Annotated in this window: 51 protein-coding genes and 2 tRNA genes (2 of these 53 running past the window's edge); 19 read left to right on the top strand and 34 right to left on the bottom strand. The window is 62.7% G+C overall.

The annotated features are described in order from the left end of the window. The 3 genes from IEV38_RS13760 to IEV38_RS13755 form a co-directional block, all read left to right on the top strand. Window positions 1-430 carry the 3' portion of a phosphatase PAP2 family protein gene (locus IEV38_RS13760; protein ID WP_188397008.1) on the top strand. It extends 212 nt beyond the left edge of the window, so 430 of the gene's 642 nt are visible here — the last part of the coding sequence; its start codon lies off the left edge, out of view; the stop codon is at window positions 428-430. 130 nt (window positions 431-560) lie between these two features. Continuing rightward, window positions 561-695 (top strand): hypothetical protein, encoded by a 135-nt coding sequence (locus IEV38_RS15415; RefSeq protein WP_268234733.1) that lies wholly within the window; start codon window positions 561-563, stop codon window positions 693-695. Between the two features lie 145 nt (window positions 696-840). After that, on the top strand, window positions 841-1,509 hold the full coding sequence (locus tag IEV38_RS13755) for a hypothetical protein (RefSeq protein ID WP_188397006.1): 669 nt from the start codon (window positions 841-843) through the stop codon (window positions 1,507-1,509). A 61-nt stretch (window positions 1,510-1,570) separates the two neighbouring features. Here IEV38_RS13755 and IEV38_RS13750 read toward each other — a convergent pair. The 12 genes from IEV38_RS13750 to nirB all read right to left on the bottom strand — a co-directional run bounded on the left by IEV38_RS13750 (window position 1,571) and on the right by nirB (window position 16,392). Next, window positions 1,571-1,649: transfer RNA gene (locus tag IEV38_RS13750), tRNA-Ile, on the bottom strand. A 16-nt stretch (window positions 1,650-1,665) separates the two neighbouring features. Beyond that, window positions 1,666-4,161, bottom strand: coding sequence for an RNA polymerase sigma factor RpoD (gene rpoD, locus IEV38_RS13745; protein WP_371869889.1), 2,496 nt, complete (start codon window positions 4,159-4,161; stop codon window positions 1,666-1,668). A gap of 220 nt (window positions 4,162-4,381) precedes the next feature. Beyond that, a complete protein-coding gene (gene dnaG / locus IEV38_RS13735) occupies window positions 4,382-6,178 on the bottom strand; it encodes a DNA primase (protein WP_188397000.1) in 1,797 nt (598 codons plus the stop codon). A 37-nt stretch (window positions 6,179-6,215) separates the two neighbouring features. Next, window positions 6,216-6,665: a GatB/YqeY domain-containing protein gene (locus IEV38_RS13730; protein ID WP_188396997.1), complete on the bottom strand. Its 450-nt coding sequence runs from the start codon at window positions 6,663-6,665 to the stop codon at window positions 6,216-6,218. A 136-nt stretch (window positions 6,666-6,801) separates the two neighbouring features. Beyond that, window positions 6,802-7,014, bottom strand: coding sequence for a 30S ribosomal protein S21 (gene rpsU / locus IEV38_RS13725; protein WP_188382143.1), 213 nt, complete (start codon window positions 7,012-7,014; stop codon window positions 6,802-6,804). 132 nt (window positions 7,015-7,146) lie between these two features. Continuing rightward, window positions 7,147-7,569, bottom strand: coding sequence for a VOC family protein (locus IEV38_RS13720; protein WP_188396996.1), 423 nt, complete (start codon window positions 7,567-7,569; stop codon window positions 7,147-7,149). Window positions 7,570-7,625: 56 nt separating this feature from the next. Next, window positions 7,626-8,822 carry a BaiN/RdsA family NAD(P)/FAD-dependent oxidoreductase gene (locus IEV38_RS13715; RefSeq protein WP_188396994.1) on the bottom strand — a complete coding sequence of 399 codons (1,197 nt, stop codon included), beginning with the start codon at window positions 8,820-8,822 and terminating at the stop codon, window positions 7,626-7,628. Window positions 8,823-8,886: 64 nt separating this feature from the next. Then, entirely contained in the window at window positions 8,887-9,657 is a 771-nt protein-coding gene (gene cobA / locus IEV38_RS13710; protein WP_188396991.1) for a uroporphyrinogen-III C-methyltransferase, read from the bottom strand. Next, complete coding sequence (gene ybiB, locus IEV38_RS13705; protein WP_188396989.1) at window positions 9,641-10,648, bottom strand: DNA-binding protein YbiB; 1,008 nt, start codon at window positions 10,646-10,648, stop codon at window positions 9,641-9,643. Before ybiB ends, cobA begins: the two co-directional genes overlap by 17 nt. A 44-nt stretch (window positions 10,649-10,692) precedes the next feature. Then, window positions 10,693-13,506: a nitrate reductase gene (locus IEV38_RS13700; RefSeq protein WP_188396987.1), complete on the bottom strand. Its 2,814-nt coding sequence runs from the start codon at window positions 13,504-13,506 to the stop codon at window positions 10,693-10,695. Between the two features lie 25 nt (window positions 13,507-13,531). Then, window positions 13,532-13,921 carry a nitrite reductase small subunit NirD gene (gene nirD / locus IEV38_RS13695; RefSeq protein ID WP_188396985.1) on the bottom strand — a complete coding sequence of 130 codons (390 nt, stop codon included), beginning with the start codon at window positions 13,919-13,921 and terminating at the stop codon, window positions 13,532-13,534. Between the two features lie 32 nt (window positions 13,922-13,953). Continuing rightward, window positions 13,954-16,392 carry a nitrite reductase large subunit NirB gene (gene nirB / locus IEV38_RS13690; protein WP_188396983.1) on the bottom strand — a complete coding sequence of 813 codons (2,439 nt, stop codon included), beginning with the start codon at window positions 16,390-16,392 and terminating at the stop codon, window positions 13,954-13,956. A gap of 267 nt (window positions 16,393-16,659) precedes the next feature. On the opposite strand from nirB, the gene IEV38_RS13685 reads away from it, so the two are divergent. Then, window positions 16,660-17,874: a nitrate/nitrite transporter gene (locus tag IEV38_RS13685; RefSeq protein WP_188396981.1), complete on the top strand. Its 1,215-nt coding sequence runs from the start codon at window positions 16,660-16,662 to the stop codon at window positions 17,872-17,874. A gap of 30 nt (window positions 17,875-17,904) precedes the next feature. Further along, entirely contained in the window at window positions 17,905-19,605 is a 1,701-nt protein-coding gene (locus IEV38_RS13680) for a bifunctional protein-serine/threonine kinase/phosphatase (RefSeq protein WP_188396980.1), read from the top strand. A 21-nt stretch (window positions 19,606-19,626) separates the two neighbouring features. Here IEV38_RS13680 and IEV38_RS13675 read toward each other — a convergent pair whose 3' ends face one another. The 5 genes from IEV38_RS13675 to IEV38_RS13655 all read right to left on the bottom strand — a co-directional run bounded on the left by IEV38_RS13675 (window position 19,627) and on the right by IEV38_RS13655 (window position 24,373). Beyond that, a complete protein-coding gene (locus IEV38_RS13675; protein WP_188397072.1) occupies window positions 19,627-20,301 on the bottom strand; it encodes a methyl-accepting chemotaxis protein in 675 nt (224 codons plus the stop codon). Window positions 20,302-20,378: 77 nt separating this feature from the next. Next, on the bottom strand, window positions 20,379-21,191 hold the full coding sequence (locus IEV38_RS13670) for an ABC transporter ATP-binding protein (protein WP_188396978.1): 813 nt from the start codon (window positions 21,189-21,191) through the stop codon (window positions 20,379-20,381). 33 nt (window positions 21,192-21,224) lie between these two features. Beyond that, window positions 21,225-22,142, bottom strand: coding sequence for a nitrate ABC transporter permease (gene ntrB, locus IEV38_RS13665; protein ID WP_188396976.1), 918 nt, complete (start codon window positions 22,140-22,142; stop codon window positions 21,225-21,227). A 9-nt stretch (window positions 22,143-22,151) separates the two neighbouring features. Next, window positions 22,152-23,402, bottom strand: coding sequence for a CmpA/NrtA family ABC transporter substrate-binding protein (locus tag IEV38_RS13660; protein WP_188396974.1), 1,251 nt, complete (start codon window positions 23,400-23,402; stop codon window positions 22,152-22,154). Window positions 23,403-23,725: 323 nt separating this feature from the next. Beyond that, a complete protein-coding gene (locus IEV38_RS13655; RefSeq protein WP_188396972.1) occupies window positions 23,726-24,373 on the bottom strand; it encodes an ANTAR domain-containing response regulator in 648 nt (215 codons plus the stop codon). A gap of 97 nt (window positions 24,374-24,470) precedes the next feature. On the opposite strand from IEV38_RS13655, the gene tsaD reads away from it, so the two are divergent. Next, window positions 24,471-25,499, top strand: coding sequence for a tRNA (adenosine(37)-N6)-threonylcarbamoyltransferase complex transferase subunit TsaD (tsaD, locus tag IEV38_RS13650; RefSeq protein ID WP_188396970.1), 1,029 nt, complete (start codon window positions 24,471-24,473; stop codon window positions 25,497-25,499). Between the two features lie 47 nt (window positions 25,500-25,546). Here tsaD and plsY read toward each other — a convergent pair whose 3' ends face one another. Then, entirely contained in the window at window positions 25,547-26,155 is a 609-nt protein-coding gene (gene plsY, locus IEV38_RS13645; protein ID WP_188396968.1) for a glycerol-3-phosphate 1-O-acyltransferase PlsY, read from the bottom strand. A gap of 49 nt (window positions 26,156-26,204) precedes the next feature. Next, window positions 26,205-26,696: an aminoacyl-tRNA deacylase gene (locus tag IEV38_RS13640; protein ID WP_188396966.1), complete on the bottom strand. Its 492-nt coding sequence runs from the start codon at window positions 26,694-26,696 to the stop codon at window positions 26,205-26,207. Window positions 26,697-26,728: 32 nt separating this feature from the next. Here IEV38_RS13640 and IEV38_RS13635 point away from each other — a divergent pair, with 32 nt between their 5' ends. Genes IEV38_RS13635 through IEV38_RS13625 form a run of 3 tightly spaced genes read left to right on the top strand, consistent with a single transcriptional unit; the run spans window position 26,729 to window position 28,702 of the window. Then, complete coding sequence (locus tag IEV38_RS13635) at window positions 26,729-27,733, top strand: endonuclease/exonuclease/phosphatase family protein (protein ID WP_188396964.1); 1,005 nt, start codon at window positions 26,729-26,731, stop codon at window positions 27,731-27,733. Between the two features lie 10 nt (window positions 27,734-27,743). Beyond that, window positions 27,744-28,115, top strand: coding sequence for a bleomycin resistance protein (locus IEV38_RS13630; protein WP_188396962.1), 372 nt, complete (start codon window positions 27,744-27,746; stop codon window positions 28,113-28,115). A gap of 2 nt (window positions 28,116-28,117) precedes the next feature. Then, a complete protein-coding gene (locus tag IEV38_RS13625) occupies window positions 28,118-28,702 on the top strand; it encodes a class I SAM-dependent methyltransferase (protein WP_188396961.1) in 585 nt (194 codons plus the stop codon). A 34-nt stretch (window positions 28,703-28,736) separates the two neighbouring features. On the opposite strand, the gene IEV38_RS13620 is transcribed toward IEV38_RS13625, so the two are convergent. Next, a complete protein-coding gene (locus IEV38_RS13620) occupies window positions 28,737-28,907 on the bottom strand; it encodes a hypothetical protein (RefSeq protein ID WP_188396959.1) in 171 nt (56 codons plus the stop codon). A 375-nt stretch (window positions 28,908-29,282) separates the two neighbouring features. On the opposite strand from IEV38_RS13620, the gene IEV38_RS13615 reads away from it, so the two are divergent. Beyond that, a complete protein-coding gene (locus tag IEV38_RS13615; protein ID WP_229729053.1) occupies window positions 29,283-29,615 on the top strand; it encodes a sigma factor in 333 nt (110 codons plus the stop codon). Between the two features lie 152 nt (window positions 29,616-29,767). Here IEV38_RS13615 and pdxR read toward each other — a convergent pair whose 3' ends face one another. Next, on the bottom strand, window positions 29,768-31,192 hold the full coding sequence (pdxR, locus tag IEV38_RS13610; protein ID WP_188396957.1) for a MocR-like pyridoxine biosynthesis transcription factor PdxR: 1,425 nt from the start codon (window positions 31,190-31,192) through the stop codon (window positions 29,768-29,770). Window positions 31,193-31,340: 148 nt separating this feature from the next. Between pdxR and IEV38_RS13605 the strand changes: the two genes are divergently transcribed. Continuing rightward, entirely contained in the window at window positions 31,341-31,787 is a 447-nt protein-coding gene (locus tag IEV38_RS13605; protein WP_188396954.1) for a carboxymuconolactone decarboxylase family protein, read from the top strand. 176 nt (window positions 31,788-31,963) lie between these two features. Here IEV38_RS13605 and katG read toward each other — a convergent pair whose 3' ends face one another. From katG to IEV38_RS13570, 7 genes are all read right to left on the bottom strand, one after another. Further along, entirely contained in the window at window positions 31,964-34,273 is a 2,310-nt protein-coding gene (gene katG / locus IEV38_RS13600) for a catalase/peroxidase HPI (protein ID WP_188396952.1), read from the bottom strand. 257 nt (window positions 34,274-34,530) lie between these two features. Continuing rightward, on the bottom strand, window positions 34,531-35,439 hold the full coding sequence (gene xerD, locus IEV38_RS13595; protein ID WP_188396950.1) for a site-specific tyrosine recombinase XerD: 909 nt from the start codon (window positions 35,437-35,439) through the stop codon (window positions 34,531-34,533). After that, window positions 35,436-35,936 carry a methylated-DNA--[protein]-cysteine S-methyltransferase gene (locus IEV38_RS13590; protein WP_188396948.1) on the bottom strand — a complete coding sequence of 167 codons (501 nt, stop codon included), beginning with the start codon at window positions 35,934-35,936 and terminating at the stop codon, window positions 35,436-35,438. The genes xerD and IEV38_RS13590 overlap by 4 nt, the downstream gene beginning before the upstream one ends. Window positions 35,937-36,188: 252 nt before the next feature. After that, the gene (locus IEV38_RS13585) at window positions 36,189-37,691 is read right to left on the bottom strand and encodes a tripartite tricarboxylate transporter permease (RefSeq protein ID WP_188396946.1); all 1,503 of its coding nucleotides are present in this window, start codon (window positions 37,689-37,691) and stop codon (window positions 36,189-36,191) included. Between the two features lie 12 nt (window positions 37,692-37,703). Continuing rightward, window positions 37,704-38,168 carry a tripartite tricarboxylate transporter TctB family protein gene (locus IEV38_RS13580; protein WP_188396944.1) on the bottom strand — a complete coding sequence of 155 codons (465 nt, stop codon included), beginning with the start codon at window positions 38,166-38,168 and terminating at the stop codon, window positions 37,704-37,706. A gap of 128 nt (window positions 38,169-38,296) precedes the next feature. Beyond that, window positions 38,297-39,274: a tripartite tricarboxylate transporter substrate binding protein BugD gene (locus IEV38_RS13575; protein WP_188396942.1), complete on the bottom strand. Its 978-nt coding sequence runs from the start codon at window positions 39,272-39,274 to the stop codon at window positions 38,297-38,299. Between the two features lie 351 nt (window positions 39,275-39,625). Then, window positions 39,626-40,591 carry a DctP family TRAP transporter solute-binding subunit gene (locus tag IEV38_RS13570; RefSeq protein ID WP_229729052.1) on the bottom strand — a complete coding sequence of 322 codons (966 nt, stop codon included), beginning with the start codon at window positions 40,589-40,591 and terminating at the stop codon, window positions 39,626-39,628. Between the two features lie 265 nt (window positions 40,592-40,856). Between IEV38_RS13570 and IEV38_RS13565 the strand changes: the two genes are divergently transcribed. The 5 genes from IEV38_RS13565 to IEV38_RS13545 all read left to right on the top strand — a co-directional run bounded on the left by IEV38_RS13565 (window position 40,857) and on the right by IEV38_RS13545 (window position 46,409). Next, window positions 40,857-42,902, top strand: a complete 2,046-nt coding sequence (locus IEV38_RS13565; RefSeq protein WP_188396938.1) for a PAS domain S-box protein — start codon at window positions 40,857-40,859, stop codon at window positions 42,900-42,902. Between the two features lie 130 nt (window positions 42,903-43,032). After that, window positions 43,033-43,623, top strand: a complete 591-nt coding sequence (locus tag IEV38_RS13560) for a response regulator transcription factor (protein WP_188396936.1) — start codon at window positions 43,033-43,035, stop codon at window positions 43,621-43,623. A gap of 91 nt (window positions 43,624-43,714) precedes the next feature. After that, window positions 43,715-44,605, top strand: a complete 891-nt coding sequence (locus IEV38_RS13555; RefSeq protein WP_188396934.1) for an AEC family transporter — start codon at window positions 43,715-43,717, stop codon at window positions 44,603-44,605. A gap of 35 nt (window positions 44,606-44,640) precedes the next feature. After that, window positions 44,641-45,129, top strand: coding sequence for a tRNA (adenosine(37)-N6)-threonylcarbamoyltransferase complex ATPase subunit type 1 TsaE (gene tsaE / locus IEV38_RS13550; protein WP_188396932.1), 489 nt, complete (start codon window positions 44,641-44,643; stop codon window positions 45,127-45,129). Continuing rightward, complete coding sequence (locus IEV38_RS13545) at window positions 45,093-46,409, top strand: N-acetylmuramoyl-L-alanine amidase (protein WP_188396930.1); 1,317 nt, start codon at window positions 45,093-45,095, stop codon at window positions 46,407-46,409. The genes tsaE and IEV38_RS13545 overlap by 37 nt, the downstream gene beginning before the upstream one ends. A gap of 24 nt (window positions 46,410-46,433) precedes the next feature. Here IEV38_RS13545 and IEV38_RS13540 read toward each other — a convergent pair whose 3' ends face one another. Further along, window positions 46,434-47,078 (bottom strand): VTT domain-containing protein, encoded by a 645-nt coding sequence (locus IEV38_RS13540; RefSeq protein WP_188396928.1) that lies wholly within the window; start codon window positions 47,076-47,078, stop codon window positions 46,434-46,436. A 137-nt stretch (window positions 47,079-47,215) separates the two neighbouring features. On the opposite strand from IEV38_RS13540, the gene mutL reads away from it, so the two are divergent. From mutL to IEV38_RS13525, 3 genes are all read left to right on the top strand, one after another. Then, window positions 47,216-49,075, top strand: coding sequence for a DNA mismatch repair endonuclease MutL (gene mutL, locus IEV38_RS13535; RefSeq protein ID WP_188397070.1), 1,860 nt, complete (start codon window positions 47,216-47,218; stop codon window positions 49,073-49,075). 29 nt (window positions 49,076-49,104) lie between these two features. Beyond that, window positions 49,105-50,055 carry a tRNA (adenosine(37)-N6)-dimethylallyltransferase MiaA gene (gene miaA / locus IEV38_RS13530; RefSeq protein ID WP_188396926.1) on the top strand — a complete coding sequence of 317 codons (951 nt, stop codon included), beginning with the start codon at window positions 49,105-49,107 and terminating at the stop codon, window positions 50,053-50,055. Between the two features lie 104 nt (window positions 50,056-50,159). Then, a tRNA-Met gene (locus tag IEV38_RS13525) sits at window positions 50,160-50,236 on the top strand. Window positions 50,237-50,356: 120 nt separating this feature from the next. On the opposite strand, the gene IEV38_RS13520 is transcribed toward IEV38_RS13525, so the two are convergent. From IEV38_RS13520 to IEV38_RS13500, 5 genes are all read right to left on the bottom strand, one after another. Then, on the bottom strand, window positions 50,357-52,432 hold the full coding sequence (locus IEV38_RS13520) for a TonB-dependent receptor family protein (protein WP_188396925.1): 2,076 nt from the start codon (window positions 52,430-52,432) through the stop codon (window positions 50,357-50,359). Between the two features lie 196 nt (window positions 52,433-52,628). Beyond that, window positions 52,629-53,930: an acyl-CoA dehydrogenase family protein gene (locus tag IEV38_RS13515; protein ID WP_188396923.1), complete on the bottom strand. Its 1,302-nt coding sequence runs from the start codon at window positions 53,928-53,930 to the stop codon at window positions 52,629-52,631. Window positions 53,931-53,978: 48 nt separating this feature from the next. Continuing rightward, a complete protein-coding gene (locus IEV38_RS13510) occupies window positions 53,979-54,914 on the bottom strand; it encodes an ABC transporter permease (protein ID WP_188396921.1) in 936 nt (311 codons plus the stop codon). After that, window positions 54,911-56,659 carry an ABC transporter substrate-binding protein gene (locus tag IEV38_RS13505; protein WP_188396919.1) on the bottom strand — a complete coding sequence of 583 codons (1,749 nt, stop codon included), beginning with the start codon at window positions 56,657-56,659 and terminating at the stop codon, window positions 54,911-54,913. The genes IEV38_RS13510 and IEV38_RS13505 overlap by 4 nt, the downstream gene beginning before the upstream one ends. Before the next feature lie 129 nt (window positions 56,660-56,788). Next, on the bottom strand, window positions 56,789-57,060 hold the 3' end of the coding sequence (locus tag IEV38_RS13500) for an ABC transporter substrate-binding protein (RefSeq protein WP_188396917.1). The gene runs 1,459 nt beyond the window's last position; only the last 272 of its 1,731 coding nucleotides appear in the window; the start codon falls outside the window, past its right edge; its stop codon occupies window positions 56,789-56,791.

Genomic DNA, 57,060 nt, shown 5'->3' with positions numbered 1-57,060 from the left:
CGACAACCGCAGGGAAATGCTCGAATACCTGGTCGGCGTCTGCATTCTCTGCGTGGCAGGCATCGGCATCTTCTGGCTGTACCCCACCACGGTGCCCGATTTCGGTGTCGACTGGCACTTGTATCCGGCGCTTGAATTCCTCAAGAATGCCGACGGCGGCGCCAATGCCCTGCCTTCCCTGCACGCCGCGTTCGCCGTATTCACCGCCGCCTTCCTCCACACCCAGCTGCGTGTCTGCAATGCGCCGGCCATACTGAAGATATCCAACATTCTCTGGGCCGCATTGATCGTCTATTCGACCATGGCGACCCGCCAGCACGTCTTTCTGGATGCGCTCGCCGGCACCGCGCTCGGCCTGCTGGCGTTCGCGCCCCTGCGCTGTATCAGTAACGCCTGCCGCCGCGCCGTGCCGGCCGGCATGCTGCCCTGATACCGGCCGGCGATTGCCGCCTTGCGTTGCCGCCCTCTTTACGGTCACAATATCCGCAAGACAGTGCCGTGCCAGCCGGTTTTTACCCTGACATCGTGCACGGCAACCCACTCTGGAACAGGAGGCGCGCATGCTTCTTCCCAATCTCTACTCCGACATCAGCTGGATGGACCACCTGACCTTCGACGTCGCCATCCTCATGGCGGTCCTGGCATCGCTGGTTTTTCTTTATGTGTATCTGGAATGCTCGGATGACGACAAATAAGCCTGTCGCACTCTGACCTGTCAGCAGGCAACAGAAAAGGGATGGCGTTCATCGTCATCCCTTTGTTTTTGCGCGCTCGATCGCACCTCTCCACCGAACCGTAGGCGCAGTACACTAGCAGCGACAACCGACTTGCGGAGGCAATGTGCGCTACTTCGATTTCACCTCGTGGCAGGGGATTCTGACGACGATCCTGGGACTCGCCGTATTCACCCTGATCGGTGTGGGTGTGCGGGTGCTGATGATGCAGACCATCCAGCAGCGCCGCGAACGCATGAACCGCCAGATCAACGAACGCCTGCGCACGCTGATCGCCGCCTACAAGACTCTTGGCGGCTCCTTTACCGGCCGGCTGACCGTCAATCCCGCCCATCTTCGCGATCTGGCACCGGAACACGAGGAGGAAGGAGAAGGTTCGGATCAGAACGAGAACGGCAGCTCCGACCGCTCGCGGCGCATCCGCGATGCAGTCGAAGCCGCCCTGGCCGACATCATCCTGCTGGGCACCGAAGAACACGTCCGCATGGCCAGCCAGGCCGCCGAAGACATGGCCGCCGGTCGCCCCATCCATACAGCTGCTTTGGTGGCATCGCTGCGCGACTTCATCCGCACCGCCCTCGATCTGGGTCCGATTCCGGACGACGTGACGATCCCATTGCAGGGACCGACACGTGTGCAAGGCAGCGGCAACCGCGGAAAGAACGAAGGCGGCAACAGGAATACGGGACGCGGCGGCGCAGGTGGCGGTGGTGGCGCCGGCATGGGAATGGGTATCGGGCTAGGTGTGGGTCGCAAGGAGAACGACAACGGCTAACGCTTCCGGCCACACCAAAAAGAAAAAGGCTTATAGCGTCGCCGCTATAAGCCTTCATTTTTGGTAGGCCTCCCCAGAGTCGAACTGGGCACCAACGGATTATGAGTCCGCTGCTCTAACCAAGCATGAGCTAGAGGCCCTTAACCTGGTCGAGCCTTAGTTCCCTTCGAGGAAGCTCTTCAACTTGTCCGAACGCGACGGATGGCGCAGCTTGCGCAGGGCCTTCGCTTCGATCTGGCGGATACGCTCGCGCGTGACGTCGAACTGCTTACCGACTTCTTCCAGCGTGTGATCGGTGGACATCTCGATACCGAAACGCATACGCAGCACCTTGGCTTCGCGCGGCGTCAGCGAATCGAGCACGTCCTTGACCACACCACGCATTGAGGCGTGCAGCGCAGCGTCCGAAGGTGCCAGCGTGTTGTTGTCCTCGATGAAGTCGCCCAGATGGGAATCGTCGTCGTCGCCGATCGGCGTTTCCATCGAGATCGGCTCCTTCGCGATCTTCATGATCTTGCGGATCTTGTCTTCCGGCATTTCCATCTTGATCGCCAGCGTGGCCGGATCCGGCTCGGCGCCGGTTTCCTGCAGAATCTGACGCGAGATGCGGTTCATCTTGTTGATCGTTTCGATCATGTGTACCGGAATACGGATCGTGCGCGCCTGGTCGGCGATCGAACGCGTGATAGCCTGACGGATCCACCACGTCGCATAGGTCGAGAACTTGAAGCCGCGGCGGTATTCGAACTTATCCACCGCCTTCATCAGGCCGATGTTGCCTTCCTGGATCAGGTCGAGGAACTGCAGACCGCGGTTCGTGTATTTCTTCGCGATCGAGATCACCAGACGCAGGTTGGCCTCGGTCATTTCGCGCTTGGCCTTGCGGGCCTTCATCTCGCCGGCGGCCATCTTCTTGTTGATGGCGCGCAGGTCGGGCAGCGGCAGCACCACGCGTGCCTGCAGGTCGATCAGCTTTTGCTGCAGTTCCTTGATGGCCGGTACGTTACGGTTGAGCACGACGCTGTATGGATGATTGCCGTCAACCTCGCCGTCAACCCAAGCCAGATTGGTTTCGTTGCCCGGGAAGACCTTGATGAAGTGGCTGCGCGGCATGCCGCTGCGGTTCACAGCCACGTCGAGAATCTGCTTCTCGATCTGGCGCACTTCATCGACCTGGCCGCGCAGCGTGTCGCACAGCTTTTCGACGACCTTGGCGGTGAAGCGGATGCTCAGCAGTTCGTTCGAAATCGTTTCCTGCGCCTTCACGTACGGCTTGGAGTTGTAGCCTTCCTTCTCGAAGGCCTTGCGCATCTTGTCGAACTGGGCGGCGATGTCGGCGAACTTGGCGAGCGAATCGCGCTTCAACTGCTCAAGCTGCTCGCTCGAGAAGCCGGCCGCGCCACCGCCGGAATTGGTTTCCTCTTCTTCCTCTTCTTCCTCTTCGTCACTTTCCTCTTCATCGTCGTCGGACGATGCGGCAGACGCGGGCGCAGCCGTTGCCGGCTGTTCTTCGGTCGCATTCGGGTCGACCAGGCCGTCAACGATCTCGTCGATCTTGATCTCGTCGTTGGCGATGCGGTCGGCCGCCTGCAGGATTTCGGCGATGGTCGTCGGGCAGGCAGAGATCGCCTGGATCATGTCGCGCAGGCCGTCCTCGATGCGCTTGGCAATATCGATCTCGCCTTCGCGCGTCAGCAGTTCGACCGAACCCATCTCGCGCATGTACATGCGTACCGGATCGGTGGTGCGGCCGAAGTCGGAATCGACAGTCGACAGTGCGGCCTCGGCAGCAGCCTCGGCTTCGTCGTCGCTGGTGTCGGAGGCAACGTTGTCGGACAGCAGCAGCGTCTCGGCGTCGGGCGCCTGTTCATAGACGGCGATGCCCATGTCGTTGAAGGTGCCGATGATGCCTTCGATCGCTTCCGGATCGATGATGTTTTCCGGCAGGTGATCGTTGATCTCGGCGTAGGTCAGGAAGCCGCGCTCCTTGCCGAGCTTGATCAGGGTCTTGAGCTTCTGGCGACGCGCTTCGAGCTCTTCCTCGCTGGCCTCGCTGTCGGCCGACAGCGCGTCCTTGAGCAAGGCCTTTTCCTTGGCCTTGCGATCCTTGGCGCGTGCCTTGTCGGCAGCCTTCAGTTCGGCGCGCTCAACGGCGTTCAGCGCCGCGACTTCATCGCTCTCGGGCTGGAATTCCTTGGGCTTGCGGCCACGGCGGCCCGGTACCTTGACCGACGGCAGGATGTAGCCGGAAGTATCGATAGCGGCCAGTACGGCGGCGTCGGTGGTCTGGCTGACGACCGGCGCACTCGCGGTTGCGCGCGGTTCGACCTTGGCAGACTTGGGCTTGGACGTGGGTTTGACTTCGGGTTTCTTGTTTGTCACGGCTACTTTCGATGGCTTGGCTGCTGGCTTCGCAGCAACGTTGGCTGTCCTGGAGACGACGGTCCTGGCGGCCGGAGCAGCGCTCCTGCTCGCGGTCTTGGTGGCCGGCGTTGCTGCTTTTGTACTGGGCACTGTCGTCCTTGCCTTGCCTGCCGGCTTGGCGACGACGGTTTTCTTTTCAACTGGTTTGCTCGATTTGGCGGCGGCCGTCTTGGCCTTGCCTGCGGTCGCAGCCGGGGTTTTCGCGGGTTTCTTCATTGCGTTTGCCATTGGATCACTGCCAAGTGGTTATGCCCGTGAATCGAAAAAAGCGCCATTCAGCGAGCAGATTTGCGCATGTCACTTCGGCTTTACGCCCGCGCAAGTTCGTTGATTTCCCCTTCCGAGTTCTTCCGCCTGCCGACAACGCAAGGCGTTGAATCGAAAGCCTTTCATTATAACATATGAGGGCAACTTTCCCCTCGGCACAAGCCTCCGCGCCGCTCTAAAACTAGTCGCGACGGCCGGTTTCTGCCTGCGCCTGTCGCCGAAGCTGGTCCTGCTGCATCATGAGTTCGCGTATGCGATTCTTGGCCGCTTCGTCGGCCACCCCACCTGCAATCTGCTCGAGCTCGCCCTTGATTGCCTGCAATCTTGCCTGACGGATCGCGCCCAGCAATTCCAGCCGCACCACCTCGGCGTCGGACTCGGTATCGGCCGCGATCTCGGCGATCAGCGGATCGAAATCCGAACTGATTTCCCGCAGCGATTCCGCCAGCACGGCGAAGTTGGCATTGACGCCCATTTCACGGCAGATCGTGAGCAATTGGACGAACATGTCCGCATGTTCCGATGCCAGACGCATCACAGCCGCCTGCGCCGGCTCGTCGAACTCGGCCGCCAGTACCGGATGCGCAACCAGCAAACGCATGATCTGGCGTTCCAGCCCCATCGGCGCGGCGCGGCGTGCACGCGGCGGCGCCTTGCGCCCCTGCGCCACCGGCTGCGCGAGTTCGAACAAACCTTCGATCTCGGCCGGCGTGCTGCCCGTGACCTGCGCCAGGCCACGCACGATCTGCAAGCGCAGCGCCGACGCCGGCAACGCCTGCAGCATGGGCTTGGCGTCGAACTGCGCGCGCGCCCGGCCTTCTGGCGTATGCAGGTCGTTGTCGCCGACGGCTTCCTTCAGCAGGAACTGCGACAGCGGCATCGCATCCTGCACCTGCTGCGCGAACGCCTCGGAGCCATATTCGCGCACGAAGCTGTCGGGATCGTGCTCGCTCGGCAGGAACAGGAACTTGATCGTCTTGTTGTCGCCCGCATAGGGCAGGCTCGCTTCCAGTGCGCGCCGCGCGGCACGCCGGCCGGCACCGTCGCCGTCGAAGCTGAACACCACCTGGTCGGTCTGGCGCAGCAGCTTCTGCACGTGGATAGTCGTGCAGGCCGTGCCCAGCGTGGCGACCGCCTGCGGAAAACCGAGCTGCGCCAGCGCCACCACGTCCATGTAGCCTTCCGTCACCAGCACGTAGCCGGCCTCGCGGATCGCCTGACGCGCCTCGAACAGACCGTAGAGCTCGCTGCCCTTCTGAAATAGTGGCGTCTCGGGTGAATTCAAGTATTTGGGCTCGCCCTTGTCGAGCACGCGCCCGCCGAAGCCGATGACCTGGCCCTTGGTGTTCCGGATCGGGAACATGATGCGGTCGCGGAAGCGGTCGTAGCGCTTGTGGCGCGCATCGTCTTCCTCGGCGCGGTCGATGACCAGCCCCGATTCGACCAGCGCGCCATCCTCGTAATCGGGGAACACCGACTTCAGGCCATCCCAGCCGTCCGGCGCATAACCGAGTCCGTAGCGCGCGGCGATCTCGCCGGTCAGGCCGCGGCCGATCAGGTATTGCTTGGCGCGCTCGGCCTGCCGCAGTTCGCGGCGGTAGTAGTCGCAGGCGCGCGTCAGCGCTTCCGACAATGCAAGACTCTTTGCCTGCTGCTCGGCGCGCTGCGCCGGCGGCAGGCGGTCGTCGTTGTCGGGCACCGTCATGCCTACGCCCTGCGCGAGGTCCTTGACCGCCTCGACGAAACCCAGGCCCGAATATTCGATCAGGAAACCGATCGCCGTGCCGTGCGCGCCGCAGCCGAAGCAGTGGTAGAACTGCTTGGTCGGGCTGACCGTGAAACTCGGGGATTTCTCGTTGTGGAAGGGGCACAACCCCATGTAGTTGGCGCCGCCCTTCTTCAACTGCACGTAGCGGCCCACCACATCGACGATATCGACGCGGTTGAGCAGATCCTGGATGAAGGACTGCGGGATCACGCTGAATCAGCGAGGCAAGGGAGGATCGGCACGCCGATCAGGCCTTGGTCAATGCTGCCTTGACCAGTCCGGACACCACCGTCATGTCGGCACGGCCGGCGAGCTTGCCCTTCAGGATGCCCATCACCTTGCCCATGTCCTGCGGACCGGCGGCACCGGTGGCAACCACGGCGGCGCTTACCTCGGCCTGCACTTCCTCGTCCGAGGCGGCGGCCGGCATGTAGGCGGCCAGCACGTCGAGTTCGGCCTTTTCGATTTCGACCAGGTCCTGACGGCCACCGGCTTCGAACTGCGCGATCGAGTCCTTGCGCTGCTTGATCATTTTTTCGACGATGGCCTGCACCTGGGCATCGTCGAGCACCACGCGCTCATCGACCTCCTTCTGCTTGATGGCCGCCGTGATCAGGCGGATCGCACCGAGCTTGCCTGCATCCTTGGCGCGCATGGCGGCTTTCATGTCTTCGGTGATCTGTTCCTTGAGACCCATGTCAAACCCCATTTGATAAATTGATCGTTAAAACGCTGATCGTCAAAAACGCCAAAACCCGCTGCGGACCAACACCGGAGCGGGTTTGCAACCGATTTCTCGCACTGCACGCATCAGGCGCGCAGTCTGCGGGGAATCAGTACAGTTTCTTGGGCAACTGCTGGCTGCGGATGCGCTTGTAGTGGCGCTTCACGGCGGCGGCCAGCTTGCGTTTGCGTTCGGCAGTCGGCTTCTCGTAGAACTCGCGCGCACGCAGGTCGGTCAGCAGACCGGTTTTTTCGATGGTGCGCTTGAAGCGACGCATGGCGACTTCGAACGGCTCGTTTTCTTTAACGCGGATAGTGGTCATGTGTAAGCTAACAAAGCAATGTTGGGGATAGTGAGCCGGCGAGTATAGCAGCCCTGCGCCGAAAATGGAAGCCGTCTTTCCGGCCGGCCGTTCCGCATCCGCCACACGGATTACAAAATCACAACTTTTTCATCATTCGCCGTGGATCTGCATGCTCATCTCCGCATCCCAGAACGCCGCCTCGATCTTGTGCCCTTCCGGATCGCGCACGAAGCAGCCGTAATACGGTTCGCCATAGGCCGGACGCGGGCCGGGCGGGCCGTCGCAGGTGGCGCCGGCGGCAATCGCCGCATCGTAAAAGGCATGCACCTGCTCCCTGTCCTGCGCGAAGAAACCGAGGTGAAAGCCGTTGCCGACCGATGCCGGATTGCCGTCGTGCGGCTCCTGCACCCAGAATTCCGGATATTGCCGGCCATAGGCCACCGCACCCGGATGTTCCAGCACGGCAGCGATGCCCAGCGCCGGCAGCACCGCGTCGTAGAACGCGCGCGCCTTGTCGAACTGGTTGGTGCCGATCGACACGTGGGAAAGGATGCTCGGATTCTGCTCGCTCATGACGACTCCACAAGAGGGAAAACCGCCAATCTATCATGCACGCGGCAGCGGTCCCGCTAGACCGCCTGCCCGGCCGCCACGCCCGACGCCCATGCCCACTGGAAGTTGTAGCCGCCAAGCCAGCCCGTGACGTCGATCGCCTCGCCGACAAAATACAATCCCGGCACCCGGTTCGCCATCATGGTCTGCTGCGACAGTTCGCGCGTATCAACGCCGCCCAGCGTGACCTCTGCCTTCTTGTAACCCTCGGTGCCGGCCGGCACGATATGCCAACGGTTCAGCGATTCGCCGAGCCGGCGCAGCGTCTTGTCCGGCATGTCGGCCGTGCGCGCCGCGCCATCCATGCCCAGCGTATGCAGCCATTCGTCGGCCAGCCGCGACGGCAGCCACTGCGCGATCTGATTGCCCAGGCTCTTTTTGACGCTGCCCTTGTCGGCGATCAATGTCTCGGCCACATCGACCTCGGGCAGCAGGTTGATCGTCAGCGGCGTGCCAGGCTGCCAGTAGCTCGATATCTGCAGGATCGCCGGTCCCGACAGGCCGCGATGCGTGAACAACAGGTCTTCGCGAAACCAGCCGCGCGTTTTCTTCTGTCCGGTTTCCAATTCCACCGGCAGCGCGACGCCGGCCAGTGGCACGAACGGCTGCCAGGCATTGCCGTCGAAGGTCAGCGGCACCAGCGCCGGACGCGGCGCGACGATCTTCAGGTCGAACTGCTTTGCCACGCGATAGGCGAAATCGGTAGCGCCGATCTTGGGAATCGACAGCCCGCCGGTCGCGATCACCAGACTCTGCGCCAGAATGTCGCCGCCATCGGTCGCGATGCGGAAGCGCTCGCCTTCCCTTGCAATCGACTTCACGCCGCACGGCATGCGCCACTGCACATTACCGAGATCGCACTCGGCTTTCAGCATGGCGATGATATCCTCGGCCGACTCGTCGCAGAACAGTTGTCCCTTGTGCTTCTCGTGCCAGCCGATGCGATACCGTTTGACCAGCGACAGGAAGTCCTGCGGCGTATAGCGCGACAGCGCGCTCTTGCAGAAATGCGGGTTCTGCGACAGGAAGTTCTGCGGCGTCGCATCGCGGTTGGTGAAGTTGCAGCGGCCGCCGCCGGAAATGCGGATCTTCTCCGCCAGCCGCGTCGCGTGGTCGATCAGCACGACCTTGCGTCCACGCTGGCCGGCGACCGATGCGCACATCATGCCGGCCGCACCGGCGCCGATCACGGCGACCTCAAACTCGGTTGTCATGGCTTGCCAGGAAATGGGTGAAGCCGTGATTGTAAGGGGTGCCGCTTTCCGGAAAGGAAAAGAATCAGGCCGACAGACGGGCCGTTTCAGCCTGCTCCACGCCCCGCACCACATCCGCACACCGCACCACATCCCCAATCACGATGATCGCCGGACTGCCGATGCCGGATTCGGCCAGCGCCTGCGGCAACGCTGCCAGCGTGGTGATCAGTTGCGCCTGCCGCGCGCCGGTGGCCGACTGCACCACCGCCACCGGCGTGTCGCCGGACTTGCCGCCGGCCAGCAGCGCGGACTGGATTTCGCTGCAGCGTGCCACGCCCATATAGACCACCAGCGTCAGGTTCAGCTTCGCCAGCGTGTGCCAGTCGGGATTGGCGTCCGGCGTCTTGCCGTGGCCGGTGATGAATACAGCGCCCTGGCTCCACGAGCGATGCGTGAGCGGCACGCCGATGGAAGCCGGCGCCGCGAGGCCGCTGCTGATGCCGTTGACGACCTCGACCGCAATGCCTGCCGCCTGCAAATGCTCGCGCTCCTCGCCGCCACGGCCGAAGATGAACGGGTCGCCGCCCTTGAGGCGCACCACGCAGTGCCCAGCCTGCGCCTCGGACAGCATCAGGCGTTCGATGAATTCCTGCGGCGTCTGCACGCAGCCGCCGCGCTTGCCGACATTGACCACACGCACACCGGCGCGCGCATGCTCGAGTACCGCCGGATTGACCAGATCGTCGATCAAGACGACATCGGCCGCCGCGATCGCCTTGACCGCTTTCAAGGTCAACAACTCCGGATCGCCGGGACCGGCACCGACCAGAAAAACCTTACCCTGCTGCTTCATGATGCACACCCGATTGTTTGCTTTTGAGACGTCTGGATACATGCAAGCAGTGTTCCACCTGCTCGACGATGGCGGCCGGCACCGGCTGTTCGCCGCGCAGCGCGGCGGCTATCCATTTGGCGGTGATCGCGGCATCGCGCTCGGCCGGCATGGGCGGCAATGCATCCGTCGGCTCCTGCTTCTGCACCAGGACCGTGCATTCGCCATCGTGTATCCAGGTGATCTGCTGTGCGCGCTTGGCGTTAGCGACGGTTTCGCCTTCGGTGCCGCGCATCAGGAACACGTCGCCGCGCGCAGCGGGCGCGGCGGTCGAGAAATAGGTGGTCAGCATCTGCAGGTAATCGGGATGCGTGTAGGACGTCAGCCGCAAGGCCGGTTGTGCGAACGGCTGCATGATCTTGACCAGCGTGTGCGTGGAATTGCGCACGCCGAGGATGCGTCGCATCGCCAGCAGGCGTGCCATGCGCGGCGCCAGCGATTCGATCGGCATCAGCACCGGTGCGCGGCACGCGAACTGCGCGGTGGCCTGCGACGCATCGTGCACGAGCGGATGGCCGAGCGCCTGCAGGATCTCGACCGAGGTCACGCGCCCCGGATCGCCGGTCACGCCGTGGATCAGCACTGGCGCACCGGCTCGGGCCAGCAACAGCGCGAGCAGCGGCAGCAGGTTTGGTAACTGGCGCGCGCCGTTGTAGCTCGGGATCACGATGGGCGCGTAGTCGCCGTCGGGCGCGGTCAGCGGCGTGAACGAGGCTTCGGCTGCCTCGATGAAGCCGGCGATCTCGTCCACCGATTCGCCCTTGATACGCAGCGCGAGCAGGATGCCGCCCATTTCCAGGTCGGAGACGCGGCCGTCGAGCATGGCGGCATACAGCAGGCCTGCATCCTCGCGCGACAGGCTGCGCGCACCCTTGATGCCGCGCCCGATTTCCTTGATGAAACGAGCCGCAGCCAGCGGTTCCTTGTGCTCGGGCTTGTGTTCGATAGTCATGTGCCGATGATAGTCCGAACCGTGCGGCACGACAGGCGCACACCTCATGCCGCGCGCGCCTGCGGCTGCCGCGCCAGCACGATCTTCTTGAGCTCGGGCACGCAGGAGCCGCAGTTGGTGCCGCACTTGAGGCGCGTCTGCAGTTGCGCGAGCATGGCATCGGGCGCGCCGCCCATCTCGGCCAGCGCCTCGTCGATTTCGGTTTCCGCCACGTTGAAGCAGTTGCAGACGATGCGGCCGCGCGACTTGAACGCCTGCGGCGGCTGTGCGGAAGGCATCAGCAGCAGGCGGCCGAGCGCCGCGACCGGCTGTTCGCTTTCGAGGTATTCCTTGAGCCAGCGTTCGGCCGAGGCATCGCCGGCCAGCGCCACCGCCTGCAGCCTGCCGTCCTCGAGCAGGATGTGGCGCGCGTTGCCGCGGCGGCGGTCGTCGTAGCGCAGCACCTGCGGTCCGGCGATGCCGAAACGCTCCTCGATGCGCGCCACCAGTTGCGCATCGGCCGCCTCGTCGTCGGCCGCGCGGAACAGCACGCCGACGCGATCGCGTCCGAACAGCGTGCACGAGGCGTAGGCGAACTCGCGCATGAAAGGCCGCAGCGATGCCTGCAACGCGAGCAGTTGCGATTCCTCGACCCAGCCAAAGACCACGAAGCGCCACGGCAGCTCGGCCTTCAAAATCTTGACCGCCGCGTGCTTGAGCTCGGGCTGTTTGGACACCGGATCGAACACCGGCGAAGTCAGCGCATTGACGCCATGCGAACCCTTGCCTTCGTGGCCGCGGCCCGACACGTATTCCTCGCCCCAGTGCATGCCGATGAAAGCCTGCCCGGTGCGCATGTCGTCGCCAATCGCCACCGGCAGGATCTGCGAACCGTGCTTGCTCGTCACGTGCACCAGATCGCCCTCCTTCAGCAGCCGCCGTTCGACATCGGTCTGCGCCATCACGAGCGCCGGTTCGGATGCATGCGAGAACAGTTGCGCGACCGTACCGGTACGGCTCATGCCGTGCCACTGGTCGCGCAGGCGGCCGGTCGTCAGGTGGAACGGGAAACGCGCATCGACGCGCTCGGCCACCGGCTGGTAACGCGTGTTGACGAAGCGTGCGCGACCGCTGGCGGTCGGGAAGATGCCGTCCTCGTACAGGCGCTTGCGGCCGCCGGCGGCGCCCTGCGGAAACGGCCATTGCTGCGGGCCCTGCGATTCCAGGATCGCGTACGACAGGCCGGTGATGTCGAGATCGCGGCCGCGCGTCGATTCGCGGTGCTCGTTCCAGACCTGCTCGGTCGTTTCGTAGGGAAACAACGTGGATGCATGGTTGACTTCACTTGCCAGCTTTTCTTCGAGGCGGCGCGCGAAGTCGATCGCGATCTGCCAGTCATGCCGCGTCTGCGCGGGCTGCGGCACGGCGGCGCGCACGCGCGTGATGCGGCGCTCGGAATTGGTGACCGTGCCTTCCTTCTCGCTCCAGGTCGTGGCCGGCAGCAGCACGTCGGCATAGTCGCAGGTCGCGGTGGTGCGGTAGGCATCCTGCACCACGACCAGTTCCGCGCGTTCCAGCGCTTCGCGGATCAGCTTCTGCTCGGGCATCGACTGCGCGGGATTGGTGCAGACGATCCAGATCAATTTGATCTCGCCGGTCCGCACGGCCTCGAACATCTCGACCGCGCTCTTGCCAGGTCTGGCCGGCACGTCAGCCACGCCCCACAGCGCGGCGATCTCGGCGCGATGCTGCGGATTGTCGAGGTCGCGATGCGCCGACAGCATGGTGGCGAGTCCGCCGACCTCGCGTCCCCCCATTGCATTCGGCTGGCCGGTCAGCGAGAACGGGCCGGCGCCCGGCTTGCCGATCTGGTGCGTCGCCAGATGCAGGTTGATGAGCGCCGCGTTCTTGGCAGTGCCGGCGGCCGACTGGTTGAGTCCCTGGCAGTACATCGACAGCGAGGCCTGCGACGCGCCGAACCAGCGCGCCGCCTGGATCAGGTCTTCCTCGCGAATGCCGCAGGTCTCGGCCACGAACTTCGGCGTGTAGTCGCGCACGGTGGCCTTGAGTTCGGCAAAGCCTTCTGTGTGCGCGTCGATGTATGCCTGATCGATCAGGTCTTCCCACAGGCAGATGTGCAGCATGCCGTTGAACAGCGCGACGTCGGTGCCCGGCAGGATCGGCAGGAACAGGTCGGCCTCGCGCGCGGTGTCAGTGCGGCGCGGATCGGCGACGATGATTTTCAGGTCCGGGTTGGCCTTGCGCGCATCCTCGATGCGGCGATAGACGATCGGATGCGCGTAGGCGGTGTTGGAACCGACGATGAAGATCACCTCGGCATGGTCGATGTCCTCGTAGCACGGCGGCGGCGCATCCGCGCCCAGCGTCTGCTTGTAGCCGGCCACCGCGCTCGACATGCACAGGCGCGAATTGGTATCGACGTTGTTGGTACCGATCAGCCCCTTGGCGAGCTTGTTGAAGACGTAGTAGTCCTCGGTCAGCAACTGGCCCGACAGATAGAAGCCCACGCTGTCCGGCCCGTGCTCGCGGATGGTCGAGGCGAAGCGGCTGGCGAGATAGTCGAGCGTAATGTCCCACTCGGCGCGTTCGCGCGCATCCCCGCGCGCCAGCCGCAGTTCCGGGTACAGCGCGCGCGCCTGTTCCTGCAGCGCCGGGCGTGCCGTCAGGTGCAGCGTGCTGCCCTTGGTGCAGAGCCGGCCGAAATTGGCCGGATGCGCGGGATCGCCGCGCACGCCGACCACGCGGCCGGCCTCGGTCTGCACCAGCACGCCGCAGCCCACTCCGCAGTAGCAGCAGGTCGCGCGCGTTTCGTTCGGCTTCAGGCCGTCCACATTCTTCTCCGGCAAAACAACGGTCATCGCCACATCGCTCATCCGGCGGCTGTCATGCAGCCGCTGTTTCTCCTGCGTTCTCGATGCTGCCGGCGGCCACGAAGGGCGCGGCCGGCGCGGCCAGCTCGTCTGCATCCAGATAGATGCGGCCGTCCTCGACCTTGACGCTGAACGACTGCGTGCAGCCTTCGTCGGGCGCCACTGCACAGCCGGACTGCATCTCGATGCTCCAGTTGTGCAGCGGGCAGGCCACGCGTTCGCCGAACACGATGCCCTGCGACAGCGGACCGCCCTTGTGCGGGCAGCGGTCGAGCAGGGCGAACACCTTGTCTTCGCTGTTGCGGAAAATCGCGACATTCGGCTGGCCGGCGCGCGCCACCACGCGCGAGCCGAGCACCGGAATGTCATCGACGCTGCAGATTGCTTTCCATTCATTCGACATCTTGTTTTCCTCTTTCTGGTGCATCGGACACGTCATACGTTCAAGGGCGCAAACTGGCGCGTATCGACCTGCGCCTTTTCCGGCTCGTGCCACGGATCGGCCTCGCCCTCGAGCGCGAACAGCAGGCGTTCGTAGAGCGCCTTGCGGTTCTCGGCGTCCTCGAGCACCTTTTTCTTCACATGGTCGAGTCCGACACGATCGAGGTAATGCACGGTTCGTTCCAGGTACCAGCCCTCCTCGCGGTAGAGCTGCAGGAAGGCACCCGTGTATTCGAGCACTTCCTCGTGCGTCTTGACCTTGACGAAGAACTGCGCGACCTCGGTCTTGATGCCGCCGTTGCCGCCCACGTAGAGTTCCCAGCCCGAATCGACGCCGATCACGCCGACGTCCTTGATGCCTGCCTCGGCGCAGTTGCGCGGGCAGCCCGATACCGCGAGCTTGGTCTTGTGCGGCGTGTACATCAGCGCCAGCTGGCGTTCGAGCTGCTGGCCCATCAGCGTGGAATTCTGCGTGCCGAAACGGCACCATTCGGAGCCGACGCAGGTCTTCACCGTGCGCAGGCCCTTGGCGTAGCCAAGCCCGGCCGGCATGCCGAGGTCGTGCCAGACCTCGCGCAGGTCTTCCTTCTTCACGCCCAGCAGGTCGATGCGCTGGCCGCCCGTGACCTTGACGGTCGGGATCTTGAATTTATCGACGACGTCGGCGATGCGGCGCAGTTCGCTGGCATTGGTCTCGCCGCCCCACATGCGCGGGATGACGGAGAAAGTGCCGTCCTTCTGGATGTTGGCGTGCGCGCGCTCGTTGATGAAGCGCGATTGCGGATCGTCCACCGCTTCCTTGGGCCAGGTAGAAATCAGGTAATAGTTGATGGCCGGACGGCAGCTCGAGCAGCCGTTGGGCGTGCGCCATTCCATCTTTTCCATGACTTCGGCCACCGTCAGCATGTGCTGCGCGCGAATCTCGTCGCGTACCTGCTGATGCGTGCGATCGGTGCAGCCGCACATGGGCTTGACCTTGCTCGACGCCGAATAGTCGCCGCCGGCGGTCGCCATGATGATCTGCTCGACCAGCCCGGTGCACGAACCGCAGGATGCAGAAGCCTTGGTGTGCTTGCGCACGTCCTCGATGGTGAACAGGCCTTTTTCCTTGATCGCCTTGACGATGGTGCCCTTGCACACGCCGTTGCAGCCGCAGACTTCGGCCGTATCCGGCATGGCGGCGGCCTTGCTGAAGCCTTCGTGGCCGGTGTCGCCGGGGCGGCTCAGGTTGGCTTCGCCGAACATCAGCGCATCGCGGATCTCGCTGATGTCCTTGCCTTCGCGCAGCATGTTGAAGTACCAGCTGCCGTCAACCGTATCGCCGTACAGGCAGGCGCCGACCAGCTTGTCGTCCTTGAGCACGAGCTTCTTATAGACGCCGCCGATCGGGTCCGACAGCATGATCTCTTCCGTGCCTTCGCCGCCGATGAAGTCGCCGGCCGAGAACAGGTCGATGCCGGTCACCTTGAGCTTGGTCGAGGTCACCGATCCCTGGTAGCGGCCGATGCCGAAGTTGGCCAGATGCGTGGCGCAGACCTTGGCCATCTCGAACAGCGGCGCGACCAGACCGTAGGCAATGCCGCGATGGTTCACGCATTCGCCGACCGCATAGATGCGCGGGTCGTAGGTCTGCATGGTGTCGTTGACGACGATGCCGCGGTCGCAGTGGATGCCGGCCGATTCGGCCAGCGCGGTATTGGGGCGGATGCCGACCGCCATCACCACCAGTTGCGCCGGAATCTCGCTGCCGTCGGTGAAGCGCAGCGCCTTGACGCGGCCGTTTTCATCACCCAGCAGTTCCTGCGAATTCTTGCCGAGCAGGAAGGACAGGCCACGATCCTCGAGCGACTTCTGCAGCATCTTGCCGGCGGTCTTGTCGAGCTGGCGTTCCATCAGCGTTTCCGGCAGATGGACGACCGTCACGTCCATGCCACGCAGCTTGAGGCCGTTGGCCGCTTCCAATCCGAGCAGGCCGCCGCCGATGACGACCGCGTGCTTGTATTTGGTCGCCGCCTCAATCATGGCATTGGTATCCCAGATGTCGCGATAGCCGATCACGCCGTCGAGTTCCTTGCCCGGAATCGGCAGGATGAAGGGATTGGAGCCAGTCGCCAGCAGCAGGCGGTCGTACTCGGCCACCGTGCCGTCGTCGGCGATCACCTGGCGCTTGACGCGATCGACGGTCGTGATCTTCTTGCCGAGATGAAGCGTGATGCCGTTTTCCTTGTACCAGTCAACATCGTTGAGCATGATGTCCTGCACGGTCTGCTCGCCGGCCAGCACCGGCGACAGCAGGATACGGTTGTAGTTGGCATACGGCTCGGCGCCGAACACCGTGATGTCATAGAGATCGGGCGCGATCTTGAGCAGCTCCTCGAGCGTGCGCACACCTGCCATCCCGTTGCCTACCATGACCAGTTTCATCTTTTTCATCGCTGCATCCCACGAAGTGTTGTTCCCGAAATCTAAATAAGCAAAACAGATGCCAGTTTTGTTTCGGCACTATCGGCTTAAATATGCGTACGGAATGCACCATTAAAAAAGAACAGGCACGCATTCGCACCCAAGGGGTGCAGCCGCGCATCACGACGGCGCACCGAAACAGAACGCACATGCACATATCCTTGTGCGACAAGGCCTGCGCCAAAGTGGCATGACGCTTGCATATTTGTCCGCCTCACTCAACCTGTGCGGACTCTCATGCAAAAGACCTCGTTCTGGAAAGCCGGTCATACGCCGACGCTGCTGGCTTCCTTCTTTTATTTCGACCTCAGCTTCATGGTGTGGGTCATCCTCGGCCCGCTTGCCGTGCAGATTTCCAGCGACGTCGGCCTGAGCGCCGCACAAAAGGGTCTGGTGGTCGCCACGCCGCTGCTGGCCGGTGCATTGCTGCGCATGGTGATGGGCGTGCTGGTCGATCTGCTGCAACCGAAGAAGGCCGGCATGATCGGCCAACTGGTGGTGATGGCGGGCCTCGCCTGGGCCTGGCTCGGCAATCTGCACGACTACCACGCCCTGCTCGCCTTCGGCGTGATCCTCGGCGTGGCCGGCGCCGCATTCGCGGTCGCGCTGCCGCTGGCATCGCGCTGGTATCCGCCCGAGCATCAGGGCACCGCGCTCGGCATTGCCGGTGCCGGCAACTCGGGCACCGCGCTGGCAGCACTGTTCGCACCGACGCTGGCGATCCATTTCGGCTGGCAGAACGTGTTCGGCCTGTGCCTGATCCCGCTCGCAGTCGCCTTCCTCGTCTATATGGTGTTCGCCAAGGATGCGCCGAACGCACCGCCGGCCAAGTCGCTGGTCGCCTACCTGCAGGTGCTCAAGGATCGCGATGCATGGTGGTTCATGTTCTTCTACAGCGTGACCTTCGGCGGCTTCTCGGGACTGGCGTCGTCGCTGACGATCTATTTCAACGGCCAGTACGGCCTGTCACCGGTCACGGCCGGCTACTTCACCGCCGCCTGCGTATTCGCGGGCTCGATGGTGCGCCCGATCGGCGGCCGGCTGGCGGATCGCATCGGCGGCATCCGCACGCTGTCGCTGATGTACATGCTGGCCGCGATCTTCCTGCTGATCGCCAGCGTCGGCCTGCCATCGTCGATCATGGCGGCGGCGGTCTTCGTGCTCGCCATGCTGTCGCTGGGCACCGGCAACGGCGCGGTGTTCCAGCTCGTGCCGCAGCGCTTTCGCAAGGAGATCGGCGTGATGACCGGGCTGGTCGGCATGGCCGGCGGCATCGGCGGCTTCTATCTGGCGTCCAGCCTCGGCTATTCCAAGCAGCTGACCGGCGACTACCAGGGCGGCCTGATCCTGTTCGCCGCGCTCGCCATCGTCGCCCTGCTCGGCCTGTCGGCGGTCAAGACGCGCTGGCGCACCACCTGGGGCAGCGCGGCCATGACCAATGCCAAGATATGATGCGATGCATCGTCCTTACCGCCTGACGCCATGCCGCTGATCCTGCAAGCCGGACACGCCACGCGCGCCGGCCAGCGCGCCGCCAACGAAGACTTCGTCGGCATGGTGCTGCCGGGCGAACCCGACCTGTCGAGCAAGGGCTTCATCGCCGCCGTGGCCGACGGCGTGTCCGGCAACGACGGCGGCCGCGAAGCATCCGAATACACGATACGCGGCCTGCTCGGCGACTACTACGCGACCTCCGACACCTGGCCCGTCACGCAATCGCTGGACCGCGTGATCAAGGCGATCAATTCGTGGGTGCAGCAGCAGGGATCGATACGCGCCGAACTGGCCGGCATGGCGACCACGCTGACAACGCTGGTACTGCGCGGCCATTTCTATTACTTCGCGCACGTCGGCGACACGCGCCTCTACCTGCTGCGCGACGGCAGGCTCGCGGTGCTGACCACCGATCATGTCTGGGACAGGCCCGAGATGCAGCATGTATTGACGCGCGCCATCGGCCTCGACACGCGCATCGCCATCGATCACGGCATGGGCGAACTGCAGGAAGGCGACGTCTTCCTGCTCGCCAGCGACGGCGTGTGGGATGTGCTCTCGCGTCACGTCCTGACCGAACATCTGCTGGCGATGCAGCCCGGCGCCGATGCGCAGGCGGCCGCCGAGGCGCTGCTCGATGCCGCGCTGGCCGCCGGCACGCGCGACAACCTGAGCGCGCTGGTGGTGCGCGTGCAGGCGCTGCCGGAGATGAACCTGCGCGATGCGCTGTCCGGTTCGCAGCAGCTGCCATTGCCGCCAAAACTGAAACCCGGCCAGACCATCGACGGCTACACGGTGGAGGAACAGATCCATGCCTCGGCCGCCACGCTGCTCTATCGCGTCCGCGAAGACGGCAGCGGCCGTCAGCTGGTTCTCAAGACCCTGCATCCGGACAAGGCCGAAGACGCGCACGAACGCTCGGCCTTCGCGCACGAGGAATGGCTGGCGCGGCGCGTGGTCGGTCGCTTTTTCCCGCAGGTCATCTCGCCCGCGCAGAAAAGCCGGCTCTACTACCTGACCACCTGGCACGAAGGCAGCACGCTGCAGCAGCAGCTCGATGTCGGCAAGCACTTCACGATCCCCGAGGTGCTCGGTTGCGGCATCCGGCTGGTGCGCGCACTCGGCGCGCTGCACCGGCGCAGCATCGTGCATCGCGACATCAAGCCGGCCAACATCCACCTCGGTAGCGACGGCGAGCTGCGCATCCTCGATCTCGGTGTCGCGCAATCGGGACTCGAAGCGGAGGACGAAGTGCGCGCGCCGCGTGCCGGCACGCCGTCCTTCCTCGCGCCCGAACAGTTCGACGACGCCCCCGCCTCGCCCGCGACCGATCTCTATGCGGCCGGCGTCACGCTCTACCTGCTGCTGACGCGCCGCTATCCGTACGGCGAAATCGAACCGTTCCAGACGCCACGCTTCGGCAGCCCGGTGATGCCGAGCCGCCATCGTCCCGATCTGCCGATGTGGCTGGAAAACGTGTTGCTGAAGGCGATCGCGGCAGACCCCGCGGAACGCTTCGAGACCGCCGAGGAATTCCTGCTCGCGCTCGAACGCGGCGCGGCACAACCGCTCGCGCGGCCCGCCGCCAAGCCGCTGGCCGAACGCGATCCGACCGCCTTGTGGCGCGCGCTCGCGCTGATCTCGGTGGTGGCGAATCTCCTGCTGCTGTACCTGCTGGTGGTGCGCTGAAGCGTATGGCAAGTATGGTGATCACGCCGCCGCGCCGTCCAGCGCCGCCTTCACCAGTTCGTCGATCTCGCTCGTGATGTTGGACAGCACGCCGGCCACCACCGAGAACTCCTTGCCGGCGTGACCTGCGCGCGCCGCCACGATGCGTGCATTGAAGGCCACCATCTTGGCTTCGCGTGCGATGGTCTCGATGTCGGTCATGATGTGGCGCAACTGGTTGCGCATCAGCCGCGCATGCTTCTTCGACTGTTCTTCATAGACTGCCGTGATCTGGTTCAGCACCGCCAGCAGCGGCGTGGTGAAGTGCACCAGTTCGTCGAGCAGGGTCGGTGCGCTCTTCAGGCCGTCTTCGATCGCGTTGAGCGTGCGCTCGGCGAGATCGATGAAATGGCGAATCTTGCGGTCGCCCTCGGTCCGGCCGAAGTACGCGTCCTCCAGCTCTGCACAGAACACACCCGGCAATTCGCCCGCCGGCTTGATCAGCGAGGCATGCGCGGCGCGGAACAAACCCAGCGCCTCGCGCGCGGTGGCGGCCGCATTCAAATGCCCCTGCGCCGCCAGCACCGCGTACAGCACCAGCCGCTGCGAGGTGAAACGGCGGCGGCCCGAGAGGTTGATCAGCATGCCGAACACTTCGCCCGACAGCGGCGTCGCTTCCCGCGCCTGCACCGCCGCATCCTGCGCGACGGCCGGCATATCGAAAGCCGCACCCTCGCGATTCGCCGGCATGACCGCTACTACTTCCGTTTCGCGCAATGCCGTCTGCTGCATCATTACGCCGCTTCCTTCGCCGGATGCGACTGGCGGTGATACAGAAACTCCAGCACCGCCGAGCGGTACTGCATGTACTGCGGGTCCTGCGCCAGCGAGACGCGCTCGCGCGGACGCGCCAGCCTGACGTCGAGAATCTCGCCGATGGTAGCCGACGGTCCGTTGGTCAGCATCACGATGCGGTCCGACAGGAGCACGGCTTCATCGACGTCGTGCGTGACCATGATGACGGTGGAGTTGGTGGCAGCCACGATCTTCAGCAGCTCGTCCTGCAGGTGCGCGCGCGTCAGCGCATCGAGCGCGCCGAACGGTTCGTCCATCAGCAATACCTTGGGCTCCATTGACAACGCACGCGCAATGCCGACGCGCTGCTTCATGCCGCCCGAGATTTCGTTCGGCCGTTTCTGCTCGGCGTGCGACAGCCCGACCATCGCCAGCGCCGCCCTGGTGCGCTGCTGCAGCTCCGACTTCGATTCGCTTGCGCCGAACACGCGTTCGACCGCCAGATAGACGTTCTCGAAGCAGGTCAGCCAAGGCAGCAAGGAGTGATTCTGGAACACCACCGCGCGCTCGGGCGACGGTCCGGCGATCTCGCGGTTGCCGCACAGGAGCATGCCGCCGGTCGCATGCGTCAACCCCGCGATCAGGTTCAGCAGCGTCGATTTGCCGCAGCCCGAGTGGCCGATCAGCGTGATGAACTCGCCCTTGGCGACCGTCAGGTTGATGTCGCGCAGCGCATTGAAAACGCCCTTTTTGGTATGGAACGACATCTCGCCGTTCTGGATGTCGATGTACTTGCCGTTGATGCTGTCCATGATGATTTTCCTTGTCCGTATCCGTTGAACCGATCAGCTCTTCACTTCTTCGTAGGTGAAGGCGCGCGCGATGCCGACCAGCATCTGTTCGAGGATCAGGCCGACCACGCCGATCACGACGATGGCGATGATGATGTGCGGCACGTTGAGGTTGTTCCACTCGTCCCATACCCAGAACCCGATGCCGACGCCGCCAGTCAGCATTTCCGCCGCCACGATCACCAGCCACGCGGTACCGATCGCGAGGCGCACGCCGGTCAGCATGTAGGGCAGCACCGAGGGGAACAGGATCTTGGTGACGATCTTCCATTCCGACAGGTTGAGTACGCGCGCCACGTTCATGTAGTCCTGCGGCACGCGCTGCACGCCGACCGCGGTGTTGATGATCATCGGCCAGATCGAGCAGATGAAGATGGCCCAGATCGCGGCTGGATCGGCGGCCTTGAACACCAGCAGGCCGATCGGCAGCCAGGCCAGCGGCGACACCGGCTTCAGCAGACTGATGATGGGATTGAACATGCCCGAGAAGAAGCTGAAGCGGCCGATGATGAAGCCGAGCGGGATGCCGACCAGCGCCGCCATGCCGAAGCCGAGTCCGACGCGCTTGAGCGACGCCAGTACGTTCCAGCCGATGCCCTGGTCGTTGGGACCGTTGTCGTAGAAGGGATCGGCAAACAGTTCGAGCGCCGCCTTCCAGGTGGTCAGCGGCGATGGAATGCCGCTGTTCCTGGCTGCCACGATTTCCCAGACCACGATCAGGAAGAACACGCCGAACAGTGGCGGCAGCACCTTCAGAAAGAAAGGCCGCAGCGAGAACGGTCTGCCCGGCTGCGCCGGTGCTTTCGGCTTTTCCGCAGCCGCCGCGGTACTGCCCTGTGCGATGGCGGTCACCTTGGCGACAGGCGCTTCAGTGGTGGCGTTGACGGATTCTGCGACGACTGCGGTATTCATGGTGACTCCTTATGCCTTGATCTTGAACGATTCTGCGTATGCCTTGGGGTTCTTGCCGTCCCACACCACGCCGTCGATGAGCTTGGACGAGCGCGACTCGCTCTTCGGCAGCGGCACCTTGGCAGCGGCCGCCGCTTCCTTATAGAGCGCGATGCGGTTGACCGAGGTTGCCGTGCCCACGTAATCGGACTCGCCCTTGGCCAGGCCCCAGCGCTTGTGCTGGGTCATGAACCACATGCCGTCCGACAGGTACGGGAAGTTGGCCGCGCCGTCGTTGTAGAACTTCATGTGGTTCGGATCGTCCCAGGTCTTGCCCATGCCATCGCTGTAGCGGCCGAGGATGCGCTGGTTGATGACATCGACCGAGGTATTGACGTAGGACTTGGCCGCGATCGTCTCGGCCATCTTGTTCTTGTTGGACAGCGAGGCATCGATCCAGCGGCCGGCTTCGAGAATCGCCGCGGTCACGGCGCGCGCCGTGTTCGGATTCTTGGCAACCCAGTCGGAAGTCGTGCCGAGTACCTTCTCCGGATGATCCTTCCAGATGTCCTGCGTGGTAGCGGCCGTGATGCCGATGCCGTCAACGATGGCGCGGTGGTTCCACGGTTCGCCAACGCAGAAGCCGTCCATGTTCCCGACCCGCATGTTGGCGACCATCTGCGGCGGCGGCACGGTGATGACCTTGGCATCCTTCATCGGATTGATGCCGTAGGTCGCCAGCCAGTAGTAGAGCCACATCGCGTGGGTACCGGTCGGGAAGGTCTGCGCAAACGTGTATTCGCGTTTTTCCATCTGCATCAGCTTGGCCAGGCCGGCGCCGTTGACCGCGCCCTTGTCGGCCAACTGCTTCGACAGGGTAATTGCCTGACCGTTGTTGTTGAGGTTCATCAGCACCGCCATGTCCTTCTTGGCGCCGCCTATGCCTTCATGCACGCCATAGACCAGGCCGTACAGCACATGCGCGGCGTCGAGCTCGCCATTGACCAGCTTGTCGCGCACGCCGGCCCACGACGACTCCTTGGTCGGCACGATCTTGACGCCGTACTTTTTGTCGAAGCCGAGCACCGAGGCCATGACCACGGAAGCGCAGTCGGTCAACGGAATGAAGCCGATCTTGACCTCTTCCTTCTCTGGCTTGTCCGAGCCCGCAGCCCATACGCCCTGCGTGGCCAAGCCACCGAAAGCGCTGGCCGCCACTGCGGTTCCTGCCTTGATGATGGTGCGCCGTGTCATGTTGGTCGTCCTGTCATGCGTTGTCATGTTTTCCTCGAAGAGCGGAGTGGAATAAAAAAAGACGCCCGGGCCGCAGAAGCACATGCTTCCGCAACACGGACGTCTTTGTCCTGATCGCCCCGGCCGCCATTGGCCGGTGCCATCCTGTTTTTTTCGGCACCGTCGTTGGCACCAACCTCAAATTAGCAATTCACATGCCAGTTTTCAAAACCCGCCAAAATCCCGTGCTCCGCCAGAGTGGCAAGCTCATCAACCGCAGGCATCGCGCGCCCGTCCAATCGCCCTGACCGCATCGCGCCTTTTTTGTGCACCGCCTTGATTTAGTGCATCGCAAATGCACCAATACGCGATCAGCCGAGCAGATCGGCGATATCGATCATGCGCTGCGCCAGTTCCGACAGCTTGAGGTTGCGGTCCATCGCCATGCGGCGCAGGCGGCCATAGGCCTCGTCCTCGGAGATGCGGTGACGCTCCATCAGCAAACCCTTGGCACGTTCGACGGTCTTGCGCTCGGCCAGCTTGAGCTTGGTGTCGGACAGTTCGTTGCGCAGCTTCTGGTCGGCGTTGAAACGCGCCAGCGCCACGTCGAGCACCGGCTTGACACGCTCGGCCTGCAGACCCGACACGATATAGGCCGACACGCCGGCCGCCATTGCGGCCTCCATGCTCGATTGCGCCTGGTCTTCGGTAAACAGCACGATGGGGCGCGGCGCCTCGCGCGTGACGATCACCACGTGCTCGAGCACATCACGCGCGTCGGATTCGGCGTCGATGATGACCATGTCCGGCTGCAGCTGCACGACGCGATCGGCCAGATGCAGGTCGGCCGGCAGCACGGCAACGATGTTGTAGCCCGCCTCCAGAAGGCCGATGCGCAAGGCACGCGCGCGCTCGTCCTGCTGCAGGGCCTGATCGTCCGGATCCGCGTCCGACGCTAAAAGAGTATTGACGACGACGATGCGCAGCGAGCGGATATCGGCCTGGTTTCGAGAGATCATGCGGTTCAAGAATGATGGTGCAGCGCAGCGAGCGCGGGAGAATACGCTACAATCCACGCAAGATTCACGCCACACCTCAGCACCTTATTCCATCCTCATGCTCGTTCTCGGAATCGAATCCTCCTGCGACGAAACCGGCCTCGCGTTGTACGACACACAACGCGGCCTGCTGGCGCACGCCCTCTATTCGCAGGTGAAGATGCATGAGGAATACGGCGGCGTGGTGCCCGAGCTGGCCTCGCGCGACCACATCCGCCGCGCCATTCCGCTGCTGGAAAAGGTCCTTGCGGACAGCAGCGTACAGCGCAGCGAGATCGACGCCATCGCCTATACACAGGGCCCCGGGCTGGCCGGCGCGCTGCTGGTCGGCTCCTCGATCGCCTGCGGCCTCGGCCTCGCGCTCGACAAACCCGTGCTCGGCGTGCACCACCTCGAAGGCCATCTGCTGTCGCCGCTACTGGCGAGCGAGCCGCCGGCCTTTCCGTTCATTGCCTTGCTGGTATCGGGCGGCCACACGCAACTGATGCGCGTCGATGGCGTCGGACAGTACGCGATGCTGGGCGAGACGCTCGACGACGCCGCTGGCGAGGCCTTCGACAAATCGGCCAAACTGCTCGGCCTCGGCTATCCGGGCGGCCCTGCCATCTCGCGCCTGGCCGAGTTCGGCGATCCGAACGCCTATACGCTGCCGCGCCCGATGCTGCATTCGAAGAATCTGGATTTCAGTTTTTCGGGCCTGAAAACGGCAGTGCTGACGGTGGTGAAGAACCACCCGGCCAACATCTGCGAACAGGACAAGGCCAACATCGCACGCGCGTTCGTTGACGCCATCGTCGATGTGCTGACCGCCAAATGCATGACGGCGCTCAAGCAGACCGGCCTCAAGCGCCTCGTGATCGCCGGCGGCGTCGGCGCCAACCGCCAGCTGCGCGAATCGCTGAACGCAGCCGCCGCCAAGCGGCGCTACAAGGTGTTCTATCCGGAACTGGAGTTCTGCACCGACAACGGCGCGATGATCGCCTTCGCCGGCGCCATGCGGCTGCAGCGCGATCCGAATCTGGCGAAGAAGGAATACGGCTTCAACGTGAAGCCGCGCTGGCCGCTGGACAGCCTTTCGGCGCCATAGAAACGAAAGGCCCGCATCTGCGGGCCTTTTCATGTCATGCGTCCATATCAGGACTTCTTCTTGCTGCCGATCCGGGTTTCCTTGCCCGACAGCAGATTCGCGATGTTCTTCCTGTGCCGCGCAATCAGCAGCACGCTCATCGCGGTGATCGCCAGCAGCATCGCATCGACCTCGAACATCAGCAGGTAGAAGAACGGCGCAAACACCGCCGCGATCAGCGCCGCCAGAGACGAATAACGGAAGGCGTAGGCGATGATGAGCCAGGTCGCCAGCGTCGCCAGGCCGAGCCAACCATTCACCGCCAGCAGGATGCCGAGCGCGGTCGCCACGCCCTTGCCGCCGACGAAGCGGAAGAACACCGGCCACAGGTGGCCGAGAAACACCGCGATCGCCGCCAGCGCCACGCCGGTCTCGCCGATGCCGTAGGCCGGACCGAAATGCTGCGCCAGCCATACTGCGACAAAGCCCTTGGCACCGTCGCCGAGCAGCGTCAGGATCGCGGCCTTCTTGTTGCCGGTGCGCAGCACGTTGGTCGCGCCCGGGTTCTTCGAACCGTAGCTGCGCGGATCGTCGAGCCGGAACAGCTTGCTGACCACCACCGCGAACGAGATCGAACCGATCAGGTAGGCACCGACCGCAAACAGGACTGTATTCATTTTTCCTCCCTCTTCCGCCGCACGCGCATGGATGCGTTGCAACGGCTCATTATTCTTCCAGCGCGCAATGCACGGGCTTCGCGCCCAGCACGTCTTTCAGCGCTGCCGGCGACAGACTCACCAGATAACCGCGCCGGCCGCCATTGATGTAGATGCGTTCGAGCGCGAGGATGCTTTCCTCCACATAGACCGGCATTTCCTTGCGCGTGCCGAACGGCGAGGTACCGCCGATCAGATAGCCCGAGTGGCGGTTCGCCACTTCCGGCTTGCACGGCTCGACCGACTTGCAGCCGATCTGGCGTGCCAGGTTCTTGGTCGAGACCTTGCGGTCGCCGTGCATCAGCACCAGCAGCGGCCTGGCCGCCTCGTCCTGCATCACCAGCGTCTTGACCACGATGTGCTCATCGACACCGAGTGCACGCGACGATCCTTCGGTGCCGCCATGTTCCTCGTATTCGTACGGATGCCCCTCGAAGGCGACCCTATGACGACGCAGCCATTGTGTCGCGGGCGTTTCCGACACATGCTCTTTTCTTGCCATCGTGTTACGCTCAAACCAAAAAGGAGCACATTATGCAGCAAGAACTCCGCTTTGCGACCTTCAACGTCTGCAATCTGGCCCTGCCGGGGATAACATTCTACGCCGACCAGCCACCCTACTCCGAAGCGGAGTACGAAGCCAAGATCACGTGGATCGCGCAACAGCTCGACCGGCTCGACGCCGACGTGATCGGGCTGCAGGAGATCTTTTCTCAGGCTGCGCTCAGGGACGTGCTGGCACGCACGCAACATTACCGCGATGCCCGTCACGTCGGCGAAGACCCCGATCCGCAGGCCGAGAAATTCACGCCGAGCGTGGCGCTGATCTCGCGCCTGCCGATCGCACCCGGTGCCGGCATCATCGCCGAACTGCCGGACAACCTGAGCATCGACATTCCCGGCGTGGCGCATCCGATGCGTCGCTTCACGCGGCCGGTGCTGCATGCGCAGATCCAGGTCTCGCCATCGCTCGTGATCGATGCCTACGTCTGCCACCTGAAATCCAAGCTGCCCGACTATCTGCAGGACGCCGACAACCAGACGCAACTGTCGGACCTCTCCGGCATGGCAATGCTGCGCTCGCTGATCCGGCGCGGCACCGATGCGCTCGGTCTGCGCACGCTGCTGACGCGCCGCCTGCGCAGTACGCGCAGGCCGATCATTGTCATGGGCGACTTCAACGACGTCGCCGATGCGATCTCCACGCGCATGGTGATGGGCCTCGGCCGCTACGATGCCGCCGACGAGGAAACCATCGACGACCGCCTGTTCGAAAGCTACCGCATCCAGTCGCGCCGCGATCCATTGCGCGACGTCGGCTACACCCACATCCACGACGGCAGTTTCGAGACCATCGACCACATTCTCGTATCGGCCGCCTTCAATCCCGAACTGCCGGGCGCCATCGGCGAAGTGCTGGACGTGCGCTACCTGAACGACCACATGATCTTCCGGCAGCCGCAGGCTTCAGACCACGGCATCGTGCTCGCGCGCATCGCGCTGTACGACTCGGCACTGTCCGATCTGCGCCTTGCATAGAAAGAAATTCATGCCTCAAACAGTCATTCCCCAACTGCGCATGCGCGATGCCGCCGTCAGCCTGCCCTTCTATATCGATGGTCTCGGCTTCAAGATCGACTGGGAACACCGCTTCGGCCCCGACTATCCGCTGTTCGTGCAACTGACGCGCGCGGGCCAGACCATCTTCCTCAGCGAACATGAGGGCGATGCAAAGGTCGGCGGCGCCGTCTATTTCCTGGTGCCGGATGTGGATGCCTGCCATCGTCAGTTCGAGACCAACGCGGCACAGATCGATCAGCCGCCCTGCGATACGCCGTGGGGCACGCGCGAGATGGTCGTGATCGATCCCGACGGCAACCGGCTGCGCTTTGCCACCGATCCGGACCTGACGGGAGATTGACGATGTGGGATCAACGCTACGGCACGCAGGACTATGCCTATGGCACCGAACCGAACGACTTCCTGAAAGCCCGCTTCCGTCAGATTCCGCAAGGCCGCGTGCTGAGCCTGGCAGAGGGCGAAGGACGCAACGCCGTCTTTCTCGCCAGGCACGGCTACCGTGTCACGGCAGTCGATGCTTCGCGGGTCGGGCTGGACAAGGCACAAAGACTGGCACAAGAAAATAACGTCGCCATCGAATGCGTGCAGGCCGACCTGGCCGACTTCGCCCCCGGCGACAATGAATGGGACGGCATCATCTCGATCTTCTGTCCGTTGCCATCCGGGATCAGGAGAGCCTTGTATGCGCGGCTGGAGAAGGCGCTCAAACCCGGTGGCGTGTTTCTGCTGGAAGCCTATACGCCAGCGCAGGCAAACAACGACACGGGAGGCGGCAAGGACACGGACACCATGCAGACTTCCGCCACACTGCGACAGGAACTCGCTGGGTTGCGCTTCGTGCATTTGCAGGAACTGGAACGGCCGGTCATCGAAGGCCGGTATCACACCGGACTGGGTGCGGTCGTGCAGGCAATCGCGGTAAAGTAAGGAAGCGATGACGGCATGGGCGGCCGTCCTTCTCTTATTCCTCTTCGGGCGCAGGCGCTCCATCCAGAGGCGTGCCATCAACGGCTTCCTGCCCCTCGTCGGTTTCGGCCGGCCGCTCCTGCTTGCGTTTGAGTTTTTCTTCTTTCTTGCGCTTCTTTTCGAGTTCCTTCTGTCGTTTTTCGTACTGGTAATTTGGTTTGGCCAAGCGTTTTCTCCAATTGCTGCATGAAATGGGGGGAACGGTCCTTCACGGTACGCCCCTGATGGACGGATGCTAGCACGCGCGCTCGCCCGTCCGAACGTCTTAATGAACAAACAACACCATTATGAAAAGAAATACTTGCGCATTTCCTGCGCTGACTGCGCCCCCATCTCTGTGCCGACAATACGCGCAGCCTTGATCGGGGCAAGACAAGCAGATCAACGAAAACAGAAGCATCGCTACCTGCCCCCCATCCTTCGCATAAAACAACACCACCCTATTTGATAATAGTTCTTGCTTATAATTCTCGTCCGATTCCGCTCATTCATGCCAGCCAGATTCGGATGAACACCCATTCCACCGAGTTCGACAACCAGTTTGCGCACATGGACCCGTCGTCGCCTCGAATGCACCGATCAAGCCGGCGACCTGGCGCAAGAGGTATTCATCCGCGTACTACTGCAACGCCGCGCCGAAGAGTTGCGCGAACCCAAAGCCTATTTGAGCAGCATTGCCCGCAACCTGATGGTGGACATGTTCCGCCGCCACAGCATCGAGCAGGCATACGCCGAGGCACTGGCGGTGTGCGCCGACGCGATGGCATCATCCCCCGAAGAGCGCCAACAGATCATCCAGACCCTGCAGAAATCCGGCAAATTCAATCAAATTTTTTACAACGTAGCGGACAGACTGCTGACGAGGTATTCATAGGTGAGGCTTTACAGGTTCTTGCTTCGTTAGTGTCTTGTGATACCCGTGTAAATCAAACCGTTAATAGCATTTGAAAGTGGCCACGTAATCTGCAGCTTGTGCAAACGTCTGCTGTCGACCCAAAACGGACATTGTTAATCAAAAGTTTCTAGTTATGCCTTTATTTGAGCTTCGATGACATCATTCAAAGTCCCACATGCATTAGCAATATTATTAGTGTTTAGGTTTGTGATGCTAAGAATAAGCCCTCGTTTGTTATTCGCAGTGATGTACCACGATGATAGTGGGGAGGGGGCCAATCCTTGCTCTCTTGCCGCGGCGACCAGCATTACATCATCTACGGTCTCGGAACAAAAAGCGATTAAGCCAAGCCCCGATTCTTTGATCTGTGGAAATGACTTACTCAGATGCGTCATTGCTTTCTCTCTGCGCACGAAGTACAGGTCTTTCATCTGCCGAAGATGGCGTAGGAAATGGCCATCTGCCAAAAATTCGGCCATCGCTAATTGAGTAGTTCTATTTGGCGCGGGCAGCATTACCGCTGCGATCTCTACAAATTTCTCGGTAACTAATTTTGGTACAACCATGAAGCCTAGCCCCAGCGATGGGCTCATAGTTTTACTAAATGTTCCAATATGGATGACGCGTTCAGCGCCATCACCTGATGCAAGCGCAGATTTAGCACGTCCATCTAACTGCAATTCGCCAAGGTAGTCGTCCTCAACGATCCAAGCGTTCTGTGTTCTAGCCCATTTGAGTAAGTCTCGTCTTCGGTTGGAAGATAAAGTGACACCTAAAGGAGCCTGCTGGCCTGGAGTCACCAGAGCGATTAGGGCATCTGCCGCCTGAGCTATCCCAATCTCCACGTTGATTCCTTCCATGTCTACAGGAATCGGAACAACAGTTAAACCTGCTAATTCTAGTGCTCGCCTTCCTAGTGGGTATCCCGGCTCCTCCAACCATACCTTTCGGCCTTTTGCTTGTAAGGCCATTAGAGTTAAGGTCAAACCTTGCCGATAACCACTGGTTACGATGATCTGATCTGGATGGCATTGAATTTGCCGACTGACGGCTAAATGACTTGCGATTTGTTTTCTTAGTTCAGGTTCACCACGGGGATCTGCATAGGTGGTGTAGGACAGAGCATCGGTACGTACTGCCCGAGATCGCATACGCTCCCATACCTTAGTCGGAAACGCATCATGTGCGGGGACGCCAACCTGAAATGGAAGTGGGAAGCTTGAATAAGGTCGGGTGAAGCCCGCCAATGGGCGGTCCCAAAGCTCCTCATGCTCAAGAGGCTGAGGTGGTAGCTTTGAGCTAACCTTGGTACCCGCAGAGCCAGCGCCAAAAATCAAGCCTTCAGCAGCCAAACGATCATAAGCAACTCGAATCGTTCCGCGAGCAACACCAAGTTGTGCAGCCAACGCCCGACCTGATGGTAATCGACTCCCTCCCGTAAGTACTCCTTCGAGAATCGAGCTTCTTAGATTTGCATAGATTTGGTCTCCAATTGGCGCGGGGTTATCTGGCTCAACCTGAACTAAAACCGAAGGAGTGATTTTTGGATCAGTCATTGCGCTATTTTTTGGGTCTTTTTCTTCTAACTCCGCGATAGTAACGTTAGGTATCGCGCGCAGCCAGATTGTTGAAACACTGAGCGAGCCGTGGTTATGAAATACAGCCGTTACTTTGAATATTATCTTTACTAGAGGAATGAAAGAAATGAACCGATTAAATTGGTTTGAGGTCTCGCCGAATGGTGCAAAAGCATTGATGGGCGTACATCACTACGTCACCAAAAATACCAATTTGCCAGAACAGCTGATCCATCTCGTATTTCTTCGCGTGTCCCAAATCAACGGCTGCGCTCATTGCATCGACCTACATAGTCGTGATCTCAGAAAAACAATGTCCGTTGAAAAGGTCGCGTTGGTTCCTGTTTGGCACGAAGTATCTCATTTGTTTTCTGATCAAGAATGTGCCGCGCTAGCTTGGGCGGAAGAAGTAACGCTAGTTAGTGAAACACATGCTTCCGACGCTGCATACACAGCTGCCTCAGGTGCTTTTGGGGACCAAGATCTAGTAGATCTCACGATTGCTATTGCCGCGATGAACGCCTTCAACCGACTTGGTGCTCCGTTTCGCATGCCAGTTCCAGTCAAAGCATAAATGTGATGGCATTCACGACATGGATTCAACATCTACGTTTATGAGCTTAATCCCAATGCAGCGATAGCCTATGCATCCAAAGATGTAATGTCTGCGCATCAGGAAAACAGCCCGGCCGAACTTCCGTTCGAAACCGGGCTGAACGTCAGGAAAGCGGAACCCTGCTCCGCCTCTTCCTACTTCTTCAGATCGAACCGATCCAGTTCCATCACCTTGGTCCACACCGCGACGAAGTCGTCGATGAACTTCTCCTGCGCATCGGCGCTTGCATAAACCTCGGCCTGCGCGCGCAGGATGCTGTTGGAACCGAATACCAGATCGACGCGCGTGCCGGTCCATTTTGCCTTGCCCGTCTTGCGGTCACGTCCTTCGTACAGGCTGCGATCATCCGCGATGGCTTTCCATTCCGTGCCCATGTCGAGCAGGTTGACGAAGAAGTCGTTGGTCAGCTGGCCCGGACGCCTGGTCAGCACGCCATGCGTGGCGCCGCCGACATTGATGTTGACCGCGCGCAGACCGCCGATCAGGACCGTCAGCTCGGGCGCGGTCAGCGTCAGCAATTGCGCCCTGTCGATCAGCAGGTGCTCGGCCGGGATGCTGTAGCGTCCCTTGACGTAGTTGCGGAAGCCGTCGGCCACCGGTTCCAGCGGCGCGAAGGAATCGACGTCGGTCTGCTCCTGCGACGCATCGGCGCGACCCGGCGTGAACGGCACGCTCACGTTGCGGCCGGCAGCCTTGGCGGCCTGCTCGATGCCGACGTTACCGGCCAGCACGATCAGGTCGGCCAGCGAGACCTGCTTGCCGCCGGTGGCATTGCGGTTGAATTCGGCGCGTATGCCTTCGAGCACGGCAAGCACGCGGGCAAGCTGCTCCGGCTGGTTGACGGCCCAGTCCTTCTGCGGCGCGAGGCGGATGCGCGCGCCGTTGGCGCCGCCGCGCTTGTCCGAGCCGCGGAAGGTGGAAGCCGATGCCCACGCGGTGCCGACCAGTTCGGCCACCGTCAGGTCGGACGTCAGCACCTTGGCCTTGAGGGTGGCGATGTCGCCGCCATCGATCAGCGCATGCGTGACCGGCGGCAGCGGGTCCTGCCAGATCAAGTCTTCCTTCGGCACTTCCGGGCCGAGGTAGCGCGACTTGGGACCGAGATCGCGGTGCGTGAGCTTGAACCAGGCACGCGCGAAGGCTTCGGCGAAAGCCTGCGGGTTATCGAGGAAGCGGCGCGAGATTTTTTCGTAGGCCGGATCGACACGCAACGCGATGTCGGTGGTCAGCATGGTCGGCTTGCGCTTCTTCGACGGGTCGTGCGCGTCGGGAATGATCTCGCCGGCATCCTTGGCCGTCCATTGATGCGCGCCGGCCGGGCTCTTGGTCAGCTCCCACTCGTAGCCGAACAGCAGTTCGAAGAAGTCGTTGCTCCAGCGTGCCGGCGTAGTAGTCCAGGTCACCTCCAGACCGCTGGTGATGGCGTCACCTGCCTTGCCGCTGCGGAAGGAGCTGTGCCAACCCAGGCCTTGCGCATCGAGATCGGCGGCTTCCGGATCGGCGCCGACGTTGTCGGCCGGACCGGCGCCGTGCGTCTTGCCGAAAGTGTGACCGCCGGCGATCAGGGCCACGGTTTCCTCGTCGTTCATCGCCATGCGCGCGAAGGTTTCGCGGATGTCGGCAGCCGCCAGCAGCGGATCGGGGTTGCCGTCCGGGCCTTCCGGATTGACGTAGATCAGGCCCATCTGCACCGCGGCCAGCGGATTTTCCAGGCGGCGGCTGTGAACGTCGCCGTCGGCATCGTCTTCCGACACCAGCACCGCTTCATCCTCGGATTTCGCGACACCTTCCGAACCGTGGGCATAACGCACGTCGCCGCCAAGCCAGGTCTTTTCCGCGCCCCAGTAGACGTCCTGGTCCGGTTCCCAGGTATCGGCACGGCCGGCAGCAAAGCCGAAGGTACGGAAGCCCATGGTTTCCAGCGCGACATTGCCGGTCAGGATCAGCAGATCGGCCCACGAGATGCGCTGACCGTATTTTTGCTTGATCGGCCACAACAGGCGGCGCGCCTTGTCGAGGTTGACGTTGTCGGGCCAGCTGTTAAGCGGCGCAAAGCGCTGCTGTCCGCGGCCTGCACCGCCGCGTCCGTCACCGATGCGATAGGTGCCGGCGCCATGCCACGACATGCGGATGAACAGCGGGCCGTAATGGCCAAAATCGGCCGGCCACCAGTCCTGCGAGTCGGTCATGAGCTTGCGCAGGTCGGCTTTCAGGGCTTCGTAATCGAGCTTCTTGAATTCCTCGGCATAGTCGAACGTGCCGCCGAGCGGATTGGACTTGGAAGAGTGCTGATGCAGCAGATCGACACGCAGTTGATCGGGCCACCAGTCGCGGTTGCTGGTGCCGCCGCCAGCACTGTGCTTGGCTGGCGCGCTGCTCTGGCCGTGATTGAAGGGGCACTTGCCGGTGGATGGCTTGTCCTGGCTGTCTGGGGTTGTGCTCATGGTGTCGGCTCCGTAGGGTGAAAGATCAGGGGCGATGATAACGTGCGGAACTCAATAGTTAAAATTAAATGTATCTAATAATTCAATCCGTTAAATCTATGGCGCAATACGAATCCCGCGAACCGGCGCGGGATATTGGAGAAGAGGGATAACTCAGCCTGCACGACTGACGTGTCCCGAGGTCCGCACGGCATGGGACATGCCGTCACAATATAACCTCTTTTCTGACAGGGATAACAGGAATGAAAGGGCAGCTTCTATCCGCGTGGATGATGCTGCTTGTGCAGCGCCTTGAGCCGCTCGCGCGCCACGTGCGTATAGACTTGGGTGGTCGAGATGTCCGCGTGGCCGAGCAGCAGTTGCACCACGCGCAGATCGGCACCGTGGTTGAGCAGATGGGTGGCAAATGCATGGCGCAACGTGTGCGGCGACAGCGGCGCATGAATGCCGGCGGCTCGCGCATGCTTCTTGATGAGGGTCCAGAACATCTGGCGCGTCATCGGCCCGCCGCGCGCGGTAACGAACAGGGCATCGGCGATCTGCCCTTCGAGGATAGCCGGCCGCGCTTCCTTCAGATAGCGCTCGATCCACGCGCGCGCCTCTTCGCCGAACGGCACCAGACGCGTCTTGCTGCCCTTGCCGGTGATGCGCAACACGCCTTCGTTCATGCCGACCTCCACCGTCTTCAGCAGCACAAGCTCGGACACGCGCAGGCCGCTCGCATACATGAGTTCGAGCATGGTGCGGTCGCGCAGGCCGAGCGGCGTGCTCAGGTCCGGCGCAGCCAGCAGGGCTTCGACCTGCGCTTCCGACAATACCTTGGGAATGCGCGGCGGCTGCTTGGCCGAACGCATGGTCACACAGGGATCGGCCGTGATGCGGCGCTCCCGGATCGCCATCTGGTAAAAGCGCTTGAAGGTCGCCAGCCGGCGGTTGGACGTGGTGGCCTTGGTGTCAGCATGACGCGCGAAGAAATAGGCGTTGAGGTCTTCGGCCTGCGCCGCAATCAGCGGCTTGCCCTGCTCGCGCGCAAGCCAGTCGGCCAGCAGGCGCAGGTCGCGCCGGTAGGCGTCCAGCGTGTTCTTCGACAATCCATCCTCCAGCCACAGCGCATCGCAGAATTCGTCGATCTGCGCCTGGCTGGCCTGCAATGCGGTATCGCTCATCGGTAGCCCGGCACTTTCTCGTGTGCCAGCAGCCAGCGCTTGACGCCGAGGTGGAAGCCCGTGTCGTCATCGGAATGCGCAAAGCCGCCGAGGCCGCCGGTCGCGGTGACGCGATGGCACGGAATCACGAGCGGGAACCAGTTGGCGCCGCAGGCCTGGCCGACCGCACGCGGTGCCGAACGGATGGCGCGCGCGATGTCGCCGTAGGTCAGGACCTCGCCGCGCGGAATGGCGGCGATCGCCTGCCACACGCGCTGCTGGAAGGCGGTGCCTACCGTTGCCAGCGGCAGGTCGAAGCGGTAGTCGGGATCGGACAGGTAGCGTTCGAGCTGGACGGCGGCGCGCTCGGCCACCGCGTCGGTCGGTGCCTTTTCGTCGAAGGTCGGCGGCAGATAGACAAGCTCCTGCACGACCTGTCCGTCGCTGCGCACACCAACTGCGCCAAAGGTACTTTCGACGATGGCGGAAAACAGCTGCCCTTGATTGATGGTGCGCATGAGGAATGAAGGCCGGCAAAAACGACAGCATAAAACAAAAGGCGGACAGCCGGCTGCGTCCATCGCCGTCCACAGTGCGCATGGAACGCACCGCACAAAATAAAAAGGCATGACCTTGCGGACATGCCTTTAATTTCCCTGTACGTCCCCGGTTGTCTGTAGGAGTCGCCTCCCCGCCAACTTCATCGAACGTTGTCTCCTCGGCCCATCGACACTTGCATCCGTTTCGGGAACGGATGCCGCATCAAGCCTTTATTCTTCTTTGAATGCCTCCTCACGTTTCTTGCGCAGCGACGGCAGCAGCACCACGATCATCGCCAGCGCTGCCATTGCCAGCATGGTCGCACTGATCGGACGCTCGAAGAACACCATCGGATCGCTGCGCGACAACAGCAGTGCGCGCCGCAGGTATTCCTCCATCATCGGTCCGATGATGAAACCGAGCAGCATGGGTGCCGGTTCGGCTTGCAGTTTGGCACAAATATAACCGAACAAACCGAACAATGCCATCAGGTAAACGTCGAAATCGCTATTATTCAGACTGAACACGCCAATCGCGCAGAACATCAGGATGGCCGGGAACAGATGATGGTAAGGCACCATGATCATGCGCACCCACAGGCCGATCATCGGCAGGTTCAGCACGATCAGGAAGAAGTTGCCGATCCACATCGAGGCGATCAGGCCCCAGAACAACGTCGGCTGTTCGGTCATCACGGCCGGTCCCGGCTGAATGCCCTGGATGATCATGGCGCCGATCATCAGCGCCATCACCGGGTTGGACGGAATGCCGAGCGTCAGCATCGGAATGAACGAGGTCTGCGCGCCGGCATTGTTGGCCGACTCCGGAGCAGCCACACCTTCAATGGCACCCTTGCCGAATTCCTTGGAATTCTTCGACACCTTCTTCTCGATCGAATAGGCTGCGAACGAGGCCAGCATGGCGCCGCCGCCGGGCAGGATGCCGAGCGCCGAGCCAAGACCCGTACCGCGCAATACCGGCGCGATGATGCGCTTCAAATCGGACTTGCTCAGCATCAGGCCGGAGACCTTCTTCATCACCAGCGTGCGCGTCTCTTCATGCTCGAGGTTGCGGATGATCTCGCCGATGCCGAACATGCCCATGGCGACGATCACGAAGTTGATACCATCGGCCAGCTCCGGCATGTCGAAGGTGTAGCGCGCGGCACCGGTGTTGACGTCGGAGCCGACCAGACCCAGCAGCAGGCCCAGGATCACCATGCCTATCGCATTGAGCAGCGAGCCGCTCGCCAGCACCACCGAAGCGACCAGACCCAGCACCATCAGCGAAAAGTATTCGGCCGGACCGAACTTCAGCGCCAGATCGGCCAGCGGCGGCGCGAACACCGCCAGCAGCACGGTTGCCACCGTGCCCGCGAAGAAGGAGCCGATGGCCGCCGTTGCCAGCGCCTTGCCGGCATTCCCGTTACGCGCCATCTGATAGCCGTCGATGGCAGTCACCACCGATGACGATTCGCCCGGCAGGTTGACCAGGATCGCCGTGGTCGAACCGCCATACTGTGCACCGTAATAAATACCGGCCAGCATGATCAGCGCCGAGATCGGCGGCAAGGCAAAGGTCGCCGGAAGCAGCATGGCGATGGTGGCGATCGGACCGAGACCCGGCAGCACGCCGACAGCGGTGCCGATGAAGACGCCGAACAGACAGTAGCCGAGGTTGGCAAGCGTGAAGGCGGTGTCGAAACCCAGCGCCAGATTCGAGAATAATTCCATATGTGTTCTTTCTTATCCGCCGAACCAGGGGCCGAAGATGGCAAGCGGCAGGCCGAGCGCCTTGATGAAGACCACGACCGCAAAGATCGTCATGCCGACGGAAACCGCCAGGCTGCTGGCCAGTTTGAATTTACTGCTGGCAAATGCGCTGACCATCATGATCAGCATGACTGCCACGACCAGTCCGGCACCGCGCACCGTGAAGGCGAACAGGACGACTGCGAACAGCACGAAGAACGCCTCCTTGAAGGCGAAACGTCCCATGCGCTCCTCCTCTTCACGGAAGAAGGAACGAACGATGCCGGCCAGACCGACCAGGGCCAGCAGACCGCCAAGCACGGAAGGGAAATAGGCAGGGCCCATGCGGCCGGCGGTTCCCATCGGATAATCGAGACCGATGATGATGGCCGCGAGGCCGAAGAACACGAAGATGACTCCGGTCCAGAAGTCCTTGTGATGTTTGATGAATGCGGGCACGTGCGCCTCCTTGTTTGAAACTCTTTGCCTGCTGCATCGGCACGGACGAGCAGCCAGGCTTGCGGCACGACACGCGCCAATCACGCATGCCGTGCCGCCTGAACGACAGGTATTACATCAGCCCCGCATCAGTCGGCATAGATGCCGGCCTTCTTGATGATCGGTGCCCATTTGTCGATCTCGGACTTCAGATGCTGACGCAGGGCATCGGGCGTCGCCTTGTCGGCAGCCACGGGTTCGGTACCCAGATCGGCAAAACGCTGCTTGACGGTCGGGTCCTTGAGCGCCACCTGCAGGGCGGACGCGAGGGAATCGATCACCGGCTTGGGCGTGCCCTTGGGAGCGTACAGGCCGTGCCAGACCGCCACTTCAAAGCCGGGCAGGCCGGCTTCGTCCATGGTCGGCAGGTTCGGCAGCGACGGCACGCGGGTCTTGGTGGTCACGGCATAGGCCTTGACCTTGCCGCTCTTGATCTGGCTGGTGGTGTTGGTAGTCTGGTCGCACATGAAATCGACCTGGCCGCCGAGGATGTCGTTCATCGCCGGGCCGGTGCCCTTGTACGGCACCGTGGTCAGCTCGGTATCGATGGCGGTCATGAACAGCATGCCGCACAGGTGCGAGGCGGAGCCGATGCCGGCGTTGGCATAGGCAACCTTGGTCTTGTTGGCCTTGACGTAGGCCAGCAGTTCCTTGAAGTCCTTGGCCGGGAAGTCGCCGCGCGCGATGAAGGTCATCGGCACGTCGGTGATCAGGCCGATCGGCTCGAAATCGTTGATCGCGTTGTAGCTGAGCTTGCGGTACAGCGTGGGCGCGGTCGACATGCCGATATGGTGCAGGAAGATGGTATAGCCATCGTTGGGCGACTTGGCCACGCGTGCCGCGCCGATGGTGCCGCCGGCGCCGCCGACGTTCTCGACGATGACGGTCTGCTTGTAGGTATTGCCCATCGACTGCGCGACCAGACGGGCCACCGTGTCGGTCGGGCCGCCGGCCGCGAACGGCACGATCATCGTGATCGGCTTGTTCGGATAGGCCTGGGCGTGTGCGAAGGCGGCACTGGCCAGCAGGGTCAGCCCTGCCAACGTCTTGAACAGTTTGGTACGCATGCGTGTCTCCTGATGTTGTTATCCCGGAACGACCGTGCCCGCAGACAAGCGGCATTCCGCTTTTATCCGTTTCACGCCCTCTGCGGCATGGCATGAAACGGGGTCTCTTTCGGCAGACGCCTCATCGACAGCGTCTCCGGCCTCGCATTGTATGAATCCAACCTTTCACGAGGCTTGCGTGTGAAGACTAACGATTTTATTTGCCGGCCGCAACAAGGAATGCTGCCGACAGGCATCTTGCAGCCATGCAGACATGACTTGCACAAAAACGGGGAATGCGGGAAAGCGGCGCGCCGTAACGTTTTCTTCACACCGTGCAAGGCGAACGGGAAACGGCAGGAAACCGATCCGTCAGGGAGCCAGCTTGCCGCGATTGAGCTCGGAGGTCACGGCAGAAACGATGGCGCGTCCGAGGCGACCCTCGAAATCGGCACGCACGGGTTGCAGGGCTTCGCGCCAGGCCTGCTCTTCCACCGGCGTCAGCACATGAACCTTGAGGGCAGGATTTTTCTTCAGCAGCACCAGCGCGGCGGCATTCTCCCGCTCGGCCAGATCATTGCCGTAGGCGGTCGCCTCACGCAGTGCCCTTTCGATAATGGCACGCGAGGCAGAGGGCAGACCGTCCCAGAACTTCTTGTTGACGACCACCGCGCTGCCCATGTAGCCATGGTTGGAGATGGTCAGGTTGCTTTGCACTTCATACAGCCGGCGCGTCTGGATGCTGAGCGGAATGCCTTCGCTGCCGTCGATGAGCTTGGCTTTCATGGCGAGATAGATTTGCTGCGCATCGATGATCTGCGGCTGCGCGCCGAGCAGATCCATCTGCTTGTCGAGCACGCGCGACGGATAGATGCGCATCTTCATGCCGCTGAAGTCCGCCGGCATGCGCAGCGGACGGTTGCCGGTCATGACCTTGAAACCGTTGTCCCAGTAGCCGAGCCCGACCATGCCCTTGCTTTCGACCTTCTTCAGCAAAGCCTTGCCGATCGGCCCTTCGATCACGCGCGCCACATCGGCGCGATCGCGAAACAGAAACGGCAGATCGAACACTTCGAACTCCTGCAGTCCGAACTGCGACAGACGCGACAGGGTCGGCGCCAGCATCTGGATCGCACCCAGTTGCAATGCCTCGAGTTCGTCGGCTTCCTTGTAGAGCAGATTGTTGGGATAGACGTCGACCCGCATGCGGCGCTGGCTGGCCTGTTCGACCAGTTCCTTGAAGCGCTGCGCGGCCTTGCCCTTGGGCGTGTCGCTCTCGGCGACCAGACTGAACTTGATTACGGTGGTGGTTTGCGCGGATACAATTGCGCTGACCATGAAAAACATCAGGCCAAGCAAAAGCAAATGCAGGTTCCTTGCTTTTTTCATGCGCGAATCAGGAGTCTCGAATTATAGTTTTGTTGGTACTATGCGCAGTCGCCTGCCGGGTCACAAGTGTGGATAACCGCAGCCGCCAGCCGACCGCCATCACGCATTATCGTGACACCTGCATGAACCATACCGCGATGTGCAAGCTCGTGCAATGCCTGTCGGCAAGTGATGTGCCGCCGCTTCCTCCGCATTGCATTATCCGAACGTTTTCATGATGCCAAAACAGCCACGCTTCTCCAACTTCAGCTTTCCAAGCCGCAAGCAGGCCTGGCGCTGGCTGCTGCCGCTGTTTCTGGGACTGCTGTTCATCACCACGCTGATCTGGCTGCCGATCCACGAGAAGGAACAGGAAACCGCCGAACGCCAGGAACAACTGGTGGCCGATTCGCTGTGGGTCGAACAGACCATCCGCTTCCAGCTGCAGCGCAACGAGGAAAGCCTGAGCCTGATGGCAGCCGAGATCGCCGCCGGCTATCTCGAAGGGTCGCGCCTGCAGGACCGCATGGAAAACCTGATCCGCAACAATCATGAAATCCATCGCATCATTTATCTGGACGCCAACGGCAAATTGCTGACCTCGACCGACGAGACGCTGATGTCGCTCGACGTGCTGTCGGAGCCGTCGCGCACGGCCGACCAGCGCGCCCGCATGACGCGCTCGCCGCTATACAGCCAGCCGGCGGCCGACAAGACCGGTCCCGTCATGCTCGACTACCACGTACCGATCTTCGTCGGCGAACGCTACGTCGGCAGCATCATCGCCAGCTACCTGGCCTCCAGCATCCTCGACGACATGGTGCCGTGGTGGTTCGCGCAGGACAACGAGATCGCACTGACCGACATCAACGGCAGCGTGATCCACAAGCGTGCCTCGGGCGGCGCCGGACGCGGCATCTATACGCATCATCGCGCGCTCAATCTGGCCGGCGTCTCGCTGCAGCTGGCGACCGACAGCATCAAGGGTGCGCCCAAGCTGCTGCCGAGCCTGCTGGTGGATGCCATCATCCTGCTCTCGGTCGGCCTGATGTGGAGCCTGATCGCGCTGTGGCGCGACATCAACCGACGCAATGCCGCCGAGGCGGCGCTGCGCGAGCAGGTCACCTTCCGCGTGGCGATGGAGAATTCGCTGATCACGGGCCTGCGCGCGCGCGACCTCGAAGGCCGCGTAACCTACGTCAACCCGGCCTTCTGCGAAATGGTCGGCATGCCGGCCGAGGAGATCGTCGGCAAGCACCCGCCCATGCCCTACTGGGCGCCGGAGGCGATGAACGAATACCAGCGCCGCTTTGCGCAGGTAGTGGCCGGCAACCTGCCGCCGCAGGGTTTCGAGACGGTGCTGCGCCACGCCGACGGCACGCGCATCCCGGTGCTGTTCTTCGAATCGCCGCTCGTCGACGACACCGGCCGCCAGACCGGCTGGATGGGATCGATCCTCGACATTTCCGACCGCAAGCGCGTGGAGGACCTGAACCGCCAGCAACAGGAAAAACTGCAGGCCAGCGCGCGCCTGGCGACCATGGGCGAGATCGCCTCGACGCTGGCGCACGAACTCAATCAGCCGCTGGCGGCGATTTCCAGCTACACCACCGGCGTGCTCAACATGCTCGAGCATGCCGACGCCAAGGCGCTGGATCGCGACATGCTGCAGGAAGCGCTGGAAAAGACCGGCGCGCAGGCGCAGCGCGCAGGCCAGATCATTCGCAGCGTGCACACCTTCGTCAAGAAACGCGAACCCATGCGCTCCGCCATCACCATTGCCGAACTGATCGAGGCGGTTGCGCCACTGGTCGAACTGCAGGCGCAGAAGTACTTTGTCTCGATCGAAATCGACGTGCCGGAAGACCTGCCGCCGGTCAATGCCGACCGCGTGCTGCTGGAACAGGTGCTGCTGAACCTGACACGCAACGCCATCGAGTCCATGCAGAACGTTCCGCCTGCGCGCCAGGTACTGCGCATCACCGCCGCGCTCGACAGCCGCCGCCCGACCAGCGTGGTGGTGTCCATCATCGACCAGGGCCATGGTATCCCGCCGGAAGTCGCGGCGCGCCTGTTCTCGCCGTTCTTCTCGACCAAGGCCGACGGCATGGGCATGGGGCTTTCGATCTGCCGCACCGCCATCGAGTTCCATGGCGGCGCGCTAACGCACGAGAACAATCCGCAGGGCGGCACGATTTTCCGCTTCTCGCTGCCGGCCTATGTGCCGGCGTTGCAAAATAGGCCAATCGCATCGACAATGCGAGCAACCCGAAACGGCTAAAATAGCGGTTTTCCGGCGCAAATCCGATTTGCATCCCGCGTTTTTCATCGGGCGATGGCACACTCTTCTCCGCATCCCCGATACGCCATGGCATGACCGTTTCCGGCATGGCTGACTCACAGGATTTTGAATGCTGCACATTATTGACGACGAAGAAGTAATCCGCGATTCGCTGATGTGGCTGGCCAAGTCGCGCGGCATCACGGCCATCCCGCACGAAAGCGGCAAGGCCTTTCTCTCCATGCTGGACAACATGGTCCGCACCGGCACCCAGGGCCATGCCGTGCTGCTCGACGTGCGCATGCCGGACCTGAGCGGCATTGCGCTGTTCGATCTGCTGGCCACGCGCGGCCTGACGCAGACCTTCCCGGTGATCTTCCTGACCGGCCACGGCGACGTGCCGATGGCGGTCGATGCACTCAAGCGCGGCGCCTTCGACTTCTTCGAAAAACCGTTCAACGACAACAAGCTGATGGATCGCGTGCAGGAAGCGCTGATCGCCTCCGAGCAGGCCATCGAGAGCGCCGCCATCCACACGCGCCTGGCCGCCCTGTCGAGCCGCGAGCGCGAAGTGCTGGACCTGATCCTCGAAGGCAAGATGAACAAGGTCATCGCCGACAAGCTCGGCATCAGCATGCGCACGGTGGAAGTGCACCGCGCGCACATTTTCGACAAGATGAATGTCAAGACCGCCGTCGAACTGGCGCGTCTTCTGAAGTAACAGGCAACGGCAACAGGATACGCACCGCGGTTGGCCTGCGCCGCCGCTCTTCATGTTCCACTGGCGACCAATCGTCGAGCGCTGATCTTTCATGCACATCGTCAATATCCTGCTGCCCGATTTCCTGCTGATCCTGTTCGGCGCGGTGCTGATTCGCGTGACCAAATGGGGCGCGCCGTTCTGGGAAGGCATGGAACGGCTGATCTATTACATCCTGTTCCCCGCCCTGCTGTTCTATTCGACCGCGCGCTCGCCGATCGATTTTTCCAGGACCGGCGTATTCCTGCAGATCGCGATGGCGGCCTGCCTCAGCGGCATCGTGCTGGGCTGGCTCGCCAAGCCGCTGTTCAAGGTCGAGCCGATGGTGTTCGAGTCGGGCGTGCAGACCGCCTTCCGTTTCAATTCCTATATCGCGCTGGCGATCGCAAGCCGCCTCGGCGGCCCCGAAGGCACCTCGCTGATGGGCCTGATCATCGGTTTCGCGGTCCCGCTGTGCAACATGGCGGCGGTACATGCGCTGGTCAGGAACAAGGGCGGCCTGCTGCTCGAACTGCTGAAGAATCCGCTGCTGATCGCCACGCTGTGCGGCGTGTCGTTCAATCTCGCCGGCTTCCACCTGCCGGAGCTGGCGGGCGCCTTCCTGTCGCGCCTCGGCAATGCCTCGATCGCGCTCGGGCTGATCATGGTCGGCGCCGGCCTGCGCATGACCGGGCTGCAGGCCGCCAAGGGCATCGCCGCCTGGTTCCTCGCGGTCAAACTGGTCGCGGTGCCGGCCATCACCTATGCGCTCGGCATCTGGGCGCAGCTGCCGCCCGAACAACTGACGCTGGTCGTGATGTTCGCCGCGCTGCCGACCGCCTCGAGCTGCTACGTGCTGGCGGTGCGCATGGGCGGCAACGGTCCGCTCACCGCTTTCCTGATCTCGGCCGGGACCCTGCTGTCGATGGGCACCTTGCCGGTCTGGCTGGCGCTGCTACAGTAATGCCTGCCACGACTCGCCTTTTCCGAAACAACAACATGCCCAGCCACCTCAACGCTCATCTGCATGAAGAAGCCGGCACCCTGGCACTCGGTGCCGCGCTCGCGCATGCGATCGCGCCCGGCCTGACCATCTATCTGCACGGCGACCTCGGAGCCGGCAAGACCGCGCTCACGCGGTCCATGCTGCATGCGCTGGGTCATGACGGCCATGTGAAAAGCCCGACCTACACGCTGGCGGAACCCTATCTGATCGAAACCGAACACGGCATGCTGCAGGTCGTGCACTTCGACCTGTACCGCATGAGCAGCCCCGAGGAATTCCTGGATGCGGGTTTTCGGGAACATTTCAACGCGGAAACCGTCTGCATCATCGAATGGCCCGAAAAGGCCGATGGCGTATTGCCCGCACCCGACCTGCGTATTTCCCTCTCTGTGGCGGGCGAAGGGCGTGATGTAGAATTGCTGGCGTTGTCCGATCAAGGTATTGCATGTCTGAACCGACTGAAATTCGCACCCAACCTGTAGTTGCAAGAAGACGCCGCACGGTCCTCAAGGCCGGCGGCACGCTGCTGATTTCCCTCCTGACGCCGCTGACGGCGCGGGCAGCGCAGATTCTCGCGGTGCGCATGTGGCCGGCCGAAGACTACACGCGGGTCACGCTGGAGAACGACAGCGACCTCAAAACCCAGCATTTCACGCTCGAGAATCCGGACCGGCTGGTCATCGACATCGAGGGCATCGATCTCAATCCGACCCTGAAAAGCCTGGTCGCCAAGGTCCAGCCCAACGATCCCTACGTGAGCCAGATCCGGGTCGGCCAGAACAAACCCCACATCGTGCGGCTGGTGTTCGACCTCAAGGAAAAGATCAATCCGCAGGTCTTCACGCTGGCGCCGGTCGGCGAATACCAGCACCGGCTTGTGTTCGACCTCTACCCGGTCAATCCGCCCGATCCGATCGCGGCGCTGATCCGCGAAGGCAAGTGGTCGATCGACGATCCGGTCACCGAATCGCTGCCCTCACCCGGCACGCCGCCTTTGGCGGAAACCACGCCTCCCCGCGAACCGGGCAAGACACCGCAGCCGCAAGTCTCGCGCATGCTGACGATCACGCTCGATCCCGGCCACGGCGGCGAGGACCCCGGTGCGATCGGACCGCGCGGCACGCGCGAAAAGGATATCGTGCTGGCCATCGCCAAGCGGCTCAAGACCAAGCTCGAACGCGAACCCAATATGCGCGTGATGCTGACGCGCGACGCCGACTTCTTCGTGCCGCTCGGCACGCGCGTGCAAAAGGCGCGCCGCGTCAATGCCGACCTGTTCGTCTCCATCCACGCCGATGCCTTCGTCAAGCCGACCGCCAATGGCTCCTCGGTATTTGCCCTGTCGGAAAAGGGAGCGAGCTCGACGGCCGCGCGTTGGCTGGCCAACAAGGAGAACGCAGCCGATCTGATCGGCGGCACCAACGTCAGGGGCGGCGCCGACAAGCAGCTCGCCAGCGTGCTGTTCGACCTGTCAACCACGGCGCAGATCAACGACAGCCTCAAGCTCGGCAAGACCGTGCTGCAGGAAATCGGCGGCATCAACCGCCTGCACAAGAATGCGGTGGAACAGGCCGGCTTTGCGGTGCTCAAGGCACCGGACATCCCGAGCATCCTGATCGAGACCGCCTTCATTTCCAATCCGCAGGAAGAAGTCCGTCTGCGCGACCCCGCCTACCAGGAACAGATGGCCGAAGCCATCGCGCAGGGCATCAAGCGCTACTTTGCGAAGAATCCGCCGCTGTCCAAGTCGCGCATGATGTAGAACAGGCGGCTCGCGCCGCCTGCTTCAACGGGCAGAGAAGCGCTTGCCCACCTTCCACAAGGCCCCCAGCAGCACCGGAATCGCCGCCGCACCGACGCCGATCAGCACGATGGTGCTCAGATGGTCGCGGATGATCGGGATGTTGCCGAACAGGTAGCCGGCCACCACCAGCCCACAGATCCACAGCAAGGCACCCGTGCAGTTGAAGAGCTGGAACTTGGCGAAGGTCATCTTCGATACGCCGGCCACGAAGGGCGCGAAGGTGCGCACGATCGGCAGGAATCGCGCCAGCACCAGGAACTTGCCGCCGTGGTTTTCATAGAACGCATGCGTGCGTTGCAGCGCCGCGCGGTCCAGCCAGCGGTAGTCGTGCGTATAGACCTTGTCGCCGATGGCCGAGCCGATCCAGTAGTTGACGGTATTGCCAAGCACGGCCGCCGTCACCAGCAGGAACATCAGCAGGCCGATGTGCATGCTGCCGGTGGCGCAGAAGGCACCGGCAATGAACAGCAGCGTGTCGCCGGGCAGGAAGGGGAAAATGACGAGACCGGTTTCGCTGAAGATGATGGTGAACAAGACCAGATAGATCAGCGGGCCGTACTGGGCGATGAAGACCCCGAGATACTTGTCGACATGCAAGATCATGTCGAAAAACTGCATGAATTCCATAACACTCCTTCGGTTGCTGCGACATGATAACCGAGGCACGCGACCGGCATCGGCAGGCGCGGCAAAGCCCTGCCGGCGACAGGGACAGGCCGCACGGCGCCTATCGGACCGCGAGCACCACCCGCTATAATGCGCAGATGCACGCATCCCCGTCTTCTCCGCGGCCGATCCAGCCGCTTTCCGACCAGCTCATCTCGCAGATCGCCGCTGGCGAAGTGGTCGAACGCCCGTCCGCGGTGGTCAAGGAACTGCTGGAAAACGCGCTCGACGCCGGCGCCACGCAGATCACGGTGCGGCTCGAACAGGGCGGCGTCAAGCGCATCGCCATCACCGACAACGGCCGCGGCATTCCGCCCGAGCAGATGCCGCTGGCGCTGGCGCGCCACGCGACGTCCAAGATCGCCTCGCTGACCGAACTCGAGAACGTCGCCACGCTCGGCTTTCGCGGCGAGGCGCTGGCGTCCATCGCTTCGGTCGCGCAATTGACGCTGACCTCGCGTACCGCCGATGGCGCGCATGCATGGGAAATCGTCGGCAGTCATGCGGCCGAGGTGCGCCCCTCGTCGGGCGCGGTCGGCACCACGATTGACGTGCAGGACCTCTATTTCAATACGCCGGCGCGCCGCAAGTTCCTGAAGACCGAGCAGACCGAATTCGGCCATTGCGCCGAGGTCGTGCGCCGCATCGCGCTGTCGCGTCCGGACGTCGCCTTCTCGCTCACGCACAACGGCAAGACCGTTGACCACTGGACGGTCAACGACATCGACAAGCGCAGCGCGCAGATTCTCGGCAGCGAATTCGCCGGCGCGCGCCTGCCGCTCGAGGAAAACGCCGGGCCGCTGCACCTGTCCGGCTTCATCGGCCTGCCGACCGCTTCCAAGGCGCGCGCCGATGCGCAGTATTTCTACGTCAACGGCCGCTTCGTGCGCGACAAGCTGCTCACGCACGCGGTGCGTGCGGCCTATCAGGACGTACTGCACGGCGACCGCTATCCGTCGTATGCGATCAGCCTCGAACTCGATCCGGCGCTGGTTGACGTCAACGTGCATCCATCCAAGATCGAAGTGCGCTTCCGCGACAGCCGCGCCGTGCACCAGTTCGTGTTCCACGCCGTGCAGCGCGCGCTGGCGCGCACCTCGGCCACCGCGCATGGCGCCGCACCGGCTCCGACGCCCGCGCCTTCCAGCGTGCTGCCGTGGCTGCGCGAACAGCAGCAGGCTTCCTTCGGCAGCCAGCTCGGCAGTCCGTTCGCGGCCAACGGCGGCGGCTTCGGCGTGGCGCAGAGCACGGACAACTATGGCGCGCTGTTTGCGCCTTCGGTCAACGCGCCATCGTCTCTTGACGCAGGCGGCGATGACCAGGCATCGCCTTCCATCGCGCCTGCCGCCAGCACGCAGATGGATGCCGACGAAGAATACCCGCTCGGCTTCGCGCTCGCGCAACTGCACGGCATCTTCGTGCTCGCGCAGAACCGCAAGGGACTGGTACTGATCGACATGCACGCCGCGCACGAACGCATCCTCTACGAACAGTTGAAGAACGCGCTCGACAGCGACGCCATGCAGGTGCAGCCGCTGCTGATCCCGGTCACTTTCTATGCCGACGGCGTGGAAGTCGGCACCGCCGAGGAAAACCAGGATGTGCTGCAATCGCTGGGCTTCGACATCACCGCGCTGTCGCCGACCACGCTCGCGGTGCGCGCCGTGCCCGCGCTGCTCAAGAACGCCGATGCACAGACGCTGGCGCGCGACGTCCTGCGCGACGTGCGCGAATTCGGCGGCTCGCGCGTGCTGATCGAGCGCCGCAACGAAATGCTCGGCACGCTGGCCTGCCACACCGCCGTGCGCGCCAACCGCATCCTGACCGTGCCCGAGATGAATGCGCTGCTGCGCCAGATGGAAGCGACCGAACGCGCCGACCAGTGCAATCACGGCCGTCCGACCTGGGTGCAGCTCGGCCTGTCCGATCTGGACAAGCTGTTTCAGCGCGGGCAATAGGCGATGCCGCTTTACACTCGCCGGCCCGCATGACCGCCGCCGCACGCAAGCCGCTGGCCGTCGCCCTCATGGGTCCGACCGCGTCCGGCAAGACCGCCGCCGCGCTCGAGATCGCCAGCCGTATTCCGTCGGAAATCATCTCGGTTGACTCCGCCCTCGTCTATCGCGGCATGGACATCGGTACCGCCAAGCCGACGCCGGCCGAACGCGCGCAGGCGCCGCACCACCTGATCGACATCCTCGACCCGCTCGATGCGTATTCGGTCATGCAGTTCCGGCACGATGCGCTGAAACTGGTGGCCGAGATACAGGCGCGCGGCAAACTGCCGCTGCTGGTCGGCGGCACCATGCTCTACTTCAAGGGATTGCGCGACGGGCTCGACGAGCTGCCGCAGGCCGATCCCGAGATTCGCGCCGCGCTCGATGCGGAAGAAGTGCAGCTCGGCACGCCGGCCATGCATGCGCGGCTTGCAAAAGTCGATCCGGCCACTGCCGCCCGCCTCAAACCCAACGATTCGCAACGCATCCAGCGCGCGCTCGAAATTCACCTGCTGACAGGGCAGCCGATGTCCGCGCTTCTGGCGCAGGCACCCAAACCCGCATTGCCGTTCGACCTGTTGCCGCTCGCGCTCGAACCATCGGACCGCAGCGTCCTGCACCAGCGCATCGCCGACCGCTTCCACGCCATGCTGAAGGATGGCGGGCTGATCGATGAAGTGGAAACATTGCGCCGGCGCGGGGACCTGCACCTCGGCCTGCCGTCTATGCGCTGCGTCGGCTACCGGCAGACCTGGGAATACCTCGACGGCCTGTACGGCATGGCCGAACTGCGCGAAAAAGGCATCGCCGCCACACGTCAGCTCGCCAAGCGCCAGATCACCTGGCTGCGCAGCATGCCGGATCGCCACGTCATCGACTGCCTGGTACCGGACGCGCCACAAGCCATCCTTGCACTGATCGCACAGCGACAGAACGGCTGAAAACACCGCCCGGCCTTGCTTCAGGCAGACGTATTGCAGAGAAAACAACTGCGCATGCGCGTGTTGACAGCCCACACAAAAAAAGACATAATCGCCGGCTATCTGGTGATATAGCTCAGTTGGTTAGAGCACAGCACTCATAATGCTGGGGTCGGTGGTTCAAGTCCACCTATCACCACCAGGAACATCATCGATTCGTCGATAAAAAAACCGCACAGTTCGCGCTGTGCGGTTTTTTTTTTGAACAACCGGCCCTGCAAAAGAGAACCGGAACTGCACTTTGCCTGCTGGATAGCCTGCCTCAGAACCTGTACTCGACACCAGCGAACATGCCGAAACCATCGCCTGGGGCGTAGTTCTGCCGATCGCGGTTGCCTGCAGCGTCGTAGATCGTGCTCGACGTGGCGACGTACTTGCGGTCGGCCAGGTTCTTGAAGTCGAGGTAGGCGTTCCAGCTCCGGTCAGGTGCTTCGTAGCCGAAGGTCGCTCCCCATACCGCGTAACCGGGGGCGTGGGCCGAATTGGTGTAATCGATCGGCACGTGGGTTCTGGCCCGTACGTTCAGGTTGCCGTAGAAACCGGAGGGATGGTCGTACTGCACCTTGCCGTCGTAAACCTGGCTAGGCAGACCGGGCAGTCGGTTGTTGCCCAGGCGCGGATCGCGGACGAAGCGGAAGTCGTTCCAGGTGTAGGAGTTGCGCCATACGACCTGGCTGCCGTCATCCCCGCTCCACAGGCGCAGGTCCAGTGCCAGTTCCACGCCCTGGCGCCGCGTCGGCGACTCCGAGTTGAAGGTGCGGGTCTGGATGACGCCGCCTTGCAGGGCGGTTTCTTCCTCGTCCACCACGGTCAGCAGGTCGCGCTTGACGTTCGTGCGGAACAGCACCAGGCTGCCGCTGGCGATGCCGACCTGGCCCCGGACCCCGATTTCGAAGGTATTGGCCTTCTGCTCCTTCAGGTCGAGCAGGGTGTTGGTCCTGTTGACAATGCTGTAGCGCCAGTTCAGCGGCGGGTCGATCTGGCGCGTGATGTTGCCGAATACCTGCACATCCGGCGTCACCGAATAGCGCAGTCCGAGGCGGGGTACCCAGTTGTAGCTCTGATAGTCCGCGCTTGGCGGATTGGCATTGGTCGCATGGTAGCTATATTCGGTAGTGCGCCGCAGGCTGGTAAATGCCAGGCCGCTGGTCAGCCAGAGGTCCGGCGTGATCGCGAAGTCGTTGCCGACTGCCAGCGAACGGTCGTGCGATTTCTTGAAGGTCCGCTTGGAGACCACGATGCTGTTGTCGCTGCCCTGCACCGCTCTCGCCTGACCGACATTCTCTTCCGTGCCGTTGTAGGAGACCTCGGTCCGGCTTTCATGGCCGGCCCACTGGTCGGTGCGGGAATAGCGGATCGACTGGCTGTTGTCGATCCAGCGCCAGTAGCCCGGCTGACCGGTCCTGGTCTCGCGGCTGTTGATGTGAGGATACTTGTACGTGTTCAGGCCGACCTCGAGTGTCGCATCATCGTCGAAGATGTAGCTGATCTTGAAACCGCCCCAGTAACTGCCGGGACGCGTGCCGCTGGACGCATTGATGTTGGCCGCCGCAGGCTGGCGCGGGTCCTGATACAGCTGGGTCAACGTCAGGTAGCCTGGGTCCTGGTGGTACTCCTCGCGATAGCGCAGCAGCGCACGCGCACTCAGCTTGGGACTGAAGCGGTAGCCGACGTTGGCGACCAGGCCCTTGCTCTCGGAGCGGCTCCAGCGCTCGCGGTAGCCATCGCTTTCGTAGTTGTCGAGGTTGAAGTAGTAGTCCCAGTCGCCGCTCACGCCGCCGTGGCTGATGGTGGTCTTCTGCAGGCCCCAACTGCCAGCTTCGAAACGCACGCGTGTACCAGGCGCGGTATAGCCGGTATGGGTGACGAAATTGACGGCGCCGCCAATCGCCAACGCACCATAGCTGAAGGCATTGCCGCCGCGCAGGACTTCGGTGTACGCCGTGCCCTGAGCGTTGAGAAACTCGTAGCTCGTGCCACCGGGGCCGCTGATCGGCATGCCGTCGAACAGGAACTTGATGCCCTCGCGGAATACGCCCACGCCACTGATGATGCCCGAGCCGCGGATCGATATCTTGATCGCGTCGTTGCCGCCGACCGATTCCGCAAACACGCCCGGCTGGTAGGCCAGCACGTCGCCGAGCGTGGACTTGCGCCCGCGCTCCAATTCATCGCTGGTAATCACACTGATGTTGCCAGGAACGTCCTTGACCCGGCTCTTGGCCGCCTTGCTGCGGCTGCCGGACACGACCACCGTGTCAACGACTTCCAGTGCTGCGTCAGTCTCGGCTCCGCCGCCGGCATCCTCGGCGTTTGCGCACGCCGCAGCCAGCAACATGGACAGGCCGACGGCACGAGCGATGGGCGTGTAGTGATAAGAACGGTTTTGATTGCGCTGATTTCGTTCAAATAATGAGTGCATCATTTTTCTTTCTATGATTCCCTGAAGGTCATGGCTTGCGCATCCGACGGCACCGCCAGGCGAATATCCAGTTTCCCGCTGTCTTCAGAACGACGTTGTTCAGCCGCTTCCGTCATGCCGTGTTTGCCTCGGCACGAATGGCAGCCTGTTTTTCCTTCTCGCCTTCCTCGCGTTCCTTCTCGGCGGCGATCCAGGCGGCATCCGGCAGGGTGCCGTTCAGGTAGTAGTCGCCGATCGCACGTTCGCGCAGGATCGCCGGGTTGTGCGATGCTGCCGTGCGCGCATTGCGCCAGTGGCGGTCGAAGCGACGCGTTTCGCTGGTGGCGGAAGCGCCGCCGACTTCGAACAGCAAGGTGCTTGCCTGCAGCACGAGATCGATGACGATCTGCTGGGCCTGGAAAGCCTGTATCTCGGCGTCAACGTACAGTGCCTCGTCTGCCTTGTCGGCCAGCCGTGCCTGATACACGTCTTCCAGCGTACGCGCGAGGTTGTTGACGATGGATTCCGCTGCATACGACAGGCTGGCCAGACGACCGACCACGCGTTGCACCAGCGGATCGTCCTTCGGGCTTGACGCGCCCATGACGCCGAAGGTGCGCGTCTTGCGCTGGACGAAGGCGATGCCGTCGCGCTTGACGGCGCGGCCAACGCCGGTGATCGACGACAGCAGGATCAGTTGCAGGAAGGCCTTCTGGTACGACTGTCGGTAGCTGTCCTTGCCTTCGCCACGACGCGTGATGTTTTCCGCCTCGACTTCGACGTTCTCGAAGATGGTGGTGCCACTGCCGGTCATGCGCTGGCCGAAGCCGTCCCAGTCGTCGAGTCGCGTCACGCCCGGCGAATCGGCACGCAGGGTGACGCTAACGCGCTCTTCGCCATCGGCCACCGCAGCCACGATCCAGTCGGCAAAGATGGTGCCGGTGCTGTAGTACTTACGGCCGTTCAGGAACCATTTGCCGTCCTTCTGCGTGACCGTGGCGCTGGTGCCCGTGACTTCCGTCAGCTCGGCCATCGCATAGCCGATCAGCGCGCCGTCAACCACCTTCGGAAACCAGAATGCGCGGCCGGCTTCTTCCGTATGGTTGAGCCGGCTTTCGAGGAAGGCGAAATGGCCGCGCAGCAGGTGCGAGACATTGGAATCGGCTTCCGCCAGCTCGACCAGCAGACGGAAGAATTGCGGAATGGTGGCGCCGAAGCCGCCGTAGCATTGCGGAATGCGCACGCGGCCGAAGCCGGCTTCGCGCAGCCAGCGTACCGCTTCGTAAGGCAGCTCACGCTCCTGCTCGCGTTTGACGGCGCCTTCGGCGATGCGCGCAAAGATGGGGCGGAAGCGCTGGGCCAGTTCCTCGTAGGTCGGCGGCGTTTCCGCCGTGTAGCGCTTGTCGAGGTGATGAACGGTTGCTGTTGATGTCATGGGATTACTCTTCTGCTTTGGGTTGCCCCGCAAAGGGGATGAAATTGCTTACCAGGCCACGCGACGCGGATCGATGAGTGCGTTGAGCAGATCGACCAGCAGGTTGACGACCACATAGATCAGGGCGGCCAGCAGCGTGATGCCGAGCACGATGGGAATGTCCTTGGTGTTGGCGGCATCGAGCATCAGCCGGCCCACGCCCTGCCGCGCGAACAGCATCTCGACCACTACCGCGCCGCCCAGCAGGCTGGCGAAGATGAAGCCCGACAGCGTGGCCAGCGGCACCATTGCGTGCTTGAGCGCATGACGCAGCCGCACGCCGGCTTCCGACATGCCGCGTGCGCGCGCCATCACGATGAAGGGCTGCTCAAGGATGTCTTCCAGTTCCTGCCGCAGCACTTGCGTCAACACGCCGACAATCGGCAGCGCGAGCGACAGCGTCGGCAGCACCAGCGCTTTCCATCCCTGCGAACCGGCGGCCGGCAGCCAGTGGAAATGGAATGAAAACACCAGCAGCAGCAACAGCCCGACCACGAACGAAGGCGCCGAGGTGATCGTCAGTTCCAGGCCGGAAGTCAGCGAGCGTATCCATTGCGCGCGTCCGGCCGTCAGGATCGCCAGCAGCACGGACAGACTGACCGCCAGCACGCCGGCGCACAGCGCTAACTGGATGGTGGCCGACAACTGCTGCGTAATGGCGTCCGCCACCGGAATGCGCAACTGATAGGACTCGCCCAGATCGCCCTTCGCTAGTTTCAGCAGATAGTTGGCGTACTGCACCGGCAGCGGATCGTCGAGCCCGTATTCCTTGCGTACCTGCGCCATCACTTCCGGCGTCGGCATTGCCTCCGGGCCGCCGAGAATCGCCAGCGCGGTATCGCCGCCGGTCAGGTTGATGGCGGCAAAGGTCAGCGTCGCCGCGCCCCACAGCACACCGATGCCGGCCAGCAGGCGCAGCAGGATTTTCTTGAGGTGATAGGTCATTTGCTGTCCTCCAGCCAGATGCCGAGGAAGGACGGCGTGTTGTGAGAGGTATCGAAGAACACGCCGCGTACATTGCTGCGGTAGGCAATCATGTGATGGCTTTCATAGGAGGGAACGGCCGGCACCAGTTCCGTCAGCCGGCGCTGTGCCTGGCTGTAGAGTCGCTGCAGCTCGGCCGGATCGGTGGAGTGACGCGCGCGTTCCAGCACATCGTCGAGTTCGGCATCGCGCAGGCGCGAACTGTTCTGCCCGATCAACTTCGGCGTCGTAATCGAGTGGCTGTGATAGAGGATGTAGAGGCCATCCGGCGTATTGGTATGCCAGTAGCCGCCGCCCAGCGCCTGATAGTCGCCCGCATATCGCCTGTCGGTGGCGATGGCGGTCGGCACGACTTCGATCGCAAGGTCGAATCCGAGCTTGCGCAGATCCGATTGCATCGCCACCGCCACGCTGCTCGACGCGGCGGAGCTGTCGCTGATCAGCAATGAAGCCGCCAGCCGCTTGCCGTCCTTGAGCCGGAAGCCCTCGGCATCGCGCTCTGGCCAGCCGGCTTCGTCCAGCAAGCGATTGGCCTCCGGCGCGTTGTAGGCCAGCGCATCCGCAAACGATGGATCGTAATAGCGGGTATTGGCCGCCAGGTAATCCGTCTTGGGCAGATATTCGCCAAAGCCGTTGAGCCAGGCAATGCCGTCACGATCGATCCCCAGCGCCAGTGCTCTGCGTACCCGGACATCGTCGAACGGCGCACGCTCGACATTGAAGGTCACGCTGCGGGTCGGATTGCCCTTGCGCACGCGGCTCGAAAAGCGCAGGCCGGGATCGGCGCGGATCGCCCTGGCGTTCTGCGGCGGCGCATCGAGCGTGAAATCCGACTGTCCGCTTTGCAGCGACGAGTAGCGGATCACCGCTTCCGGCACGAAGCGCAGTTCGATGCGATCCAGGTAGGCCGGCCCCTTGTGACGCGTCACCGGCGGTGCCCAGTTGTAATCCTTGCGCTTGACGAAGTTGGCACCCTGGCTGCGCGTGTAACTCTCCAGCACGAAGGGGCCGGAACCGATCGGCCGCTCGGCGATGGACCTCGGATTCTCGCGAATCTGTTTCGGCGAAATCATGCCCAGCCACGACTGCGCCAGCACGTCGAGGAATGGCGAATACGGCTCGCTCAACGTGGCCTCGAACGTATACTCGTCCACGATGCGCCCGCTCTTGTAGGGCTTGATGTAGGCAGCAGCCAGCGGCGACTTGGTGGCCGGATCGCGCATGTGCTCGAGGTTGACGCGCACCGCTTCCGCGTTGAACGGCGTGCCGTCGCTGAAGCTCACGTCGTCGCGCAGGTGGAAGGTATAGACCTTGCCGTCCGCCGATACCTCCCAGGACTTCGCCAGCCACGGCGAAATGTTGCCCTGCTCGTCCTGATAGACCAGGCCGTCATAGAGGATGCGCCCCAGCCACTGCACGTTGCCGTGCGAGATGGCATGCACGTCGAAGGTATTGGTGTCCAATGCCACCGTCGCGCGCAGCGTACCGCCGGGACGGCCTTCTTCCTTCTGCCAGTAATCGCCGGGCGAATAGCCGAGGTGGCCATCCTTGACGACACCGGTCCCAAGCGGGCCGTTTTCCTGCGCGCCCTTGTCCGCGTCGCCAGAGGAACAACCGGCCAGGCCCAGCGCCGCAGCAACAAGTGCCCCGCACACCGCCCGCCATACCGGGCGGTCTGACTTGAGACTCCCTGTCGATACTTTCATCACAACCTTTTCTTCTTTAAAACGAAACGGGACCGGCAAACGCACCAAAGCCGTGCCCGGCATGTACAGGCCAGGTGTGTTTCACGTCGCCGGCGTTGTCCCGGACACTGATCGCTGTGGCATCCCCGCTCACGATCCGCCCTGCTCCAGCCACAGGCTGGTAAACACCACCGTGTTGTGCGAGGTATCGAAAACCACGCCATGCACCTTCTTGTCGCGCGCGGTCAGGCTGTAGTTTTCATACAGTGGCACGGCGGGCACCAGCTCCGTCAGGCGCTGCTGTGCCTGGCTATAGAGCGCCGTGGCCGTGGCCGGATCGTGTGAACGGCGCGCTTCGGCCAGCAGGGCGTCCAGCCTGTCGTCGCGCAGGCGCGCGGTGTTCTGGCCGATGCGCCGGGGCG

Origin of the sequence: Oxalicibacterium flavum (assembly GCF_014635065.1) — a bacterium.
GTDB lineage: Bacteria > Pseudomonadota > Gammaproteobacteria > Burkholderiales > Burkholderiaceae_D > Oxalicibacterium > Oxalicibacterium flavum.
This window is presented reverse-complemented; position numbering and strand designations above follow the sequence as displayed.

What these genes read in the sequence shown, in the direction of transcription:
- IEV38_RS15415 (WP_268234733.1), top strand. Translation starts at nt 561, where the DNA reads ATGCTTCTTCCCAATCTCTACTCCGACATCAGCTGGATGGACCACCTG.
- rpoD (WP_371869889.1), bottom strand. Translation starts at nt 4,161, where the DNA reads ATGGCAAACGCAATGAAGAAACCCGCGAAAACCCCGGCTGCGACCGCA.
- IEV38_RS13730 (WP_188396997.1), bottom strand. Translation starts at nt 6,665, where the DNA reads ATGGGTCTCAAGGAACAGATCACCGAAGACATGAAAGCCGCCATGCGC.
- rpsU (WP_188382143.1), bottom strand. Translation starts at nt 7,014, where the DNA reads ATGACCACTATCCGCGTTAAAGAAAACGAGCCGTTCGAAGTCGCCATG.
- IEV38_RS13720 (WP_188396996.1), bottom strand. Translation starts at nt 7,569, where the DNA reads ATGAGCGAGCAGAATCCGAGCATCCTTTCCCACGTGTCGATCGGCACC.
- IEV38_RS13715 (WP_188396994.1), bottom strand. Translation starts at nt 8,822, where the DNA reads ATGACAACCGAGTTTGAGGTCGCCGTGATCGGCGCCGGTGCGGCCGGC.
- cobA (WP_188396991.1), bottom strand. Translation starts at nt 9,657, where the DNA reads ATGAAGCAGCAGGGTAAGGTTTTTCTGGTCGGTGCCGGTCCCGGCGAT.
- ybiB (WP_188396989.1), bottom strand. Translation starts at nt 10,648, where the DNA reads ATGACTATCGAACACAAGCCCGAGCACAAGGAACCGCTGGCTGCGGCT.
- IEV38_RS13700 (WP_188396987.1), bottom strand. Translation starts at nt 13,506, where the DNA reads ATGACCGTTGTTTTGCCGGAGAAGAATGTGGACGGCCTGAAGCCGAAC.
- nirD (WP_188396985.1), bottom strand. Translation starts at nt 13,921, where the DNA reads ATGTCGAATGAATGGAAAGCAATCTGCAGCGTCGATGACATTCCGGTG.
- nirB (WP_188396983.1), bottom strand. Translation starts at nt 16,392, where the DNA reads ATGAAAAAGATGAAACTGGTCATGGTAGGCAACGGGATGGCAGGTGTG.
- IEV38_RS13685 (WP_188396981.1), top strand. Translation starts at nt 16,660, where the DNA reads ATGCAAAAGACCTCGTTCTGGAAAGCCGGTCATACGCCGACGCTGCTG.
- IEV38_RS13680 (WP_188396980.1), top strand. Translation starts at nt 17,905, where the DNA reads ATGCCGCTGATCCTGCAAGCCGGACACGCCACGCGCGCCGGCCAGCGC.
- IEV38_RS13675 (WP_188397072.1), bottom strand. Translation starts at nt 20,301, where the DNA reads ATGCCGGCCGTCGCGCAGGATGCGGCGGTGCAGGCGCGGGAAGCGACG.
- IEV38_RS13670 (WP_188396978.1), bottom strand. Translation starts at nt 21,191, where the DNA reads ATGGACAGCATCAACGGCAAGTACATCGACATCCAGAACGGCGAGATG.
- ntrB (WP_188396976.1), bottom strand. Translation starts at nt 22,142, where the DNA reads ATGAATACCGCAGTCGTCGCAGAATCCGTCAACGCCACCACTGAAGCG.
- IEV38_RS13660 (WP_188396974.1), bottom strand. Translation starts at nt 23,402, where the DNA reads ATGACAACGCATGACAGGACGACCAACATGACACGGCGCACCATCATC.
- IEV38_RS13655 (WP_188396972.1), bottom strand. Translation starts at nt 24,373, where the DNA reads ATGATCTCTCGAAACCAGGCCGATATCCGCTCGCTGCGCATCGTCGTC.
- tsaD (WP_188396970.1), top strand. Translation starts at nt 24,471, where the DNA reads ATGCTCGTTCTCGGAATCGAATCCTCCTGCGACGAAACCGGCCTCGCG.
- plsY (WP_188396968.1), bottom strand. Translation starts at nt 26,155, where the DNA reads ATGAATACAGTCCTGTTTGCGGTCGGTGCCTACCTGATCGGTTCGATC.
- IEV38_RS13640 (WP_188396966.1), bottom strand. Translation starts at nt 26,696, where the DNA reads ATGGCAAGAAAAGAGCATGTGTCGGAAACGCCCGCGACACAATGGCTG.
- IEV38_RS13635 (WP_188396964.1), top strand. Translation starts at nt 26,729, where the DNA reads ATGCAGCAAGAACTCCGCTTTGCGACCTTCAACGTCTGCAATCTGGCC.
- IEV38_RS13630 (WP_188396962.1), top strand. Translation starts at nt 27,744, where the DNA reads ATGCCTCAAACAGTCATTCCCCAACTGCGCATGCGCGATGCCGCCGTC.
- IEV38_RS13625 (WP_188396961.1), top strand. Translation starts at nt 28,118, where the DNA reads ATGTGGGATCAACGCTACGGCACGCAGGACTATGCCTATGGCACCGAA.
- pdxR (WP_188396957.1), bottom strand. Translation starts at nt 31,192, where the DNA reads ATGACTGATCCAAAAATCACTCCTTCGGTTTTAGTTCAGGTTGAGCCA.
- IEV38_RS13605 (WP_188396954.1), top strand. Translation starts at nt 31,341, where the DNA reads ATGAACCGATTAAATTGGTTTGAGGTCTCGCCGAATGGTGCAAAAGCA.
- katG (WP_188396952.1), bottom strand. Translation starts at nt 34,273, where the DNA reads ATGAGCACAACCCCAGACAGCCAGGACAAGCCATCCACCGGCAAGTGC.
- xerD (WP_188396950.1), bottom strand. Translation starts at nt 35,439, where the DNA reads ATGAGCGATACCGCATTGCAGGCCAGCCAGGCGCAGATCGACGAATTC.
- IEV38_RS13590 (WP_188396948.1), bottom strand. Translation starts at nt 35,936, where the DNA reads ATGCGCACCATCAATCAAGGGCAGCTGTTTTCCGCCATCGTCGAAAGT.
- IEV38_RS13585 (WP_188396946.1), bottom strand. Translation starts at nt 37,691, where the DNA reads ATGGAATTATTCTCGAATCTGGCGCTGGGTTTCGACACCGCCTTCACG.
- IEV38_RS13575 (WP_188396942.1), bottom strand. Translation starts at nt 39,274, where the DNA reads ATGCGTACCAAACTGTTCAAGACGTTGGCAGGGCTGACCCTGCTGGCC.
- IEV38_RS13570 (WP_229729052.1), bottom strand. Translation starts at nt 40,591, where the DNA reads ATGGTCAGCGCAATTGTATCCGCGCAAACCACCACCGTAATCAAGTTC.
- IEV38_RS13565 (WP_188396938.1), top strand. Translation starts at nt 40,857, where the DNA reads ATGATGCCAAAACAGCCACGCTTCTCCAACTTCAGCTTTCCAAGCCGC.
- IEV38_RS13560 (WP_188396936.1), top strand. Translation starts at nt 43,033, where the DNA reads ATGCTGCACATTATTGACGACGAAGAAGTAATCCGCGATTCGCTGATG.
- IEV38_RS13555 (WP_188396934.1), top strand. Translation starts at nt 43,715, where the DNA reads ATGCACATCGTCAATATCCTGCTGCCCGATTTCCTGCTGATCCTGTTC.
- tsaE (WP_188396932.1), top strand. Translation starts at nt 44,641, where the DNA reads ATGCCCAGCCACCTCAACGCTCATCTGCATGAAGAAGCCGGCACCCTG.
- IEV38_RS13545 (WP_188396930.1), top strand. Translation starts at nt 45,093, where the DNA reads ATGTCTGAACCGACTGAAATTCGCACCCAACCTGTAGTTGCAAGAAGA.
- IEV38_RS13540 (WP_188396928.1), bottom strand. Translation starts at nt 47,078, where the DNA reads ATGGAATTCATGCAGTTTTTCGACATGATCTTGCATGTCGACAAGTAT.
- mutL (WP_188397070.1), top strand. Translation starts at nt 47,216, where the DNA reads ATGCACGCATCCCCGTCTTCTCCGCGGCCGATCCAGCCGCTTTCCGAC.
- miaA (WP_188396926.1), top strand. Translation starts at nt 49,105, where the DNA reads ATGACCGCCGCCGCACGCAAGCCGCTGGCCGTCGCCCTCATGGGTCCG.
- IEV38_RS13520 (WP_188396925.1), bottom strand. Translation starts at nt 52,432, where the DNA reads ATGTTGCTGGCTGCGGCGTGCGCAAACGCCGAGGATGCCGGCGGCGGA.
- IEV38_RS13515 (WP_188396923.1), bottom strand. Translation starts at nt 53,930, where the DNA reads ATGACATCAACAGCAACCGTTCATCACCTCGACAAGCGCTACACGGCG.
- IEV38_RS13510 (WP_188396921.1), bottom strand. Translation starts at nt 54,914, where the DNA reads ATGACCTATCACCTCAAGAAAATCCTGCTGCGCCTGCTGGCCGGCATC.
- IEV38_RS13505 (WP_188396919.1), bottom strand. Translation starts at nt 56,659, where the DNA reads ATGAAAGTATCGACAGGGAGTCTCAAGTCAGACCGCCCGGTATGGCGG.